The sequence below is a fragment of the Neptunitalea chrysea genome (assembly GCF_027924145.1).
In the GTDB taxonomy this organism is placed as follows: Bacteria; Bacteroidota; Bacteroidia; order Flavobacteriales; family Flavobacteriaceae; genus Neptunitalea; species Neptunitalea chrysea.
In genome coordinates this window covers 1-57,671 of sequence record NZ_BRVP01000013.1, presented here as the reverse complement: position 1 = coordinate 57,671, position 57,671 = coordinate 1, and the positions used below count along the sequence as shown (strand labels likewise).

The window sequence follows — 57,671 nt, the reverse complement described above, 5'->3', positions numbered from 1 at the left end:
AATCCGGTTACTTCTGATTTAACCGATAGAGAAGCCAATATTGTAATAGATTATGATATTACCTTAGATAGCTTTGTAACAAGTTACGATAAAGACTTGTACATAACTATGGAGTATGAGAACATCTATTCTTCATACGATTTTGAAAAACGTAAAACCGACTATTCGCTTTACTACAAAAAAAATATTGAAGATGTGGTAGAACTTACCATACCTGCAGGGTACAAAGTAACCTATTTACCAAAGGCTATTGAAATAAACAATCCTGATTTTGCTATATCGTTAGGATACGAGCAAAAAGGAGATAAGGTGGTATACACCAAAAAATTTGCTTTTCACAAAGACAAAATAGCCAAAGAGAACTTTGCCGCCTGGAACGAATTTCACAAACAACTTACCAATATGTATCAGGAAACTATTACCCTGACCAAAATTTAAAACATAACCAATGAAACTGTTTAAACTACTTGCTTTATTGTTGTTACTACCTTGTATAGGTATAGCACAATCGCCTGGGGAAATGAAAAAAGAAGTCGAAAAAGTTTTCTGGGGCGCTAAAGACCAATACAAAGACGCCACAGAGGTACCTGAAAAATGGCAAGGAGAGTCGGCTGTGATTTTATATAAAAATGTAAATTTTGATTATCATAAGTTCGCTAAAAAAGTTACCTATAAATCCTCTATACGTAAGCGCATTAAATTAATGGATGCAGCCTCGGTAGAAAACTACTCTGATTTTTCTTATAAAAAATTCTTTAAGTCTAGCAAAGGTCGCCGTTCTAAAAAGAGCTTTACGCTAGTAGGTGTTAAAATTATTAAACCAGATGGCTCGGTAGAACGTATTGATGTAGATGGCGATGCTGTTCAACAAAACGATAAATACAAAGTAGCTATTAAAAACCTAGAGGTAGGCGATATTATAGATTACTATATTTACGTAGTAGAATCGTTTGTTTCTAAATACGCAGTGAAGTTTAATCCTGAAGAGGAAACCCTTGCAGATGATTATCCGGTAGTAGATTATAAACTATACCTACAAACCGAAAACGACTTTTTTATCACCTTTAAATCATTTAACGGTGCCCCTGAGCTTAAGCAATTAAAGAATGACGAGCGTAACTTACGCCAGTATGAATTGGTAGCGCACGATATTCCTAAATTTGAATCGGAACGTTATATCTTTCCGTTAATACAAATGCCTACGTATAAGTTTCAAACGGTATTTGCGCGTAGCGGAAAGTTTGAAGAAAACACCTATGCTTTTTTACCAAAAGACGAAAGCATTATTAAAAACAACGTAAGCATAGACGAGGTTAAAGCCTTGTATGAAGAATGGTTAGATGTTGGGAAATGGCAGTTTGACCGCTATAAAAAGCAATCATTTTCATCTGATTACAAAAAAGTAATGGATCTCTATTACTTTATGCGTAACTACTACATTACTAAAAATATTTTAGCGTATATAGCGTATGAAAAGGAGTTGGAAGACCCGTATCTAATTGCACAAAAATATCCGGTAACCAGCTTAAATAACGATCGTCATTTTGTAAACATTTTTACCAGCAACCTTAATAAAATGGGCATTGGTTATGATATTTTAGTGGCAAAAAAACGTTATGACGGCCCTATAGATGAACTTCTATTTACATCGAATGTAAACTTGGTTGTAAAAGCCCATACCAATCCGCCGGTGTATGTAGAAATGTTTGATCAGGTATCCGATGCCAACCAGTTAAGTCCGTTACTGGAAGGTACCGATGCTTTCTTACTGGAGTTTAACAAAAAGAAGATTGTTGATATTAAGAAAACCGCTATTCCGGTTTCTACTCCTGAAGACAATGTAACTACCTATGTTGCGGAAATATCGTTAACTGATGACACTAAAGGCGTACAAGTAAAAACGAGTCACAGCGCTATAGGCCACCGTAAAACAGCTATGCAGGAATACTATTTATTTTATGGTGATTACGAAGCAGAAGATGCCCTAAAATATGGTTTAAAACCTTTTGTTGAATATTTTGGATCTAAAAAGAAAAGAGCCCGTTTAGAGGAAGGGTTAAAAGCTATTGAAGATACCTACCGCGAAAAACAAAATGAATGGTTTACCGATGGCGTTAAAGACTTTTACGATTTAGGAGATGAGCTTACCGATTACACCTATAATATTGAGGCTACCGGGCGCTTTGGTAAAGAGCAACCAATGACCTATACCGAAACTTTTAACATTAAAAACAACTTTGTTAAAAAAGCCGGCCCTAACCTAATTATTGAGCTAGGAAAACTAATGGGAAATCAGATACAAATTAAAGATGAGGATAAAACCCGTGATTTAGATGTATACCAAAAGTATCCTAAAACTTTGATTACTGAACTACAATTTAATATCCCTGAAGGGTATGAAGCAAAACCGGTAGACAACCTAAACAAAAAGTTTGAAAACGAAGCCGGATCTTTTACTTGTGAAGCTCGTATAAAGGGCAACCAGGTGATTATGAAAGTAACCGAAATACATGCTCATAATTTTGAAACCGCTGCCAATTGGCCTAAACTGGTAGATATTTTAAATGCTGCCTACGAAGCGTCTAACGCTAAAATATTATTGAGTAAGAAGTAAGAACTATATATGCTAAAATTAAAGCCACATGAAAAACCTTATTTTCCTAGCTATTACAATATGTTTTAGTCTATGAGTAACTGCACAAAAAACTAAAAATACAAGACTACATTATACAGGATCTTTAACTAAAACTGAATTAGCGTTTCTTCAAAAAAATTATCACTGGAAAAGCGACAGCCTCCCTGTGCTTTTAATTTGTTATGTGCAACCCGAAAGTACTTGCCATTATGACCAAAATAAAGTTACCGGAGATTCTAAAAGATGGCAAAAGCAATTTTTTACCAAAGTAAATACCACCAATTGTAAAAGAATACATGTGCATTACAACGGTGAAAAAATAAAGAGAAAAATGGATAACATCTTGTATTTTGATGACGTAGATGATTTTCTTTATAATAATTTCTTTAATCGAAAAAAGAGCTGTCATGCGGTTATGGTTGTAAATAGTTCTGGTGAATATCTGCAATACAATGGTGAATATTCAGAAAATCAACTTAATTCATTTATTACTGCATTAAGTCAAACAAAGTAATTCGTATATAGAGGCTACATATAAAAAAATACTGCCTATATTGCTATTCTAAACGCAATAACCATGTTACATCTAACAATTAAGGCAGATTTTAAAGAGTACATGAAGCTAATGTATTGGCTTATTTATCGTAAAACAGCCATGCAATTGGTTACTTTTATGGGGTTAGGCATGGTTATTATGGCTGTACTTGCCTATTCAGGAATTGTTGTATTAGAAGGCTACAACAACTCGTTACCGCAATTTGTATTAGGTATGGGTATTGCTTTTGTTTTTCCGGCTACACTATATTATACCTTTAAAAAAGGATTTTATAGACCAAACGGATTACACCAAACTATTAACTATGAGTTTACCTATGAAGGGGTAAAAGTACACTCTGACCTTAGTAGCTATGAAGAAGATTACAACCCTACTTATGTGGTGGAAGAGTTTAACTACTGGTTTGTTATTTTCTCAGGAAAAACAGCTTTATACTTTATTCCTAAAAAAGATTTAGGAAGTCATACCGACGAGTTTATCTCCCTAATGGAGAAAAGTGGTATGCGATTAAAGTTGAAGTAATAGCCTTTATAACTAAACCACTACTCAACCCAATCGTCTTCTTCAAATAAATAGAGGGCGTCTCCGGTACCGGTAATCATATTTTCGTTTTGCAAACTTTTTACCACCGTTCGTATTTGTTTTAGTTCGTTTTCTGTATTTACAGGTGGTGTAATGGTACCCCCTAGTCGGCTTTGAGCGTATTGCGCTATGTTATACATAGCATCAAAAATCTCTTCAGGTGCAATAGAGCGCGGTATACTAAACCCAAATACAAGCTCATTGGTAGTTACTTTTCCATCTCTAATATTTTCAGGATTAAAATAACCTTTTGGTGTTGTTGTCCATGCAGACATATACGTTTTAGAAGCATTTTCAAAATCGGTATTATACCAATAAAAATGATTGTTTGCACCATACTGCAACCCTACCGACATCATTACATCCCATACGTCTTTACCCTTGTAAACTCCATCCGCTTTTAATCGAATCACCGCCCATTTGCTGTTTTTATGTATAAACCATGCCATTTTATGAGACACATCTGTAGCTTGTTCAACTGTATAATTATACGTTAGAGAGGCATACGGCAGCTTAGCCAAATTAGCCTCTAATCCTGCTTTGTAATTAATGAGTTGCTGCTTACTGTATCCATCTTTAGAAGCATTAAACTGTACTTTACTGTACAGTTTATACCCAATAGCTAGTTTACGATATATCTCGCGCTGACTCTTTAATACAAAAGGTTGCCAAGTGCTGCTCCCCTCTTTCATTACATATACTTTCTCGCTCGTATCGTCTAACAAATGTAACAGCGTACTCACCTCATCCACAGAAAACGGTTTTCCGCTCTTAGGCACTACAGTAGTAATCCAATCGTATTTAAAGTTAGGATAATCAATAGGTTGTTGTAGCTCGTACACATCCATATCACGAAAACGAGCCGCTGTAAGCTCTTGCTTATCTTCTGATCCGGTATAGGGTATAACTGGCTTTTGAGGAGTAAAATTATAGCTGTTCTTTTCTATTATTTGATTACTAGTAGTACCTGTAGACTCAGGAAAAGATGATGTATTAGATGGCATTACACCACAACCGGTTACACAACAGGCAATACCTATAACAGTAAGAAGAGGAATACGTTTCACAGTTCAAAAGAAATTTGGTTATTACAAAGCATTTAATTTTAGTAAACTACTTCGGGGCAAGCCCACGACTCATTTGGTAAGCATTACATTTCAATTTCGAGACAAGTCGATGCGTATTTAATCTTGATTATCGAGTAATTTACTATAAAACATAATAACAGCATATACCATACCAAAAAATACATTACTCCTTTTCTGAATCTTTCTTTTTCTTCTTCTTCTTATCTTTTTTTTTCTTTTTCTTCTTCTTTTTTTCCACTGCAGCTACCGCCTTTTCCCCATTACGCTCTAGCAAGTCGGACACTTTCATACATAGAGGTGTTTCAATCTCGGAAACCACCTTGGCATCTAAACACAACTTCATGGTGTGAGTATCATTACGCTCCTCTCCCCAAATACCCGTCCAGCATACCTCTAGGGTCGTTTCATCTTTTAAGGTAAATCTAATACTATTTTGCTGAATAGGTTCCCCATCAAAAAGCTGAATCATGGTAAAGGTATTCTTGCGATTCCAGTCTTTATCTATGGCAATGGTTTTACCATCTAAATCTGTCAACTTTTGTACCGTAACAGGGTAGTTAGTAAGCATTACCTCTACCGTTTCATCTACCGCTTCTATAGTAGCAGGCTGGTTAACTAATGTAAGGTTTGGGAAATAAATTTTTAAGACTGTAAATGAATCTGTTACGCGGTGTAAAGCTATTTGTCCGATGGTAGCAGACTCATAGCGCAACTCAGGATAATCATCTGAATAGTAAACAGTTAATTGTTTAAGAGCCATACTGCAAGAGTATTAGTTAATTTGTTGGTTGATCAGACCTCTAAAATAACAAATAAACCACTCCTTTTTCCTTCTCTGTTTTAACATTAAGTTAACAATTCAGGTAGGTCATATAAAAATAAAATCAACACCTATTTACTCAATAATAGAGATTAAATGCTTCGTTGACTTGCCCCGAAGTAGTTTACCTCGTTTTTTATACAACAAGAGGTTGGGTTTATTGTTGAGATGGTAAAAAATAGATAACAAGATTATCGGGATGTGTTCTGAAACCTATACTGATTATGATAGATTAAAAATTGTTTATCAGGGAGAAACCGTTTAGGTAATATAATTTCTTTATCCTCATATCGAAAAAAATACTTTTCCAAAGCTTCTTTATCTTTCTTACTCTTACGCAACTTAGGAGAAACCTTTACCTTATAGTCTGGCGTAATTGTAATTAATCCATCTTCAAATGCTTTATCGTGCAAAGCGTTAATTGCTATTCCATTCCTAGGATTCATTCTATTAACCTCATCCTTACTCCAAGGCATTATATGTCCAGCTATCAAAAGCTCTGGTTGTGATATACCAGTAATACAACACGTAAAATCATAGGAGGCCAGTATAGAACTTCTAAAAAAGGACTGATTGACTCTCGTTTTTACTATTCTTTCTCGGTTCTTTCCTACTGGCAATTGGGTTATATCTATTTGGTTTAGTTCTTCTATTGTGGTTCCTGAATAATTAGCTAGTAATCTCTCACTTTCAAAAGGTAATTCTTCCCAATTATTATAAAACTCATTCCAAATTTCTTTATCCAATTTACTAGAATTAGAAACCCCTTTAATATCTCTAGCTTTCAAACTTGGATCCAAACTAGCAAAGTTTCCAAGCTTTAATGAGACAGAACTAGGCGTTCTACCAATCAAACTAGCTAATTGAATTATCTCAGAATTTCCCTTATGAATTTTCCCAAAAGGAAGCTTACAATACAAATTTATAGCAAGAATAAGTTCTTCTCTAGTCCAAAGCCTTTGCCCTTTTTTCATCTTAATAAAACATAAATCCGTTCCTTTCGTAAATATAATCTTTATTCCCTACAATAAAAAAATATCACCTCCACAACCATAACCGTTTATATGTGGTACAACACACCAATAAATTTATGTTTTAAAAGAAAATATGCTTAAACTAAAGTGAGTTTCCCTAAATCAAATCTCCACCTCATATAACAGCCTTCGCGCAAGCTTACGATTACTACGTTGCTTATATGCATTTCATACACCTCTTTAGGCTCGATTATTAGGTTGGAACTAATGTTTTTCCCCAAGCTACATACAAGTCTCTAATGAAAACCACAGTAATTGCAATTATACAATCCTCATTTTCCTAGTAAATCCGGATACAATATTGGGCTCCAAAGTCAACACTACAAAACCTATAATGCAAAGAGAGAAAAACACCTAGAAAAAATTCTAATTCCACGGGTTAAATTATATGTTTACATATGTAGGCATTTATTTAATAATTGTACTTACCCATTCCCTAAGTCGCATTCACACTTTAGGCACATTCAGCTTAATCCATTGTACAAAATCGGGATTATACTTTAAAAACGACTTCGGTATTTGTAACACCTCCATTTCTTCTACTATTGTGGGATAAATACATATATAGTATTTGGTTAAGCGATACCCTTTTATATTATTAAGAGCTATCTTTTTTTCATTCTTAAAATGGGAAAGAATAATATATTCGTGGGTTACCCACAATATTTTAGCAGACTCCCGTAGTAATACCAAAGTTACACCTAACGCTATTAAAACAATTAAGGACAGAACAATTTTATGCACTTTAGCCATTATAAACACTGCCACCAACACTATCAATATCGTATAGATGTACGGATACCAATTTGGTATTTTATATATTCTCATCTCAATAAAATTACAGTGTAAAAATACAGATTTTGAAAGAAATTAACCCGATTACACTGCAACAAAATAAGTCCTTTGCTATAGCAAAGGACTTTAAAAAACCCGTTATATATAGTCTCTTTTAAAAAGTATAACCTATACCCAGTTCTATCATATGTCTCCGTGTATCATCGGACAATTTTACTACACTCGTAGCATAATGCACATCGGTAAACATATGATCCCAAAACGTATATGTAGCACCTATTTTACCCAAATAATTAGTTTTCTCATAATCATCTGCCACAAAAATTACGTCATCAAAAATAGCCGAAGCACTTAAGGAATATAATAGCTCTGGCCCCACTTGTACTGTAAATTTATCTGTTATTTTATAGCCTACCATTGCATCAAAAGACAACATCACTTCGTTCGCTTCGTACGAGTTCTTATAAGTACCTGTAAGATTTCCATTTGAATTATAGCCATAACTCTCCCAATTTACCTCGGTATTTAGCAAGGTGGTTCCCACTTCGGGTCTAATTATCCATTTTTCAGAAACAGGAATTATTAGAAGAAAAGATCCTCCTTGTCCAAATTTCGCCTTAGAATCCATTGTTACGTAATCAGGATAATTAGTGTATTTAGAAAAGTTAGCAGAAAATCGTGCTCCAAACTGCACTTGAGAAAATACAGGGGCTATTGCCAATAAAAGCAACAACATAAAAAAATAAGTTTTTTTCATTATTTATATCGGTTAGATTGTTGGTGCAAACGTACAAAACAACAAATTTTGTGCATTACGGCAATCCGTACTCATGAGCAAACACCTTACAAAAACCAGAAATAGTTCAGTTAAAAAAGTATCTCCTTATAATAACTCTTTTAGCGTTTTCTGAAGGTTTTACAGCGGTGGTACTATACTAAATACAAAAGCCGAAGCAAGTTTTGCTTCGGCTTTTATATGACGGTTTCTTTACATTTATCTTCTTCTTCGCGATCGTTTCACGTCTATTACATTAAACACCGCAACTAAATCATCCATATATACTTTTTGTAATGGGAAACGAGGATTCAAACTTTTTAAGATAAGCTCTCCAGTTTCCATATTCTGCTTAACAATACGTTTTACCAATAAGCCTTCGGTTTTATGTGCCACTACAAAATCCCATTTATGGATATGCAATCCACTTTTCCATAAATGGCGTTGCACCTCTCTGCACAGAATAAGATCCCCTTCAAACAAACTATCGTACGGTTCTTCTTCGCTCTCCATACTTTCCCCTGTAACCTCAAACGTTAGGTACCTACCTTTATATTCCTTATCTACTTCCCATGGCACTTTTGGTAATACATCCTCAAACGAGTCACGTTCGGTATCCCAATTCGATAAGAAACCTGCCTGCACCCGTTTGCTTACCAAAGGCACCAACATAAAAGTTTCATAGTCGGTCCAGATAAGTTGGTTATGGCTTTTCTTTTCAGCCACTTTGCTTTTCTGGTCGTCTTTCTCATCTGAAAAAAAATACGCAACAGTTACCCCATAATGTTGTGCAATAACCTCCAGATTCTTATATGGAACAGCCACTTTTCCCGATTCATAATTTTGAATAGTACGCAGGCTTACACCTACCACCTCAGCAAGGCTAGATTGACTCTCCTTTTTTTTATTTCGTAACTCTTTAACTTTCAACATAAAACAAAAACATACAATGAATAACGCAAATTATTTTCATATTAAATTTGTTAATACGAAATATTATTGCGTAAATTTGCTTCGTATTCAAATCAAATATACGAAAAAAAATGGTAGGCGTTACAAACGAACATCTTAGCACTGAGGTTTTCCGTAAAATATTACAAGACCTTCACCCGTTAGATAGTAGTCTTGAAAATGTATTTCTGATAGCTGAATGGGGAAAACATAAGATATCTTTATACGCCTTGCCAGAAGACAACTACACACTTATTATAGAAGATTTTGGTTACGAAAGTAAGGGCTTTTGGTACCAGATTACCCCCACCAAAGCACAACTGGAGATATTGGAAAAAGCACTCGAAACTGAGCTGAATCAATTATACAAAATAGATCGTGAAGCCTTTATTTATGAAGAAAGTGAAGATGTACACAACCAAGACATTAACGAAACTTTTAACCATATAAATATAAATTTTTACACCAGCTATTGATATGAAAATACAAGCTAAAAATTTCACCGGACAACTACCTAACGGTAACCGTTACAAAATAGTAGTAACCACTGCTCACGGATTTGTGAATGCGTATCTGTACGAAGAAAAAAACGGCACTTTTTGGGTAGAAAGTGTAGCACAATCTTTATTTAAAAAAGGGTATAGATCCTATTTAGAAGCTTTGCGTAACGTGCTAAACGCTATGCAACGCAGTTACAATCTCTGCTTATTTAAGGATAGAACAAACCTAAATACGCAATAATATTTCGCTATTAGAATTCAGGATTCTGAATTAAAGAACTCATTATCCTGAATTTTGCTCAGCCTCGCATCTGAGTGAGCAAACACTGAATATTAAATCTAAAAATCATTAACATATAAAACTTAAACAAAATGGAATTAAGTGGCAAAATTGACTGTATTACAGTAGAAAACAACAACGGAAACGATAAAAAAGTAGTAACACTTGTAAATGGTCGTGAAATACTATTTGTAGAATTTCAAGGGAAAAACATACAGCTTTTAGACGAGTACCACACCGGAGATGATGTTACGGTACAGGTACGCTTTAACGGAAAGGTATCGGGTCTGGGGCGTAAGTATAACAACATCATTGCCAAACGTATTGCGCTTATAGCTAACTAAAGTAGCGCATTGGGTATTTTGAATTGGTAGAGCCCCATCACCTTGAATTTTGTTCAGGGTCTTATCAAAATAAGTCTACCACAAACTACACTATGATATTTCAGAAAAGCAGATTTATTGCTTTTCAATCGATACTCCTTACAACAAAACTTAAACAAAATGAATTACTACGTTATTACTTCAAGTTTTAACTGGTCATCTATATCTACAAGTTATGCAGATAGCATTTGGGAAATTAATCAGGAATTTGACTTGTCTTCAGTAGGTACTGTTACACTTCCTGCTAATGTAACCTTACGTTTTACCAATAACGGATGCATCTTAAATGCCTCCAATTTTATCGGAGACAATACTTCTATTGAATGTGCATTTCCACAACAAATATTTCAAGATACATCTTTTAGTGGCACTTACCGTTTAGGAACCGTATATCCCGAATGGTTTGGTGTTTACGGAGACGGCAGTGCAGATGATTACCTTGCCTTTGAAAAAGCCTTTGAATTAATGGCTTTATCTACTCCTGTTACAGAAGTACATACCCTAATGCTTTCGCAAGCCTATTATGTAACCAGTACTATTACTCCTCCGTGTAGCATTGAGGTAGTTGGCAAAGACGGGGCAGTGCTAATTGCAAATCATGCCGACTTTGCAAATCTGGCTCTATTAGAAATTGTATATCCTTTTTCAAAAGTTAGCAATATTAAATTATCAAACCCCTATCAATACGTAGCTTATGATGGAGACCGAAACTGCGCTATCTTAATTAAGGCAAGTAATGTAACGGTAGACCATTGTATTATCGAAAAGTTTTTACAAGGAATTACGGTTAGACCTCCTGAAGTAGGTGGTGCAGAGTATATTGACATTATTATTACCAATAACCAAATTTTAGACAACATAGGTGTCTCTAAGGAAGACCGAGGCGATGGTATTACTTTTTGGGGATCATCAGGGGTTATTGCTAATAACATTGTAAAATGTATGGAAGGACAGGATGCCCGAATAGGAATTCATTGTGAAGCTTTAGATACAAACAATATTGATCCTGACTTTTTAAGCTACTCGGTAATTATAGAAGGTAATCTTGTTGAAGGGCCTTTTAGAAGAGGTATTGTAAATGAAGGTTTACAGGGAGTAGTTATCTCTGATAATGTTGTTAATGGTGGAAACACTTGGTGGGGAATTGCTGTATTAGACCAAGCCAACCATACTATTGTAAGTAATAACCACATTCTGTACGACCGAGAAAGCACAAATGATGCAGGAGCTTCATGGAATCCTAAATTCTCAGCTATTAGAATTGGTGGGGGTACCAGAAATCCAAAACACGTAAGTGTTATTGGTAACACTATTCACAACAAAGGGTACGGACACGGTGTTGTAGTCTCTGCAGTTGGAAATAGCGTTAACGGAAATACAGAGTTTATTAAAATTCAAGATAACACTATACAATCTGATATCACATTTACAAGCGAAGAAGGAAAGTTATTTGTTGGTATCCTATTAGAAAACTGTAAAATTATTGAAGCAACTAGTAACTTTGTCGACTCCTATTACAGAGGAATTGACTCTTATAACGTAGAGGATGTTTACATTTTAGACAACAAAATTTACAACTCTGTAACAAGAGGAATTAGACATCAGCTACCAAGTAACTCAGAAAGTATTCAAATTTGTAACAACACTGTTAGATATTCAAACGGTGGAGGTATTGAAGTAGCTAATATTGATAATTTATTATTACGGGGAAATACTATTAACAGTATAAGTGGTACTGCGTTAATGATACAAAGTGTAACCGGTGTTGTGCAAGACAATGTTTTATTTGGCTCTTATGGTAGTCAAAATTACCAGGGAGGTACCAACTCTTTTACATCTATAGACAATACCAATTTAGGTATTTAACAAACTCTAGAAAGGTGAGGCACCTGCCACACCTTTCTTTTAGCAAACTACTTCGCAACAAACCCGAAGCATTTAGTAAGCATGGCATTTCTATTTAGAAACAAGCCTCGAAGCATTTAATCTCAATTATTGAGTAAACAAATTTTCATCTCCCTGAAATTTGTTCAGGGTCACATATGAGTGAGCAAAACATTGAACTTTTAACCTATGAACCAAGACCCTGCATTTTTATTTTACAGTAAAGACTTTTACGAGGGTACCCGACTTATGCTACCCGAAGAAAGAGCTTGCTATATAGACCTTATGATTTACCAACATCAGAAGGGAGCCATCCCAAACAATAGTACACGCTTGCAAATGTATTGTTCGGGTTGTAGTAAAGATACTATTGAACGGGTACTTAACGAGCACTTTAAACTAACGGCTAACGGATGGTTAAACTTACGGTTAGACCATGAGGTAAAGTTACGCTCCTTAGGGCGTCCTAAAAAAATTGCCTCGGCGGTTTTTGCCGGACTCATTTCAGGATCAAAACTTACTAAAAATCAAAAAGAAAAGCTTAAAGCAGCTTTCGATATAAACAATTTTATACTTGAAAATAGCACGCCTATTACCAATGAAACCGACATAAAACAACGGGTACGAAATTGGTTTAACCAAATGGTTAACCAACTGCAAAACAAACGGTCGACAATTTATGAAGATGTAAATGAAATTGAAAATGGAACTAAAGTTGAAATTAAAAAAGAAACAGCGAATGAAAAAATCATGGTATCGCCGTTTGAGAGCAACCAGTTCAGAACACAATGGGAACAGTGGAAAGCATACAAAGCAGAACAGTTTAATTTCAGGTATAGGTCGGCACAAAGTGAACAGGCAGCGCTAGTAGAGCTGGCTAATAAAGCACTACAAAACGAGCAAACAGCCATAGCCATTCTGCACCAAAGCATGGCTAACGGATGGAAAGGTTTCTTTAAACTCAAGCAACAGGCAAAAAATAATGAGCAAGTATTTACCGAAGCCCTGGGAAGCACAGTGGGCAAAAACTTTAGATTTAAGTAAGCAAATTGTAGCCAACCAAGCCAGCTTAGCCAATATGGAAATGGAACTTACCCTACCCCAAACACTGGGTAAACCCACCATACGATCGGTATTTAAAGGCAATAATGGCAGTTTGGGGTTTAGTGTGGTTAGGGTATTGGTTACTCGGTTTATCCATGCATTTGCTTTTAGCACCAAACTAAACGATGCCCAATTGGAAACGCTTACAGTAGATACACTTGAAAATTTTGCCTATGAGAGTTTAGAAGACATCATTCTATTTTTTAAAATGGCGCGCTCAGGAAAGTTTGGTGCCACCAAACGAGGCGTAGATGCCAATCTTATTTTTGGGGAATGGTTTCCCATATATTTAGACCAAAAAGCACAGTTACGAGAACAACAACACCAACAACAAAAAGCACCTAAAAACACCACAACTATGGCCGATGTAGCAAAAACATACCAACAGATTCAGGACAGGAATTTTATGAAATGGGTACACATCTATGTAGATCGTATTACGCTAGACATGGACAGACAAATGCTGGAAGATACCATTACCGACTGGCAACGCGACCCCGCTCGTAAAGAGTATGTACACATTTTAAAACGAAAAAGAAGGAGTGTTGACTAGGTAAAACCATTATCTTATAATATTGCTAAAAAGTAGGTATCTCTGTTATACCCAACGTATCTAAAACCCAAGTGATAGCAAAGCCCCAACGCTGTTGGGGCTTTATTTTTCCTAATCATATTCCTTAAACATTTGTAAAAATCTTAGCAGGCAAAACACCTTACTAAGCATCATTTTGGACGGGAGAAAAAGCCAAAAATCTAAATAATGTATAAAAGGTTATTTAGACTCTTTAAATATAGTACTAAAGCAAATAAAGAGAAAGAATTTACGCCTTACTACCATTATAATCTATTAACCGAATTATTACTAATTATATATCTTTATAAAATTGATTTAATTTTAGGTTTAAAAGGCCTGTGTACCTTGTAATTACTTATACATGTATATTTATTATGAACTTAAACCAAATAACCGTACCCAGTTTAGAGGTAACAGCATCTATTAAGTTTTATAAAATGCTAGGATTGCAACTCATTGTAAAATCGCTGCCTAAATATGCGCGGTTTTTATGTACTAATGGAGGTAGTACGTTTTCTATTCATCAGGTAGAAAGCTTGCCTTCCGGACATGGTATTTGGGTATATTTTGAATGTGATGATGTAGATGCTACTGTTGAAAAACTACAAAGCAAAGGGATTATGTTTGATCAACTCCCTACAGACGAGCCTTGGTTATGGAGGGAAGCTCGTTTAAAAGACCCTGATGGTAATCTGATTGTACTTTACCACGCCGGTGAAAACAGGGCTAACCCACCTTGGCGTATTAACTAAAGAAGAATAAGCATAATCTCTGGGTATACTTAATCTCAATTATTGAGTAAAATCGTATCTTTCGTGCTACAAAAGGACACAGGTTTGCAATGAAGTTTAAAAATAAGAAAAGCGAATACCGGTTGGCTAATAAACAGCTTTGGTACTACTAATATTTATAACCATGGATATGGATACCTATAAAAAATTTGAAACCAAATTAGGCTACTGTCATGTATTACCAGACAGGCTTATACTTACAGAACAAAGTACATTAGTACAACATATTGAAGAATATAAAGAAACCAATAAGTTACCTAAAGCTCATATAAGTTATTTAGCAATTGTGCTGCTCCTTGCACTTAAGAGTTATACAGCTTTTAAAGATTATAAGTTTGTGCGTAGTGGTGCATCTGTAATGGTTATTTTAGGATATATTATATTTATTATTTACAACATAAACATTACAACTACTCCAATGATACCCAAAAAGAGTATTGTAAAAATCAAATTTAAAAAAGGCACTAAATGGCTTACTAGAGCACGCTTAGTAGTGCATTACAAGTCTAAAAAAGGTACGTTAAAAAAACGCTTAATACTGTTCCCAGGAGCCTTATTTAAAGGAGATACTAAAAGTAAAGAAGCTATTGATATTCTTATTAAAGCAAACTACCTTACCGTACACCAAGTTTTATAACATAGCACCTATGACTCAAAAACCAGTTACTATATCTTTAAAGCAATGGGCATTAGCAACGCTTATGCTTATTGCCTTACTATGTACTCAAAATGCAACCGCACAACGTAAAAAGGTTGGCTCTTGGAAACTAGCTCAACATACAACAAGCAGCGATAGCCTTACCATAAAAGGCGCTATGTTTACTAAGGGTGTACTAGGGTGGAAAAAAGTAAATGAACCTGTGCAAGTACAAGTATATTCGGGTAAGCTATTAATTGCAAGTGATTTATTTATAGAAAATCCCGGCACCTTTAATTTACGGGTAAATATAAAAAACATTGAAACAAGTACTATACAGGTAACCTTTAGAGCAGAACACTTCGCGCAGATTGAAATAACATCTTTGCTACCAAAAGATTCCGATTTGGAAATATATACCGAAAAAATATCCTTTAGAGAAAGTAGAGGATATCCTGTAAGAAACTACTAGTTTTTAAAAACAAGTACTCCAACATTAATACAACAGGGGATTGTTGCTGTATCAAAATTGGAGTAAACACTATTTGCAAAAAAGTATATAGATTTTAAAATTTATACCGAATGAATTAAAATAAATTATAAGAATTTAAAGTAAAAGCTACTACGGATATGACTACATACCCGTATGTAACTTTAAACACCCCAAAGAATTTAGTCTATTGAAAGACTTAATCCTCAATTTTTCCCTTAACAAATGTAACAATACTGAAAATCAAAAACTTGTATATTTCTAACAAGCCTTTAAAATGTAGAAAAATTAATAACTTCCTTTGAGTCGAATAAAGCTTCTTGTTGTAAAAATTTGATAAAAGCTGTAGGAGTAAAACCAGTGAAAAATTTAAACTCTTTTACAAAATGTGGCTGGTCGAAATAACCACTATTAATAGCAATATTTGTAAAACTATTATTCGTTTTAAGTATATAATCTAATGATTTACGAAACTTAACCAAGCGTTCTAACTTTTTAGGTGTAATACCAATAACTTTGGTACACAATCTATTTAAATTAATGTAATTAATATCTTTCTCTTTACAGAAAGATGATACAATATCACCCGACACTTCATTAACAATGTACTCATAAAACGATTTAAGCAAGTCGGTTTTACGGGCTCTCTTGGCACAAAACTTAGAAATAAGCTCTTTACGCACTAAGGTTAAAATAGCTTCTATATCGTTAGATAAAAACGTTTCTTTATGGCTATCATAAAAGGTTTCTAAAGCTTCTGATGCTTCTGGCCCATTCTCGGTAATGTTGTACACATCTGCTAACGGATAAAGTCCGTACACGTACAACCTAACACTAAGAAATTTACAGTTGGGTGGCATTTGCAAAACAAATGGTTTTTGCATTACTCCCGAAATTAAAGGCTTATGAGAAACTACATCATTAATAGAAATACCTCTTTCATCCAATGGGAAAAAGATATTTATAAAATTAGAAGCTACAATAATAGGTGTAAATGGATTTTCGTTGGTTTCTATCAACCAGATACGCTCAGCTATCCCCGATAACTCCTCTGGGTTATATACTTTAATATTAACGTTTTGCACAGTTCCTTGTAACTAAATTATTTGGCAACAAAAATTGAAATCATTCTTAATATTAACTAACAACTTTCTATATATCCCCTAATATATTTTGGTTGTTAATACAAAATCCACTTTTAAATTTTTTTTTAAGATAACTAAAAAACTCAAACACTAACGCCATACAGTATAATTTTTTTTATAAAAAACAGTTAACCCATTGAAAATGTGTGTACACCTACTTTTTAAAGAACAAAAACTTTACAATTATATAATAAAAATCCAGTTTACTATTTTACATAACCTATTTAAAATACAGTTTTTATAACTAAAAATATTTCTGTATATCTAGTAATATTCTGCGCAAATAAGCTATTTTAATTTGCAATTACAGCTACAAAACCACCAAAGTAACTTATATACTACATTATAATTTTACGGTACATACTTAGCAATAACAACTATTTCCTTCTGTTTCTTTTTTAGTATTTTTTCAGCAACCTACCTATTACTTTTTTAAGATATTTCTGAAGGTTGTTAACGATTAGCACACTACTTTTACTACTACCAATGGCTTTGCATTCCTCAATACCATTTATACAACTCCATGGTATAAGCCCATAATCTAACGTAGGGCTTTTGTAAGCAATTAATAAATTTGTACTAAGGTAGTATCAAAAGGCAATAGGTTCTGCCACAATCCTATAACATAAAAGGCGTTTAGTAAAATTAACTAAACGCCTTTTCATATTTAAATCATCTATAAAATTAACAACTAGAAGATTGTCTCTTGGTATCGGTAATACGTTCAAGATCTTCTACTTTTAAAGGCTTATGCAAAAAACCTTTAATTGTCGGATACTCTTCTATACGCTCCTTATCTATTGGGTCGCAACTGGCAGACACAATGTACACTGGTACCTCAATGTTAGGATTCTCCTCTTCCAGTGCTGCTACAAACTCCCACCCACTCATTTCAGGCATATTTAAATCTACCAAGATAGCTCCTAGCTCTTCTTTATCTTTAACGGTGTTTTTAATCCATTCTAATGCTCTACTTCCTTGTGTAAATGTATTTACACGAATAGGAACTTTAAATATCTCTACCATTTTTTGCAAAAGTAACAAGGTTAAGGTAGAGTCTTCTACAACGCAAATATTTAACTCTGATCCTTTCATTTTTTAAAATATAATTTAAAAACGGAACCCTCATCTACCACACTTTCTACTTCACAAATGCCATGTAAGGACTCCATCTGATTTTTAACTACAAATAAACCAACTCCTCTACCCGATTGTTTCTCATGAAATGTTTTATAGAGCATAAACATTTCATTGGCATGTTCTTCTATGTTAATTCCTAAACCATTATCTTTAATTAAAATGCCATAAAAATCACCTGAATCTTCAAAATCTATAGTTATTTCAATTGGTCTATCAGGATGCCTAAACTTAATAGCATTTTCTAACACGCTTATAAAAATATTTAACAAATAGGTTTTAAGATGGTTTACACATATATTTTTGGGTACATTATTTACTATTGTTCCTCCAATAGTTTTTAGCTCTCTACTAATACTTCCTAAGGCTAAACTTAATTGTCTACCTAAACAAAGCTGTGTTAAATCTTCCTCGTTATAGGAGTAACTAACAATAGCAGTTGTTAAGTCTTCCATTGTTTTTTGCAATTCACGTGCTGTGGTTTTCAGCATCGGATAATAATAATTATTTGTATGCTCCGGGAACTCTCGTTTCATTAATTCCATAATCATGGTAAAATTACCCGAGTGCGTACGCAGGTTGTGCGACACGATATAGGCAAAGTCTATCAAGCGCTTATTTTGGTCAGACACTAAACGTAAAAGCGTTTTAATTTCGCTTTGTCTATGGTACATTTGGGTAAGGTCTGTTAACTGAAATAAAAACCGAACCGGACGCTTTTGGTCATCTCTGGTTATGGTAATAATGAGCCCCATACGTTTACGCTCCCCAAAACGGTCTATATATTCTTTTTCATCGACATACTGAGAAATTTTCCCCATTAAAAACTTAGCCAAAATGCTTTCAAGCTCCTGAAGATCTTCTTTAGGAACAAAATCGATTAACGGTTTATTAAAAAGCTCTTCCTCTGTATACCCCAGCATAGCACACAACGCCGGATTTGCTTTTACAAACCTACCTCCAATACTCACCATGGCAAGCCCCTCAGTTGCATTGGTGAAGCTACTCTCCATAGTATTTGCATGTGAGTGCATTCTCATCTTATCACGGGTTTCATTGTCTACATCTTTATATAAGAATTGTATCCCCGTGCAATCACCCCATTCATATTCAGGTACTCCCACAACATGAATCCATTTCTTTTTACCTATTTCAGTAATGGTTTCTATAATACTATCAAAGTGTGTTTCTTTCTCAGCAATACCCTTCTTAAGCCGTTCAATATATTTTCTGGCCGAATTGGTATCGTACATGCGCATAAGGTGTAATATAGATATACTAGACTCACTTGTTTCGTGAATTTTACAACACATATTATCAAAAAACATCATACCTTTTTTTACATCAAAAAAAGCCTGAGCAATTTCCGCCATCTCTAGCGTGTGCTTTAATTTGTTTAGTGTGTATCCCTCCATAACCTCTCTAGTATTTGTTTGCAACATTTATTGCCCCCCTTTAAAATCTTCCGAAATTCATTTCTCGAAAAGAATATAGCACAAATTAACTACTAATTGTAGACTAAAGAAGAAGGCTTTATGCCACAAGAGGTTTTCCTTAGACGAACGGTTTCTTTAGTAAGATGAATTGCTTTCCGAAAACGTGTTCGCAAATTTAACAATTTGACTCGTTATTTGCTAATTATACAGGACAGATTAACCTGTAAAAGGCTGCTTATAAAACCTTTACCCCTAGATAATCCGATACGGATTTTGCTTAACATTAAATATACTATTCCTACACCTTGCGTACGGCCTATTTTCTCCGTATCCCTAACTATCTAAAACCACTAATGTACCCCATTTGCAATCCCAGCTCCGCATCCCTTTTCTTGCAAACATTAACTACATTAGCAATGGTACCGCTACCAAATGTTCCCTAATTTTGCCTTGCTGCTTTTGTACATTAAACAAAGATGAGTTGGGCTTAAAATTAAAACCTCTGTTTTTTTACATCAAAAATTAGCCGGTGGTTGCTGCTGCTATTACTAGCAAATATTGAACTACTATAATTATAAAAAACAATAGTACAGGTGCCCATGGTTGTATCCCTCCTTTTGCGGCAACAGCATTAGTTAAGTGTTCTTCTCTATCTGTTAAATCTATAAGACCAAGAATTTCTCTTTTGCATTTTGCAATGTATAGCTGATTGGCATACATACCTAACACAATACCTAAAATGAGGCTTACTATAAGACTTATCATTTCTGAACGATCTGCTGGAATGAGTGCAAATTGGGTTGCCATTTTTTGAAGGAATTCAGCACACAAAAAAATTAAAAAATAGAAAGCAATTTCGCGATACATTTTTCGGTACGCCATCCACAACATGCCAAATAACAACGCATAGAAATTAAAGGAGCACCTACCTGTTTCATCATACTTTTCTAGCTGTTTTGTGTAGTAGGGTATCTCGGTTTTAAAATATGCTTGGTACAATTGTCTTTCTTTATCGCTTAACATAGTGCTTTCTAAAAATATGATGCTAATTTAGTGAATTTTAAAGTAGCAAATGCTAATTTACCAAACTCTAAACGGTAGTTTATCTCCTTAAAGACTACTCTGACTTACTCCTATACATTGCCGGACTCACCCCTGTTTTGCTTTTAAATAGCTTACTGAAATGCTGCGGATACTCAAACCCCAAACGGCAGGCAATACTACTTACAGAAGCGGTAGTACGGAGCAATTCGGTTTTCGCCTTTTCTATAAGATAGTATTGTATGTGTTCCTGAGCATTTTTAAGTAAATCGCTGAGGCAATTAGAAGACATATTCAGTTGCTCCCCACATTGCTTTACGATTGGTAACCCTTGCTGCATGGTATCTTCGTTACTAAAATGTGTTTTTAGCAAGGTCTCAAATCGGGTAACCACATCTTTATTAAAACCTGTACGGGTATAAAACTGCCGATTGTAAAATCGAATACCGTAGTTTAATATCAATTGTAAATTAACTACCATTAGTTTATGGCTATAGGCATCCATACGCTCGGTATATTCATTGGCTATCTTATGAGCCAAATGAGTAATGGTTTGTTGTTCTTCGTATTGTACATGCAGGGCTTCGGTAACACCATAATCAAAAAAGCGATATTGATGTATTGTACAAGCTGATTCATAGGCTTCTAAAGTACTCTCTTTTTATCAATAATCAAGATTACATATTCCGAGAGGTGTCTCGAAATAGTTTCCCGCACCTTAAACAGTTTCCTGCATATTTTTAATATTCTTCAGCAACACCTTTTTAGGTAACAAAGGAGATATACTTACCAGCATACGCAGTGAAAAACTAAGCCCCGAAATAACATCTAATTTACCCGCTATCATTCCGTTATAACCATCCTCTGCAACACTACGTGCGCTAGCTGCCTTATCAAATAAATCGGTTTTATCCATGCCCGAAATTCTGGCAAATTCAGTTTCGGTAGCCCCTGGCATTAATACAGTTACCGTAACGTTGGTATAGGAAAGCTCCTCGGCAATGGCATTACTAAACGAAGTTACATACGCCTTTGTAGCATAGTACACGGCTTGTAATGGTCCGGGCATAAATGCTGCTGTAGACGATACATTTAATATTTTACCTTTATTAGCCGCTACAAAATCGGGGAGAAAATAACGGGTTAACGCCGTTAAGCTAATTACATTTAATTGTATCATAGACAGGTCTTCTTCCCACGCACGCTCATGAAAATATCCTTGTCCGCCAAAGCCTGCATTATTAATTAAATAACCCAATAGTATACCCGATTCTTTTACTTCTGTATAAATCTCTAGTGGTGCAGTAGGTGCCGTAAGATCTTTCACCAGTACAACCACCTCTATACTGTACTTAGCTTCTAACTCGGTTTTAAGTGCATTTAATTTAGCCTCATTACGAGCCACAATAATTAAATCGCCTCCCTTTTCTGCATGTATATGGGCAAACTCTTTTCCTATCCCCGATGATGCCCCTGTAATTAATGCTACGTTTTTCATAAGTGTTTAGTTATAATTGATGTACTCATCAAATTTACAACCGTACCCGCACTACACACTGTATACTTATTACCGAATGTTGAATACATTTTACCGATGAAAACCCTTTTATAGGCGCATAGAAATTTGCTTGTTAAGCTCTTGTACCTCTTCTCTATGAGGATACTTTTTCTGAAGTTTTAATATAAGCTTATGAGCCTCACGGCACCTACTTTTGTAGCGCTTACAAATTTCGGTACTGGTATAAGTAATTCTAAAGTTAACTTTATAAGCCTCGGGGAAAAGCACTTGTGCCTTTTGGTATTCTTCTAATGCCTTATACAAATATATATTTTGCGCTAGTTTATCGCCTCTTTCAATATGCTTTTCAAACTCGCGACGCTTTCTTTTAAAAGCCACAAACATGGCGTTTTTATTATTCCTCAGCTTTTCTTCTTCTATACTATTATTAACCCTTTTATCGTTTTCTGCACCGTGGTACGCATCTAAACTAATTAATTGAGAAAAGAAAAACAGCCCTACTATCATGGCTATGGTGAGTAACAGTGTAATAAACTTTTTTTGCCTATAATTTTCCTCCAATTTTACAAAATCCAACAGCTTTTTTAAATCATTTTTAGACATATCGTTTACATGCGAACTATGTTTAACGGATATTGAATTCTCAACTCCTAACACTACATCATGCGGACACTTTAAAAATAACTTTTTTAGCTTATATAAAATTTGCATGCGATAACGGGCTTATATACAAGTATTACTGTTATAGATTTTGGTTGCGGTTGCCCTAAAATAAACATTTTAACCTAATTCTTACAAAACTTTCCCAAAAAATACCACTAATATCCTCTATTTAAGGCTTATCTGCCGTATCGCCTTGTTGTTCTCCTATGGTTTCAGCCCCTTCTTCTACCTTAGGCGTTAAAATTTTTGGTTCCTCTTCTACCTCCTTCTTTTGTAAGTCGTTTATCTCTTTTTGACACTCTGCTACACAAAAATTACACTTATCGTAATCGGTCATTAATTTTTCGTAGAAATCAGTTTTAGCATTGGCATTATCTTCTCCGGTAAGTTTCTCATACAAAGCCGATTCATACGTTTTTAGCAAAGCTGTATACCGTATGTAACTCTTTTTACTCTGGTAACTTTCGGGAGTTACATTGGCTAGTATATCATTAAAATACGACAGCTTACTAATTTCTCTGTACAAGGTTTCGCTACTGGTATCTTTACCTTCTACAGGGTTTAGCAAACTCTTTAATAAAACATAACTATTAGCCATCGGTTCATTATATTTATTATCGTCGTACAAGCGTTTTAATTTCCGTTCAATAGCATCGTAACGGTTACCTATAGTACCATATCTACTAATAGAAGCAGGAGTGCCTGGAATATACTCGTATTTGGCATTTTCTTCCAGTACATTTTGGCGATACAGAAAACTTTCTTCTATAGCCTCTATTAACAAAGACGATTTTAAACTTTGGTTATTAGTATGTATGTTTTTAATATAGCTTTCAAGATTTTTTTGAATGGTATAAGCTCTGTCAAAATTCTTTACATACTGCTTAAACATTTCCTGTTCAGACTCCGCAAAATCTTTGTACTCGTCGGTAATCGATTTTTGATAAGCATCAACAAACTCAGGAGTAGTTAAACTAATCTTAGGCATAAAGCGGGTTTCTACCACTAAAATCATCGGGTAGGTATAGTTTCTAATAACACTCTTAAAATTCTCAGGTCCCGGAAAATCATCGGCATCTATATTCCTAAAAAACTTCGATTTATTTCGGTTTTTGTCAAACGACCAATGTACTCTATACAACCGTGCCGCTACAACCACCTCTCTGTAATCAGGGTTTTTGTTGTACTCCACTAAGTTTATTAAAAAGCTATGCTCTTGGGTAATAGTATTATTTGTAGCAGTAGTGGTATTATCAGAACCTGACAACGTACCCAACTCCTCTAAACCGGTACTTACACGTCCCTGAAAGCAGGTTAACAGCTCCGACGCCCCAAACGGATTTCCGATCATTAATTGCGAGGCCGATTTGGCTACATCGGTAGTAATTTTAACCAACTCTTTCCAAAAACCGCTAGATTCTCTGCTTAGCATTGCCTTTACCTTAAACGTACCATTTAAGTTGGTTCGCATGTTATTGGTGTTTATGTTGTCTAGCAGTTTTCCGTCGTACTGTTCAAACTTCTTTACACTGGCAGGGTTCTTTACATCAAACAAAAACAGCGGTACACTAATACTATCGCTATCGGGCAACGCAAAGTCTACCCCCATATACAAATACTGTAGCTCATCGTTCTTTTTAAGTCCAGCTTTATTACGTAAACTACGGTTGTAGTTTACCATATTAAACAGTTCTATATATTTATTTTTATTGATAAGAAACAAGTACGAAGACACCCTGTTGTGGTTTTCCGGTACCGAAATACTATGATCTTTAGGCCACGACTCGAGTTCGGTACTGCTTAAAAAACCTTTTTGCGCATGCAACATGCTACATATAAAAAAACCAATAAGGGTGATACGTAATATTTTATTCATAGTAATAGCTGGTTTATTGGGTGTGAAAAATACAAATAAAATGGATTCCGTAAAACGTCTATCGATTAAAGTTTTATTAGCTCACAGCCCCTAAACCCTTTTACTAAGATACCTTATTTAGTTATTGGTTAACGGTTGTTAGAGACCCCTATCATGCTAAATTTTGAATTCCCCTATTTGGGGTTACGGAGCTTTTGGCTCGTAGCCCTCAAATTCTTCCCAAACATTTTCATCAAACTTAAAGTTGTACAACTGCCATTTATCTCTTGGTTTGTAAAGTTGAAATTGAAAACGTAATGGCTCACGGTCGTACTTCACTATATAGGTGATTAAAACATAACTAGATCCTAATTTTTTGGTGCTCAACACCTCTTCACCCAAATAGTCTCCTAATAAAGGTTTAACATTATTTATCCTAAGTTTAACGTTATCTACTCCATCATTTCCAGCGAAATAAGGGTTGGTTTGAAATACATAATCCACCGCTTCATCTGTACTTATCTTATATTTTTGAAAAAAGGTATTAATAATTTCATCCGTAGTAGATTGTGCTTTTGTAGTTGTAAACCCTAAAAGAGTTATACACATACATAGTAGTATTTTTTGCATTGGTTATAGTGTAATTTTTGTTTTTTAAAGATACAAAAATCACATTATAACCCGTTAAGAAAACCAAAAGTTATATTACAATATTTGATGACTTAAGCTGCATTAACTAACTCGTTAGCACATCATAAAATAACCTAAAAGAATCGCTAAAGGGTTTTGGATTCAGAAAGCAATTATATCAACTTCGGTATCATCAGATTATGGGTTTCTGTATAACAAATGTAGCTGCATCCTTATGCAATACATTTACTTATATGTATAAACTACCAACAAAAACAGGCTCATATGTAATATGATAGTAGCCTATTAAAATACGTAGACAAAGCAGTGTCCAAAAAAAATTCTTTTTATATTGATTTAACCATTACAGACATTGTAATTAACATAATATTTTAACACAACTACAACCCTATTAGTAATACAAACGCACTTGTATTTACATTATGATAATTCTTACAAAACATCATTAAAAACTTATTAGTAGCTTGCAATTGTATCAACCAAAAAATGTACATTTAAAATAGGTTAAGGTAAGAGCAGATAAATACTTAAACTTTACTATATGGAAGCTACAATTAACAAGCTACAAGCTATTGCTAACGGATTTAAACCTATTGAAGGAGTAGCGTTAGAAATGTACCAAACCAAAACCACAGATGATTGTTTTGCATATGCTTACGGATTCTTAAAATACACTAGTTATCAAATACGTAGTTTAGGCGTATTTATATTAGGTAGAATTGCAGCCAAAAACCCTAGAGCCTTACAAATATTACAATTAGAAGTTAGTAAAGACCCAAGCTGGCAGGTACAAGAAATACTAGCCAAAGCGTTTAACCAGTATTGTAAAGATATTGGTTACCAGCAGGCATTGCCAGTAATTAACGAATGGTTAAATGACGAAAACCCGAATGTTACCCGTGCGGCGACAGAAGGTTTACGTATCTGGACAAACAGACCGTATTTTGCTGCACACCCGGAAGTGGCAGTGCAGTTGCTTGGCAGCCAAAAAAACAACCCAAGTACCTACGTGCGTAAATCGGTGGGGAATGCGCTAAGAGACATTAGCAAAAACCACAAGGAACTAGTAGTAAACGAAGTTGCTACCTGGAACTTAAACGATTTATATACGCATTTTACGTATAGCTGCGTTATAAAACAAAATATGAAAAAAGCCATCGCCTAATTAGGTGGGAAAACTGTTGCTACGTAATACTCTTAGTTTTTTAAAATCAACCTCCTGTTAATCTATATCTCCTTTGTATGATATTTGTTGCAGGAGGTTGTTTTTAAAATAGACCATAAATGGCTACTTTTTGGCTAATTAGGTAATGTTACCATACGTTGAGCGTTACAAGAACAACCAACCTTAAACGACTATACCGCTACAGGAATATACAAATCCACTACACACTTTTGTTCGGGATGGGTACGATAATCGTTATGGTATATTTCAAACGGGTGCTGATCGGCTTTTTTGTACCCTTGTTCATTCATCCAAATAAACAAGCTGCTCCATGCTTTCTCAAATTCGGGTAAGGTAATCTCAAAACTTCCTTTAATACACGTACCCGCACGTAGTTGCATTCTGCCCGTAACTCCTTCTTCCTTTACCTCTTTGGCTACCGTCATAGCTGCACTTATACGTACCTTATCGGGGTGGGTAACCTTAAAACTATCGTGGTACACAGTAACCATTTTAGTAGTAGGTAACGTCATAAATCCTTTTGGGGTAGCCCACTGCAGTAAGGTCGTATAGGCTTCGGCTACTTGTGTATGTCCAATAGCTGTTACATAGGCAAGCTCCATTTCGGGCATTTGTGTGATCATAATTTGTGCATTCATATCTATCCAATTTTTAAGATTTGTAATGCTCCAAAGGTATTTTTCAAACAGAAAATCGGGTTGACCATTCTTGCTCTTTGGTATACGTATCTTGCTATATTTGGTAGGCAGTTGCACTCTAAAGATGCTAGGACTCACCCCATAAAATTTTTTAAATGCCCTGGTAAAAGCCGAATTACTACTAAACCCATATCGTAACGCCAAATCGGTAATTAAAATCTCATTGCGATGCATTAGGTCGGCAGCGGCTTTTTCTAATCGACGTCGGTTTATGTATTCGTTTAACGGCTCATTCATCAGTGTCCTGAAAACACGATGAAAATGATATGGAGAGTACATAGCAACCTCAGCCACCATTTCTAAAGATAGTGGTTCATCTAGGTGTGTTTCAATATATTGTAATACCGTATTCATACGGCGCTGATATTCTACTGTAATTCGCTGTATAGTTGTCATTAACGCTAAGATAACCATAATAAATTTAGTACACTTTACGTTTATTGCTAATCATTATTGCTTGTAAAATACAACTCCCTTTTAAGCTATTTTTACTACTATTACCTACAGCGTATGCTCAAAAGAGTAAATAAATACTAGAAACAAAATCTTCCTTTCTCCTAATTTGTATTAAACGAAGATGAACTAACAGGAGAAGAAGGTACCAACGGCATACGCTGGCAACTAATTTTTTAATTACTATTGAGAGTAAAATTAATGTATCGCCTATACATATAATTGTAGCACCAGTGTTACCACCTCATCTAACAGTTCCATATCAATATCTTTAAACGGATTGATACGGAATATTTTCATCCGTTTTCTATCGCCTTGCTCTAATGCAGGATGATCTAACTGCATACCATCTATGACCCCTATATAAAGCTGATTGGTTTTTTTTTCGTTCCAAAAATAAAAACAACGTTTTCCGTTACAATAGAAAAATGGCGCTCCGTATTTATACGCCTCCGTCATATTCGGTTTGGCTAAAAAATACGATCGTAACACTAAAAAAACACTCCGATGCGGTTCGGGTTGCTTTGCATAAAATTGTTCTAACGGATTCAATGCGCTTTATTTTTAGCTAAAGTTACACAATACTTACCACAAAGCAAACACAAGCAGCTACAAGATTGATTTCCAATAACTTTAAACCAAATAAAGATTCCGCCTAATAAAAATTAAAGCTCATATCCTTAATACTAAAACCTAACCGCAGATAGGTAAGCTCTTTATTATAATTAATCAGATCTTGACCGTATCCCTGAAAAAATTGAAGATACACAAATTCATTTCCTGTTTTTGTAATTCGGAAATTTACTCCCAACTGTAAACTCCCTTTCCATCCTTCTACACCCTTTCTGGCAGAAGCCTCAAAAATCCAGCGACTATTGGGGCGGTACGCCATATCTACTTGTCCGTACCCCAAATACTCTGTAATATCCGAATTATCAGACATTGACCCTACGGGTAACCATGCCTTTACTGTATACAAAAAATGCTCACTAACCGGCAAAAAATACGATAATGAAAAACGATTCCAACTTCTTGAAATGGAGTCGGCCTCACCATTCGACTCATGTTCAACCTGAAACCAAAAAGCCCCTTTAAGCTTATCTTCCTCATCAAAAATTACTTTTCCAAGTCCTAAACTCGGGTTGTAATTAAGAGCCCTAAACGGAAACGATTCTTTATAGATATCCCAAAATGCTTTTTGTCGGTATGCTAAAAACAAATAAATATCCCACGGCAGTGGTTTATCTACCAAACGCTCTTTAAACCCTATCTCAAAGCGGGCATCACTGGTTTCTTCCGATATACTATGATTCATTTGTGTACCCGACACAAAATAATTATCTCCGTAAATGGTAAATCTGGGTGCTTCTTCAATGTATTGTTTATAATTGTAGCGTGTAATTTTAGGAACCTCCTTTGGTTTGTTCTGAGCCATTACAAAGCATATTCCGCCTAGCAATGCTATAAATAATGAGATAGCTGTTTTCATATAGCAAAAGTAAACTGTATTGCACTAAAATTATGACAATAAAACCCTAAAGGAGTTTTAAAATTTGAAATCCTGTAGATAAAATGTATCGAGCCCCAAAGGCAGCGGCTGAGTGCACATCCCTTTACAGAGAAAACTCCTTTTCTCGATACAACTTTCAACTCAATTAAGCCTGAACAAAACAGGCTACCCAATGGGTAGCCTGTTGGCCATATTAACTAAAAACACTTAAAAACAACTTTCCTATTAACGGTGTAATTGTTTTTTTCTTAAATAAGCAAGCAGTAATTGTGGGCGATCGGTTTGTAGCATGGTTACTCCTTTTTTAAGAAGCCACCCATAAATACCATCTGGGTTGTTAACTGCCATGTCATCTTCATAACCAGCATTTAAACTAGCCCATAAACTGTTTACCCAAACTCTGCTGCCTCCTTGTTGTATTTGTTTAAACCTGTTTAAGATATCCGAGTTTTCTGTAGCAAACACAATCTCAAAAGCTACGGGTGTTTTAGCTTTTTGGTAATCGGTTATAATTTGCCACGCATCGGCTTGCTTGTCTAGGTTAACAATAGGCATAAACAAAATTTTATCTAGCTTATCTCCTATATCTTTTCGTACCTCACTATACGGTTTATTATACGCCTTAAGCACTACCTGATTTACTGTTCCTGTTTTCTCCATAACAGCATATACTTCGTCAAAATATCCGTAACACTTATCTAAGTTTACCAATATCTTTCCTTTAGCTGCTTGTAAGGCTTCCTCTAGTGTAGGTATGGTATGGTGTGTAACGCGACCTTGACCGTTTTTAAGGTGAAGCTTTTTTAAGCTATTTAACGTTAAGCTAGAAACCTTTCCTTTTCCGTTTGTGGTGCGGTCTACGGTACTATCGTGCATTAATACCAACTTACCATCTTTGGTTTTACGTACATCAATCTCTACCATATCTACTCCCATAGCAATACAGTTTTCTATAGCCATAATAGAATTTTCAGGAGCATTACGCCAATCGCCTCTATGGGCAATCACCATTACCTGATTGCTATTTTCATCTAACAGTACGTTTCGTAAATAGGCAATTGTATTGGTACTGTCTGCAGGTATCTCTTGCGCCTGTACTGTATTTATATGCGTACAAGCTGTTAAGAGGAATACCCATAAGGCAAACAATACACTACCATACTTTTTCATTGTATTTTACTTTTAAGTTGATTAATTGCTACTTCCTGTGTGACGCGTATTTTGCGACAACATAGGCCACTCACCATCGGCTGCACCAGATGCATTTGTACTTAACGCGTATACGGTACCTTTTTTATCGGTATTGTTACGTGTAAGAATGTAAATAATACCATTGGCATCAATTACTGGAGAAGAACGGATATCTTCATTTAGTTTGGTTGTTTTCCAAGCTACTTCACCCTCTTCATCTAACACATAAAAATAACCACTATCATCACCAAAATAAATTTGTCCTAAGTTATCTATAGCCGGAGCCGACAACACTCTACCTGTAGCTTCAAATGTCCATTTTACTGTACCGTCTACATTGTAAGCCACCAATTGATTATCTTCTCCACCAGCATAAATGGTTGAACCATCTGCCGAAAGTGTAGGACCTCCCTGCTCCATTTTAGCATCGGGTCTGCTACCGTTATCCCAGTACACTGTACCCGTTGCCATATCAAATGCCATTAAGTGACCTGTATTATCAGAAGTTTTACCAGTTAAACAAACCGCTCCCATAGATTCACTAATGGCTGGTGCTCCGGCGGTATAATTACCATAGGCTACACTCCATTTTTGCGTACCATCAGGATTCACCGCATAGAAATACCCGTCTGAAGAAGCTACAAAAATAGTTCCGTCTGCAGCTACTACCGGAGTAGCTCTAATATCGTCACCTACCGCAAACGACCAATTAATACTTCCTGTATCTGGGTTTATAGCTAATAAAGCATCATCATCTTCCATACCAATATATATTGTTCCGTCAGGAGCAATTGCTGGCGATGAATACTTAATACGATCCCCTAAATCTACATGCCACTTTTGAGAACCATCGGTATTAAAGGCTACAAACTCACCGTTGTAATCACCAATATACGCTGTACCATCTGCTGCAATAGCTGCCGAAGCACGTACTACCTCATCGGTTAAGGTCCCAAATAAGAAGTTTCCGTTTTGCACGGCAAACATATTATAATTACCACGAGTTAAGTCGCTCGACTTTCCATCGGTACCAAAATAAACAATCCCAGCGTCTGAAACCGCTACCGAGGAATTGGTAGAATAATAAGGTGCCTCATACGTCCAAACCACTGTTGGTTCTGTAGTTGCATTGGACGGCACTAATACCGATACGTCTTTTGAGAATACCGTAGCATTTTGTTCTCCATTGTTATCGGTTACCGTTAAGGTTATGGTATAATCACCTTCAGTATTATACGCATAGGTAGTACTGGCCTCTACAGAGGTATCTCCATTCCCAAAATCCCATGCCCATTCTACTACTTCACCATCTAAGTCATAAGACAAGTCGGTAAAGGTTATGGTCTCTCCGGTTTCGGCTACCCCTCCAATGTTATACGAAAAGGCTGCTACCGGTTTTGTATTAAGGCTTTCATCATCGTCACCGCACGACAGTACCATGAACGAAGCCAGTATATAAAAAGTTCTATAAAAAGATTTCATCTAATTCAAGTTTAAATTTTGTAAGTACGATTTTAAGGTTACCGGATAATCTGTTTGAATAATACTTCCTCCCAGATTGATAAAATTATTCACCTGCACGTAGTTGTTACTTTGCGGTGTAACGTTGCTGTTAATGTATATGTTGGCAAAAAAGAAATCACCATTTGCCAAAATATCATCTACCACTGTTTGGTTTTGCGACATATCAGAATTCAATTGAAATATACGTATGTCTAACCCTGTCAAGGTATACGCAGCATAATCGGTTTCTTCTCTTACTATTGGAAATAAAATTGTTTTGCTATCGGCGTTTTGTAAACTTTGGCATACCGAAAGCTCATCGGTAGTAAACATACACTGCGATAACATTCCATACTGTTTTACCAGTTGATAGATTTTAAGATAGTTTTCCATTTTCACATCAATATCTATATAGATGTTTCCACGGGCTACCTCCAAAATTTCTTTAAAGGTTGGAATATGCTCATTAGACAAACTACCATCTGCTTTGTACAAATAAAACTGACCTAACTCTTCTAGCAAATAATCGGTAAGGTCACCGCTTCCGGTGGTGGTATCATCCAAGGTACTATCGTGTAGTAAAACCAACTCACCGTCTTTAGTTTGGCGTATGTCTATTTCAACCATGCCAATACCAGCCTCTATAGAAGCATTTAAAGCCGACATAGAATTTTCGGGCAGTACGTTGTGATACATGCGGTGGGCACACACCATAATGTTACCATTAAGGCTTTCCATATACGTTACCAATCCCGGTCGGTTTTCCAACTCATGTCTGTACACACCTACCTCTTTAGCTACCGAAGTCTCGGTACCTTGTACCGTAGTGGTAAGGGTTACCACATAATTTCCCACGGCATCAAAAGTATGACTAGGGTTTTCAGCTATTGAGGTAGCCCCATCACCAAAGTCCCAATAATATGCTACATCTGCGGTACTGTTTATTGTATTTACAAAACTCATTTGTTCGCCTTCAAAAATGGTATCTACACTTGCCTCAAAAGAGGGTTGTACCGATTGCGATCCACTATCAGCATCACCATCTTTAGAACAGGAAGTCAGCGTTAACCAACTTCCTGTACATAACACAAACAGTAAACCTAATTTTATTCCAATGGTTTTCATTACCAGTTCGGATTTTGTTCCAAATTCGGATTTAATTGAATATCTCCAGAGGGTATTGGATACAAATAATCTCTGTCTTCATCAAACGATTTGGTGCGGTCTTCAAAAGGAATTAAGTTTCCGTAGGTACTATTAGAAAACGAAAGTACGCCCCCTATTTCTACCGTTTGGTCTGTACCTCCGGTAGCCGTACCGGTATACACCTCAACATCGGCAGTCCCATCGTTATTTAAATCGTAGGTTCCATACCCCTGAAAATACATTCCTTTAAAATATTCCTCTAACAGTTTTCCGTTTTTCCAACGCATTAAATCGTCATATCTAAATCCTTCCAACACCAATTCTATTCTACGTTCTCTGCGTATTTCTAAAATCACACCAGTGTTGCTTCCGCTTACGTTACTGTAACGTGCTGCTAATACCGCATCGGGTATTGCATTGGCGTCTGACATACTTAAACCAGGCATCCCGGCACGACTACGGATTAAATTTATAGACGCATCAACATCGCTTTGTGTTAGCGAACCTAACTCGGCCTTTGCTTCTGCATAGTTTAATAAGACTTCTGCATACCTAATAATAGGAAGATCTTGATACCCGGCACTGTCACCATCCTGACTCTCATCGGATACGTATTTAACTATTTGATACCCACTAATGGCTACCGAAAAATCGGTTAACTCTTCCGAAGTACCCTCTATACGCATATACCCCGGTGTACGAATGGTTTGGCTTAAACGAGGATCTCTATTTTGCATTTCATCATAATACTCCATAGTTGCATAGTCTGTATTATCTGTAAAAGCGGTACCATCTTCGTTTAAGTAGCTATCTACAATCGACTTGGTAAGTCCTACATCTTCCTGCGTTGGTGATAACAAATAATAGTTGATATTATTCATTACGTTTACCTCTTCACTATACTTTCTGGTCAACAACACCTCTTCATCTTTCGTTTCAGCAGAAGCAAATAAATCTCTGTAATCTACCGAAGCATCTCCTGTGGTATACAGGCTATACGGTCCTTCGGTCATTAAGGTTCCAGCAGCATCTGCTGCTAATTGCAATAAGGCATCCGCATCGGTTCCGTTGTGGTATTTTCTAAAAGTACCTTCAAACAAACACACTCTCGATTTTAGCGCAAGGGCTGTCCATTTAGTTACTCTATCCGATGTCTGATCGTCTCTCAAATTGGCTATCGCATTATCTAAATCTTCAATAATACGTTCCGTTACATACTCACGGGTATCTCTTGCAGCATATAGTAACTCATCGTCCCCACTACCAATTACGGTATCGTACCATGGCACACCCCCAAAACGTTTTAATTTATCAAAATAGAAATAGGCTCTGAAGAAATAGGCCACACCACTATACTCGGTTTTAGCAGCTTCATCATCGCACTGATCATAATATTTAAAAAAGATATTAATGGTTCTCAGGTCGTCCCAATCCCATCCGCTGCTACCTGCTTCACTAGGTACCAAACGCTCTCCTGTTTGTTCTTGTGGCACACCATTATACAACACATTATCAGACAATAAGTCTTGTTCTATAATACCCTCTCTTCCCGGAAGCACATTGTAAAAACTATTGGTATACAACTCCAGGTCTTCAGCCGTTTGAAACGAGTTCTCCGGCACAATCTCAGAAAGTGGGGTACGATCTAAAAATTCATCGTTACACGCCGTGGTTAACAACAAAATTATCAGGGTACTTATAAATACTTTTTTCATTTTCAGGAGGATTTAAAATTTTATATCAAGACCAAAGGAGTACGTTTTAGAGAACGGATAATCGTTACCGTTACCCAACTGCTCAGGATCCACCGTATGGTCAGGATTATGTTTGTATATCGGAGAGAACGTAAACAGGTTCATCCCAGTTACATAAAATCTGATATTATCAATCTTTAATTTTGAGGTAATACTCTCTGGTACGGTATATCCCACAGTAATGTTCTTAATTCTTAAGTATGCAGCATTTTGCAAGTACTTATCGGAGTTCACACCAAGCTGTGCACCTTCATAAGGCCCACCTCTCTCTGCGTATACCGCTAAACGTGGAAAATAAGCATCCGGATTATCAGGTGTCCAAGCCATTCCTTCTATGCTTTTAGAATAAAAGTTTAAGTACTGACGGCTAAAAGGTCCCCAGAAATAACCGTTATCCGTACCCGGATTCCAGTCTCTGTTCATAATCCCTTGTGCAAATACATTAAAGTCGAAACCGGCATATTCACCCCCAACATTAATACCGTAGTTATATCGTGGCGAAGTATTCCCAATCTTCTTTAAATCACCATGATTTTCAAGGGTTAAATCACCCGGAGAAATTACCCCATCGCCATTTACATCTTTAAACTTAATATCTCCTGCAACAGGATGGTTAATCAGGTAGTTATTTTCAATACGCTCATTCACCAATACCTGATCGGCATGACTTAGATATTCATCATCAGACTGGAAGAATCCTTCTACTGTATATCCCCAAACTTCACCTATTTCTTGCCCTACATAGTATTGCTGAATATCTCCGTTAGGATTGTCGAACTTCGTAATAAACGTTCTGCTATCTCCTAGATTTACCCCAATATGGTATTTGAATTTCTTTTTCCCTAACTGAAACTCATCTCTCCAGTTTACCGAAAGTTCAAAACCTTTCGTTCTTAAATCGGCTGCATTTTCTACAGGCTCATCTGCGCCAAATACCGATGGTAATTGTTTCCCTTCAGTAAGCATATCCTTCACGTCGCGCTGAAACCAGTCATAATTAACAGTAAGTCTATTGTTAAGAAAACTAACATCTACCCCTAAATCTAAAGTTTGAGAAGTTTCCCAACTGTAGTTAGACGATACCGGAGCTGGTGAAGATAAATATTGAGATAATGCATCTTCTACCACATAACTAGACTGCTCTACAGACATGGTTGAGTAGTAATCGTATGCGCCCACATTTTGGTTTCCTAAAGCACCATAAGACGCTCTTAGTTTTAACGAGCTTACATAGGGTTTTAAAGGAGTAAAGAAATTTTCCTGACTTACTCTCCACGCTGCCGAAGCCGATGGAAAAAACCCTGCTCGGTTATCTTCCGGAAAACGAGATGACAAATCGTAACGCCCGTTAAACTCTACCAAATACTTATCGGCAATGCTATACTTTAAACGGTAAAAACCGGCACGTAATGCCCATTCTTCCTCTGTTGAGGTAAGGGTAATGTTATCGCCTGTTGCCAAATTAAATGAGTTTAAACTCTCTGATAAGTTTCCGTTTCTACTCGCAATATTTCTTTTAAACCATCGCCACTCCTGATTATACCCAACCAATGCAGTAAACTGATGGTTTTTAAATAATTTTGTAGTATAATCTGCATACGCGTTTACCGCCTGATACAAATAGTTACGCTCTAGCTCTTTATAAAGTTGAGTACTCTCTTTATAATATGAAACACCTTCCCCATTAGGCTGGTTGGTATGAGGTGTAGAAATAATACGTACCTGCTCTTGTTGTTGTCTTCTTCTAAAACTATAATCTCCCTTAATTTCTAATCCTTTGATTGGGGTAAGTACAAACGAAGTAGTATTGAATACCTCAAAATCGGTTTCGTTATCTCTACTCTTTCCATATAATAAATCGGCAAAAGTACCATCGGCAATATCACGGTTACTTGTATATGCCGAGTTAATCATAATACTTCCATCAGGATTATGCGGTAAAAACAACGGAGCTGCATGGTAGGTATACTTACGCCAGTTTTCACTGTTGCTAGACCCGCTTACATTACGTGTATTGGTAGCCGGCTCAGTATAATCGCTCTTGTAAACATTGGTTGCATTGCTTATTTTTAACCAAGATAATGGTTGCGCTTCAATTCGGTTTCTAATGGTATAAGTATCTATTCCGTTTTCACTTACCTTATAAATACCTTCTCTGGTATAAAACCTACCCGAAAGGTATACGCTAATTACATCGGTACCTCCGGTTAAACTAATGTTGTGTTCTTGAGAAGCCTGTGCATCACTAAACAAGGTATTCCACCAATCGGTATTCCCGTAATGTATGTAGCGTTCTACACCATCTACCGTTTTAATCAATACATTAGGTAATGAAGGATCCGCTTTTCTTGCTTCTAAATACGCATAATCCTCATCTGTATACCCCAAATATGTATTCGAGTTTTCTAATAAACTAAGCTTGTCACTCAACTTAGCCCACTCTAATCCATCGGTAATAAAATTATCGGTTCTAATGGTAGGACTACTCCAACCAAAGTTGGCATTATAGCTTACTTGCAATTTCCCTGCCTCTGCTTTTTTAGTAGTTACTAAAACAACCCCAAAAGAAGCTCTTGCTCCATAAATAGCTGCCGAAGAAGCATCTTTTAATACAGAAACAGAAGCTATATCTCTTGGATTGATACGATTGATATCTCCCTGAACCCCATCTATTAATACCAGAGGAGAACTCCCGTTAATAGAACCCATTCCTCTAATTGCAATATTAGCCTTTTCGTTAATGCCTCCATTGTCTAAGGTTACATTTAAGTTAGGCGAAATACCTTGTAATAACTGACTGGTATTTGGCCCAATGTTACGCTGAATTTCGTCACCATCTATAGAAGTTACCGCTCCGGTAAGATTCGCTTTCTTCTCTGTTCCGTACCCAACCACAACTACTTCTTCTAAAGCACCTGCTTCTTCGGTTAACACTACATTTACAGTAACCTGATTACCTACTACTATTTCTTGTGTAGTATACCCCATGTACGAGAATATTAATACGGCGTTTTCATTGGCTACAGTAATTGAGTACTCACCATCAAATCCGGTACTTATTCCGTTGGTTGTATTTTTTTCTTGCACGGCAACACCCGGCATAGGAACACCGTCTGCATCGGTTACATTACCAGTTACTACCAAACGTTGCCCAACTTTATTTCTATAGTTAGTTTGCGAAGTGGTTCGGCCTGTAATTACTACCTGACTACCGGTAATTACAAAGTTGAACTTGGCTTTTTTACTAAGGTCCGATAATATGTATTGTACACTGCTGTTATTATATACAGCATTATAGGTCGTTTTGTTTTTAAGTACAAACTCACCATAAGAGAAGGTAGCGTTTGTAGCCTCTTTTATTTTTGAAAAAATTTGAACCAACGTAGCATCTGTAAGATTTATGCTTATTTTTGTTTGTTCAAGTTCCTCCTGTCCTTTTGCGTGCACTGGTTTTAAGAGCAAGCAACAAATCAGGAGCATGAATGTTCTAATCCATTGAATTTTAAATTTCATAATACAATTTAAGTGTTGATGTTTTTGTTTTCACTTCGACGCTTTTAGAGAGCCTGTTGGCGCAGGCTCTTTTCCTTTTAATTATTCTACTTTCTTTATAGTAATCATGTGTTGCTTTTGGGTTAGTTGAACTTCGTTTATGATATTTATGCGCGCTATAATATTTTCTATTGATTCGGTTTTAGAGAAACTAAACGACATTAAAACCTCTTTGGCTTTTTCGTCTGCAAATTGTGTTTTTACATGAAATACTGTTTCTAAAGCCACGGCAAAATCTTTCATGGTTACACTGTTTAGTTCTATTTCCTCCTTCTGCCACAACCCATATAAAAAGGCATTTACAGGTTGCTCGGTAAGTTGTTGACTGTTTAAGGCATACACACCTTGTTTGTTAGGGGTTAACTGTAAAGTATCTTTTTGGTTGTATACGCGTACCTCACCTTCGGTAACGGTTACCTTTATATGGTTCTTGTCTTCTTTTACATTAAACTGAGTACCTACTACACGAGTGCTTATATCTCCTGTTTTAATAATAAAAGGTCTTTCCTTATTTTTAGTGACTTTAAAAAAGGCTTCTCCGTCTAGTTTAGAAAAACGGTTTTCCTGAAACGACTTATCGTAGTACAGTGTAGTCCCCGAGTTTAACCATACCTCTGAACCATCGGGTAAGGTAAATTGTTGTGGATTTTCATTAGCAGCTACCGAAACCGAATCATAACTTAGTGCATTGTAAATATTGGTGCCAAAATATGCCATGCTGCCTACCCCAATAAGTAATACTACTGCAGCAGCTACTTTGTACCATGTATGTAAACGGAATACCTTCGATTTTTTAGGTGTTGCCTTAGTTTGTATTGTAGTGGTTATATTGTTCCATACCTTGTTGCGTACCTGAGTAACCTCGGCAGGCATCGTAGCAGTATTCCATTTTTGCTCCATCCATTGAGTTACTTCTTCAGACGCTTGGTTGTTTTCTAACAACTCTAAAAAAGTTTCCAGCTCTTTACGGGTAGCTGTTCTGTTGGCGTATTTATTCCAAAGTGTATTTAATTGCTCTTTCACGTTCTCTAGCTATAACTATGTTATTACATCCGTTATATCCAGAAACATGGGGTATCACCTAATTAGAATAGATTAACAAAACGTTAAGAAAAAATAAATTGCTTAACATATAGCCTGTAATACCTATTTAATAAAGGGAAGAATGTACACCGCCAGCAACATATTCTTTTTTAAAATGGAGAGCGCCATGTTCATGTGATTCTCTACCGTACTGGCAGAAATGTTAAGGAGTTCGGCAATTTGTTTGGTACTCAAGCCCTGATAGCGTTTCATCTCAAACACCGTACGCGGACGCTCGGGCATCTCTTCCAACGATTTTTGAATGGCCTGTTCCATCTCTTCAGAAATCAGATTGCTTTCAGAAACATGGGTATCTGCTACTTCTACTTCTGCCGCATCTATACGTTCTTTTATGCCTTTTCTTAACGCTTTTAAAGCTTGATTTTTAGCAATGGTAAACAGATAAGAGTTAAACGATTTATCGGGTTGAAGGGTGGCTCTTTTTTCCCAAACAATAATAAAGGTTTCCTGAATTACATCGTCGGCATGCTCGGTAAGTTGTAGCGATTGCAAAAAGGCATACACCCGTCCAAAATACTTATTGTAAAGTATTTCAAAGGCTTTGTAGTCGCCCTCTTTTACTTGCGTAACCCATAATGCGTCTTCCAAAATTGTAGCCATTAATTTGCCAACAAAATTATGATAATCTGCTGAAAACGCAATTCTGGTAAATTAAGTTTTGGTTATTTGTTGGGGAGGTTGATGATTGAAAGCTAATTAAAAATAGAAAAAATGACATGAGGCAAGGCACCTCTAACATGCGGTTACCTATAAAATTAACTCCCCGATTGTGTTTTAACTCCGTTTTGTTTCAACCAATAAAAACTGTAACCAAATTGCAGTTGGTGGTAGTTTTGGTTTATATTATCAAACGCATGTACAAATTGATATCTAAAAAACATCTTACCCGTAGAAGATAAATTTAAATTCACTCCCATATTAATCGTGTTCATAAACTCACCTCCCGATAAGGAGCCCCCTTTTATAGTACTAACATTAAAGTCTTCTTTAAAACTTTTGAAATATGAAAGTCTATCACTTATACAAAAGTTTACTGCATTCTCGGGTGTTATTTGAAACTTATACTCAATAGGAATTTCTAAATTGTTTACAAACTGATTTTCTGCATCTTCAGCAGTTCTATAAAATGTTCTTCCAAACAAAACCCCCGTATTTAAGTGCATATCAAGTTTTAGATCCTGATTTTCCATGGTCACCAAATTCAATATGGGACCAAACGTAAAGTTTCGTTTTTGGAATATTTCTGTAAGTGGGTAATATGTATTTCCATCAAGTTCAGAAAGTAATACAAACTCTTTACCTTCTTCAAATTTAGAATACCGAACATTCAAATTCACAAAAGTTACATACCCTATACCTTTAGAAAGAAATGATAAAAATGGAGGTGACATATATTGTCCAAATGTTCTTGTATCCCTAAGGTTGGTATTCAGATTAAAACGTTTGTTAATTTCTGCTTGTACAAGTCCATTTTCTGTATCATCTAAACCAAAGGCATTTAAAGCATCGGTATAGACTACAATTTCAAAAAGCTCAGATTTGTCTTCTTTATATACTTCTACTTCACTTTGACTGGTATCTGCCTCATCTAATAGAATGGTCTGTGGTTCTGGACTAATATCATGTGCATTTAAGCCTATTTTTTCTGAATAATCTATAATATCTCCAAGATATACCTCTAAATTATAGAGTTTTCTTTTTGCATCATACTGTATATCTTTAACACTTAATCTTTCATTTGCTTGTATTCTTAAAATTTCTTTTTCTGTATATGACCTTTTAGAGAATAGCTTATTCCTTCTAAGATTCTTAATATTTGCCGATGAACTAATACCTATAGAGTATACATTTTTAAATTTTACCTCAAGCTCACCTATTTTCCCTTCTACCAACACCTTTTGTATATACCCATTTTTAAAGGTAATACCTACTTTTACATCCTTTAATTTTCCTATGCAATTATTACTAATACCACTAAAGCTATCCTTAACAAATACAGGTATCTCATTACTTATAAGGCTCATAGTACCAGCTACTAATTTTCCGTCTTCGGTGTTATGATAAGTTACCGATTGATAAAACAATACTGACACATTTTTATCAACCATACTATCATCAGCAGCCTTGTATGTTAAAGGAGTAGGAGTACCACCAACATCCACTTTTGTACTGTCTATTAATGTTTTAAGAGCAGCTTTAAATTTTAATTTGAAGCTATTGTAAAGTAACGGCTTCATTTTAAAACTAACATCCTTATTATAATACGTTAGTTTAAAATCATAAAACCCATCCGCATCTTGAGATGTAGTTAATAACATAGAATTAAAGTCTGTTCCGTTAGGTGGGGCATCTATACTTCCTTTCACCAAATCGGTTGGTACAAAATAAGACTGCGCGTATACTTTAGGCAAAACGCAAAGTAGCAGTATAAATAGAATTTTTTTCATAACTAAAGAAGTGATTAATAGTTGGTAACCTGTTTAACAATATTATACAGACTAAATTATCACAAATAGCTATCAATTAAATAGGGGTTTCCCTATGAACAGAATGGTATTTAGCCTTGCAAAAAAATAGGGGTTATTTGGGGTTAGTATGCAAAGCATTTAATCTCAATTATTGAGCACATAAGAATAAATTAGAAATGGTAAAGGAGTTAACTGTTACCTCAACTTAGACCCCAATTCAAAGTTTAGGCATACCAGGAATGGTTAATATTAGACTTTGCAGTTTCAATTGCTCTTATACATATACATAGCTTCTTGCATACCCCGCAGTAAAACCTACGCTCATCTGAAAGTCTGGCACCCACGGCAATGCGTTTTTTACCTTCCAAGGCAATTCGGAGACCAACTTGACTAGGGTAAATAAACGTACTCGATCGTTCTGTAATGGTATCTACATCTGCCCACAAAAATTCTCTTTTAATACCTATATTCCCTACTCCTGTAAATACGGTTCCGCCTCTTTTATTTAAGCGAAATTCTACCTTACCCGCTACCATTAAAGCCGCCATACTTATCATAAATATAGACGCTACTAGAAAAGGTAGCAAAGGCAACAAAATAAAAGGAGTATTCAAAAAAACTCCTTCAAAAATAAACACTGTAAAAGCGGTTAAAACTCCCCCCGCCCAAAGGGCTGCAAAGGGTACAAAAAAATACATTTGTCTATTTCGTAAACTAGCTCCTAGTACCATGTCATCCCGTTCTTTATAATACCAGGCTTGGTTGGGAGTAGTTTTTAAATCAAACGCACTCTTTTTAACATGTAACTGTTCCGATACTTTAAAAACCGTTCCGCAATAAGAACACTTGGCAGTATCTACTTGAATATTAATATTATCAGGAGCTATTTCTACTTTGCAGTTAGGACAATTCATCTATCTATACTTCTTCAAAACATATAAAACTACCACTCTCGTTGGTACTCATTCATTACCTGGGTAAGCGCACGCATTAAATAGTACCTGCGCTCATCTGATACACCAATACCTGCCATAATACGTTTTTTACCCTCTAAGGCTATTTGTGTATTGTGCTTGCCAAACGATCTAAAATTGCTTTCGCGCTCGGTAATATTATCTATATCCTCCCATAAAAAAGTACGGGTAACCCCAATAGACCCCACTCCGGTAAACACCTTACCGCCACGCTTGTCTAGTGTAAACTCCACCTTGCCAAATAACACACGAGCTATTACGGTAGAAATTATGATAAATCCTACTCCAAACGGAAGAAAAAAGAACGGAGGTAATTCATTAGTTTCACCATTGCTTTCCCCAATACCGGTACCAAACACTACTAACCACACACTAAAAAACGCAATGAATAAATATATCTGCTTAGATTGTAAATTAGCTCCTAAAATTATGTTATTGCGTTCTTTACGGTACCATGCTCCGTTAGGAACATCTTGTATGTTAAAGTTATTTTTACTTTGAGTAACTAATCCTGAAGGTTTAAATACATACCCGCATTGGGTACATTTGGCAATATCTGCCTGAATATTAATGTCGTTGCTAGGAATACTGTGGTTACACTTAGGACAATTCATGCTTTATTATCGATTAGTTAGGTTTTAAAATTACTAATTTTTTGAAGCTAAAAAGCCTAATTTTCTAACTTAATTCATACCCTAATCGTAGAAATAATTAAAAGATAACGAAATTACCTACCAACCTACCTATACTTTTCATACCTTTTAAATCTACTATAAATCTGAAAAACAGTCTCTAATGAAAAAAGTTGTTGTAATTACCGGAACCTCTACCGGACTAGGACTTGAAACAGCTATACTATTTGCAAAACAAAACTTTACGGTCTATGCTACCATGCGTAATTTGGCAAAACAAGACCTGCTGTTAGCAGCTGCTAAAACCAATAACGTAATCGTGCAAGTACTTCCTTTAGAGGTGACTAGTATAACTTCTATTACCTCAGCTATCACAACTATTGTAGAAAAAGAAGGGCGTATAGATGTATTTATAAATAATGCCGGAGCTGGTTTTGCCAAAACCACCGAACAAGCCACTGAAGAAGAAGTGGACTGGGTGTTAGATGTAAATTTTAAAAGCGTGGTACGGTGTGTAAAAGCAGTATTACCTGTAATGAGAGCACAAAAAAGCGGACATATCATCAATATATCGTCGGTTGGTGGTTTGGTAGGACAACCGTTTAACGAGTTGTATTGTGCTGCTAAATTTGCGGTGGAAGGATATACAGAAGCTATGGCAACGTATTTACCTCAAAACTTCGGTATTCATTTTACGGCGGTAGAACCGGGTGGTATTGCTACCGAGTTTACTAAATCGGCTACCGAAAAAACATTGGGCACTACCGGCTTACCACAAGATAATTACCTGCCTATTATTCAGCAATATATTGGAAAAAGACAAGAACGCGCTGCCGCTGGAAATACACCATCTTTTCAGACGGCTACTGAGGTAGCTGAGGTGGTGTTACAAGTTGCTCAAACCAGTACCCCTCCTATACGTATACGTACTTCTGCATGGGCAGAAGTATTTTGTAACTTTAAAACAGAAAAAGACCCTAACGGACTATTACAAAACCAAGCAGTGATAGAAAGTATGCTGGGAAGTAAGTAGTATTAAAGAAATTAATTACATTTAATACATAAAAATACCATGCTATGGCAAATAACCAAAATATTACTGTAGCGATACAATTGTATGAGAACAACCGCTTTTTTACTACTACCTAAGATGTTGCCAGCCAAACTGAAGATGTGGGTACCTACACCATACAAAACAATACCCTTCACTTAAAATACACCAAAAGACCTTCTATGTATTTAAAAGAGAAATATGTAGTAACCAATACGCTGCTCTATTGTATTACAGATTGCAGGTATATGGTAAAGGAATAAGAAAACAGTCTTATTGCTCTCATAAAACTAAAATTAATTTATTTATACCTTACAAGCAACCTTTTTTAAAAAGCTGCATCTATTAAGTAAGGGAATAAGAAATACCGAGAAGAGGCGCTGTTTATTGCTCATCATCATAGCATGGATAGGTTTTAAAAGTGATTACCTTCAGTAAACTTCCGTTTACTGAATATGACTTTAGTACAGAAATAAGGATCTTGGTTGGTATAATTATTTTGGTGAAAGTTACTTTCAGCTTCCCCATAATGACTCGGTAATCATTAATGGATAGGCATATAACAACGATTATTTAGAGTCAACTTTTACCTATAAAAATCTAACAGAATCTAGCTGCAACAAAGCTTGCAGTAACAGATACTTACGTATGGACTAATAAGACATAAATATTCTTCCAACTATTACAACTTGAGGTTACCCTGGGCACTAGTTTGTTCAGGGTATTTTTTAGAAGATTACCCACTATATTGCCTGTAAATTGAAATAACCCCTACTTTTTTTTAAGTCCGAGTATACTAAAAAACAAACTAAACAAAATAATCTGCACGCCTAACAACATGGTAGTAACCGATACAATTACCAAGCGCATCGGGTTACCCGATTCTATATCGCCAAAGCCCAGCTCTTTCCAATAATTGTAAGCAAGCACACCCAATACCAATCCGGCAAGGCTTAACAGAAAACCTAACAACAACCCTTTTTCAAGGTTAATGTATTTAAACAAACGATTGTAAGTATTCGTTTTAGGCAGTAATTCATTTTCTATAGTATACACCTTGGTGAGTCCGTAAAACACCACAAACTGAAACCCTATAAGAATAAAGCTCGATGCAAAAATAAGCGTATGCACATCAAAGGTAATACTCCCCAGTGTTACGGGTCCGGTTACTAAGGCGGCAGTAGCCAGAAGTCCAGGAATCATAAGTATAAGTCCGGGAATCAAAAACAACCACATAGGACAATATAATAAGAGAAACCTTAAATGTCGCCACCCATCTCTCCAGGTATTTAAATGCGGTTTACCGCTACGTCCGTCAGGAGATAAGACCACCGAAACCTCAACAATTTTAACCCCTTGCAAATTGGCTTTCACAATCATTTCAGAAGCAAACTCCATTCCGGTTGTATGCAAGTTTAGCTTATTATAAAGTGCTTTCGTAAAGCCTCGTAATCCACAATGAAAATCGCCTATACTGCTTTTAAAAAACAAACGCCCTACAAAAGACAGTACAGGGTTACCCAAATAGCGGTGCAAAAACGGCATAGCCCCCTTTTCAATTCCGCCTTTAAAGCGGTTCCCCATCACCAGCTCGTATCCTTCTTCTAATTTTTCAATAAACGGATTCAAGTTATAAAAATCGTAACTATCATCGGCATCGGCCATAATAATAAACGTACCTTTTGCCGCATCTATACCTCCACGTAACGCACTTCCGTAGCCTTTTTCGGTTACATGTACTACACGAGCTCCTAGTTTTTTAGCAATGGCTACAGAGCCATCGGTACTACCATTATCGGCAATTATAACTTCGGCTGCAATTTGCTGTTCGGCACAAAAACGTTGCGCCTTTTCTATACATGTAGCCAAGGTTTCGGCCTCGTTTAAACAAGGCATTACTATAGAAAGGGTTATCTGTTCCATACCCCTTGTTTTATAAACCGATCTAACAACATAAACAGCATAGCATATAGCACCCAATCATTATAAAACATAAAGCGGCGTATGGTATGTATTCCGGTAGCTACCAAGCCCACATTTAAAAAGGTTAATAATACCCCTAAAAATATAAACTTAACCACCTCATTAGCAGTTCCTGTACTCAATTTTATTCCACTAAAAATAAGCAATATAAAAAACACTAAAGCGTAGCGTGCACTATCAAACCCATAAATAAAGTTTTTAAGGTTTATGGCTGCCCATTTTTTAAAATTAAGCAGTACCAAGGTAGGCACCATATCTTTAGTAAGCGCATCTAACTGCATGTATTTTTCGTCTTCGGTAAGATTGGCTCCTAACAATTCCTTACCTTCATCATATAGGGTATGGTTGGCAATTTGGGTATAGTTATCTACGTAGAAAGTAATATCGGTTTCATTATTCCCTAATTCCAGTGTATTCAAGGTTAATTTTTTTGCTTCCAGACGTGCAATCATTTTCTTAAAAAAGGCACGCTCCACAGAATCATCAAATGCATCGGCATTACTGCTATTGGCCACAAACATAGCTGGGGTTAAAAGGTGAATCCCTGTCCATGGGGTATTTACATAGGCACCGTGTACTACTTTGTGGTACAGCTTATCTGCCTGTGATGTAAGAATGGGCAACAGCAAAAACAACCCTAAAACGAGCATCCCTTTACGGTAGTTTTTAGAGTTGTAAATTGTAAACAATCCGAGCAAAAAGCCAGCTACTACCAAAAATAAAAACTGACTACGGGTTAAAATAAGTACAAACAACCAGGGCATAGCGTACAACAAATAGGTAATACGCTCTTTTATAAAGGCTTTTATATACAGTCCAACCACCACCAAATACAGCGGGTATGCCAAGGCTCCGGAAAGTACCATGTTTACAATGTTTACAGTATATACACAAGGTACTAATAGTATTACTAGTAATAAGGCATACCAAATACCATTCATAGGAATAGTTTTTCTTAATGACCGTACCAAATAATACACCGCCCAAAAATTGATGAGGTTTTGTAAAATAAGGGTAGCGGTTAAATATCCCTTACCAAACAAGCTTTGTAACAGTTGCAAAAACATAGGATAGGTAGGAGATCTAATGATTTCCATGTTTATATATCCTGAAGAGTCGGGGGCTAATTGCATAGGTTTGCTAAGGCTTACCGCCCCAACTACTATAAATACCAAAAACGCCCATAAATGAAAACTTTTATCTGCTACAAAACGGTTATGCATATGCTATCTCTTACAAGGTACTAAGATATAATTTTATTGTAAAAAGGTGGAGAATTAAGGTTTCATGTTCAAGGTTTAAAAATATTATTTTGAATCTTGAATTGTAAAACCGTAAAGGGTTTGTAAAACCAGTAATGTATTCCCTTCTATGTGATAAGTTGCCGAAATCCCTTTATGGCAAATTAGCAATAGCTGGCTTTACGCTCCCTCTTTATAAAAATAATTCATCTTTATTCAATAATTGAGATTAAACACTTCGTGGGCGTACCCCAAAGTAGTTTACTGCTAAAAGGCACACCCAAATACTCCTAAAAAAATAACTCAATAAATAACCAAAAACCATATTGTTGCAAATAGTACCTACGCAACAGATAATAGCCTCTAACAGGAGTATTGGAGTACCCTCTCATTGCTGTAATTATAATACACTGTACTTAGGGGAAAAACTTTTTCTATTTCATTCATTATCAGTTACAAATTAATAATCGAGATTAAAAAATGGTTACTAAAAAAAGGTGAACCAACCCAAAACCACTTTGAAACATCTTTATATACCCATAAAATCAAATTAGTATATTTACTTTTTATCTAAATTAAATCATGGATACTATTTTTTCTATTGTATATCAACTTCTTAAAAATATAGAATCCCTTACGGGACTTACCTACCATGAGGTAAACATTATAACTTACTACATCATAGTACCCATGGTGTTTATATACATGATAGGAAGAATTCTACAACATCAAAAACTCTTTAAAGGGTTTGCTGGTTATTATTCTAAAAGGTGGTAAAGAAAAAACAATTGATCTAAATAACATTAAAAAAGAAGATACTGAAAAATTATACCAATTATTAACTAAAAAAAGACATCTTGAAACAAACAAAAAAAAACACTCAATATAAAAAATGGGCCTTTAGATGTTTAATCTGTGTAGTAGTCTTAAACATAGCTACCTATTATGTAACCCTTACACAGGTAGATATGTCATTTGTACCCGATATACGCCAAATGACTACCACCCAAAAAGTGTTGCGAATAGTAGGTATACTAACAAATTTACTTTTTGTAGCAGGATTGGTACTTACCATCATGAGTATGGTTAAAAAAGAAAAGAAAGACTACCAATGGTATACTGCCGTTATTGGATTTGGACTTCTACTACTGTTTTTTTTCAGCTTGGTTTTATACGGTATTTTTGTGTTTGTAGCGTAACTTATACCTATCTTGTTAAGTATTCATTAGGCAAACAAATATCATTTATATATTAAATAAGCATTAATATACTGTAACATCCCTTATTTTTATACATTCTTAAGTTATAAATACTTACATTTATCACTTTTAGAAGTATGAAATTATTTTCATTTTTAAAAAAACCCAAACAAAAAGCTGAAACAGAAAAAACGGTACTCCCATGGCAAAATTTGCCTCCGATATTTTTACATATTAAGAGGTACATTGATGCAACAGGAATGTTGAGCAGTAAGGGAAATGTATTACCCGACCAAGATAAGCGTTATAAAGATAACGGCTTACGTTGGGTTAGTGGCGGTCAAGACAGCATTTTGGGTTTTAACGGAGGAAACAAAAACCTAGATAATACGGCAGATAAAGTAGCTACTTATGCTGCTGAGATATCACTTACGAATAACTTAAACACCCGTATAGACCTATACAAAATTCTTATAGAAGACAATGTATTGGCATACATAGAAACTGCCATGGAAAAAATGGCTAGTATGGAAATACAGGTATCTCCTCATTTAGATAGATATGCCCGATGGCTGGCTTTTCAGGCTCCTCATAGAGGGGCGGTAAAATTAGGGATTGCCTTACTGGGAATTATTGGCAACAATTACGATAAAAAAGGACTTATAACGCTAGGAAAACATGAAGAGTTTACCCTCTTTGCTGCGGTGGCTATTATGAATATGTCTGAAACGCCCGAGCTAGATTTATGGAATATGGCAAAGTATGTTAGCGGCTGGGGAAAAATAAATATTGTAGAACGCCTTGCCGAAACCAATAACCCTGATATTAAGAATTGGTTGCTGCGAGAAGGTTTTAAAAATACCATTATGTATGAGTATTTGGCATACACCTGTGCTGTGGCAGGGAACCTAAAACAGGCGTTAACAGCCCGCAAAATAGATACTGATTTGTTTAAAGGAGCAGGAACCATTTTAACCACCCTCTTAAACGACAATAGTCCGGTAGAAGACATCTACAGCTATGAAGATGGTGCTGAAGCCTTGCAATTATATCTTAACCACATGACACATCACAATGATTTGTCTATTAACGAATTTATTATACTACACAGATTTAAAGACTTTTTAGAAGACACTGCCAAAGATTGGAAAGATTTAGACGCTATGGACTGGACAGAAGATCATCGTGCTAATTTACTTATAGACATACATACAATACTTTCTAAAACCAACTGGAATGCTATTGTGAAAGAACAGTTAGAAAATCCGTCTATACCGTTTTGGCAAATAAAACAAGCTGGTAAATTATTACATATTAGCACTTGGGATACTTACCTACAATTGCTTACTAATAAACCTATATGCGATAGCTATTGGTTCTTTATACACGACTATGTCTCTGACGAAACTATTGACCTATTGATTGACTTGGCAAAGAAAAAATTTGATCTTTCTAAAATTGCAAGCAGTGTACAACAAACCGAACCTAAAGGGGCAATATTTGAAGAGCTAATGGCATTTGATTCGGTTTTATATACGTTAGCAAAGTATCCGGGTAAGGGCGTTACTTTGCTAAAAGCCGGATTAGAAAGTCCGTTAGCTAAAAACAGGTATACGGTTACCTACATTTTAAGTGAATGGGGAACCGATAACATACCGTCTACTTTTAATAGCTTATTAAAGAAAGTACTAAAAAACGAACTTGAAGAGAACCTTATTAAACGCTATGAAAAACTATTAAATAAATAGTGCAGGTCACTTTCTTTTACCCCTAAAAAAAGTAGTCTGTTTGTTGCCATATAAAATGTACTCATAGAAAAGCAGCCAATCCTTGAATGAATCTTATTTTTTTGAAGCTGTCATTTTGTTAAAAAATTAGTCAACCTAAAGTATTAAAAAATTTTAGGCAATGCTGTTTTATTAAAGACAATAAGAAGGCGTGTTTTTTATCAAAAAAAAAACAGAAATCATTCGTTCAAAAGAAGTCTTGAGATTAATTTTGTAGCTTTTATAAATATATTACTTATGCATAAATATCTACTTGCAGGCAAAAAGATGAAATTCAGAAATTTATTACTTGAATTTAACAGAAGAAATGCCCAAGGACTTTTACAAGAAACGTCTACTAGCACGATTTTAAAGACTATTAAGCGTTTATATACAGAAATTAAATATAATTTTAGTAAAAAAGAATGGAATGCCTGGGCACATAAAGGTTTGTTGGCAGCCGGACTTATTGCTTCTACAAGCTTACAAGCTCAAAACACAAACACTCCTGATTTTGGTGTAGGAACTCATTTTCATCATAATGGATCGGAAGTGTATTTTTCAGGTGGTTTTGCAGCACCAGCCATGGCAGATATCGATGGAGATGGTGATTTGGACATGATAGTTGGAATGAGAACTGAGTACAGCTCTTTAGACTCTAGTACGTACGACTATATCATGGAACCTAAGTTTAAAGTGTATAGTGATTTTGACTCTGCTACAGACTCTTTTCAGAACTCGTTTGAGCTTAATACGAATGGATTTTCTATAGCCAATTACGATAATCCGTATTCATACGCTACTACTGCATTTGTTGATTTTGATGAAGATGGGGATGTCGATTTGATTACAGGGAATTATAATGAGACATTATCATTATTAAAGAATGATGGTAACGGAAACTTTTCTTTTGACAGCTATGTGCAAGCTAATGGATCTGATATTAGTGCAGGAAACTTTATGCATGCCAATTTTGCTGATATTGATGGTGATGGTGATATGGATATGTTAGTAGGAGAGCGACATTCCTATGGTGGAGGATATGAATCACAGATTCATGTTTATGAAAATACAGCCGGAGCAGGAAACCCTATTGCATTTTCAAATGCCGGACAAATATTAAGATCGGGAGATACTAATGTTTTGGGTACTGGTATTATTGGTTTTCATATGCCTGTGCCATATTTAGTTGATTATGATGGTGATACTGATTTAGATTTATTTGTAGGGTTGAATACAGGAGATTTGTATTATTTTGAAAATGAAGGAGGAACAAATGCGCATAGTTTTGACTCTGGAAACAACGTTACAATTGATTATGCGTACAATTATACCTATAATACAAGGTCTTGTCCACTAGTTGTTGATATAGATGAAGACGGAGATTTAGATTTAATATCTGGATTTATTGATAACTCAGGAACTTCTGGAGAATTGTATTTGTTTGAATCAGACAGTAGCACTATGGCTATTAATCAGTTTGAAACTAATGAGATAAGCGTTTATCCTACCAAGGTAATTCATGAGTTGAATATATCCGGAAAAGGAGAACAATATAACATTCATGTTTATACCACTACCGGACAGCAACTTATTTCTGCTGAAAATGTAACTTCTGTGAATGTTTCGAAATTGAAATCGGGGATCTATCTAGCTGTTGTAGCAGATGAGAACGGAGTAACGAAAACTCAAAAGTTTGTAAAGCTATAATTATTTGAAGTGCTTTCTTATTTTATAAATGTGTTCCAAATGTCATAAATTATGAATGATAAACCTGATATTACTCCTTTTCAATTAACGTACTCTGCACAAGTACCAGAGATACTTCATAGATTGAGGTGTAGTATATTGCTATCAACGTTTCAAGCAGGAAAACTGATTGCTATTTCATCTAAAGATGAAGACTCAATGGTACAACTTGCCAGAAATTTTAATAGACCCATGGGAATTACATTCAGCGATGAGTATAATAAAATGGCATTGGCATCTTTTAATGAAGTAATTCAGTTTAGAAATTCTAATGTATTGGCAAAAACATACCCCGTACAACAAAATAGGTACGATAGTTTGTATTTGCCAATGCAAAGTAATTATACCGGGCAATTAGATTTACACGATTTGTCATACGGTGAATCGGGAGAGTTATATGCTGTTAATACCATGTTTAGTTGTATTTGTACTTTTGATGCCAATTATAACTTTAAACCCTATTGGAAGCCTCATTTTATATCGGAGTTAAAGCCTGAGGATCGTTGTCATTTAAACGGGATGGCATTGAAAGACGGGAAGCCGAAATATGCTACTGCTTTTGCTGTTTCAGACACTCCTACCGGTTGGAAAAAGGATTTGACCCGTACGGGAATCTTGATAGATATAGAGACACAGGAAATTATTTTAGAGGGGTTGGGAATGCCACATACCCCCAGAATTATCAACGGTGAACTTTATGTATTGCTTTCAGCAACAGGGCAGCTGATTAAAGTAGATGTAGAAAATAAAAAGTATACGGTAGTAACTGAACTTCACGGCTTTGTTAGAGGGATGTCTTTCTACAAGGATTATTTATTTATCGGAATGAATAAACTAAGAAAGAATTCATCTAGTTTTGCACATTTAGATGTAGCTAAACTCTCTGATTTTGCAGGCATTAAAATTGTTCATTTACCTTCAGGTAGTTTACAAGGGTATTTAAAGTACCTTTCATCAGTTGATGAAATTTACGATGTGGAGTTATTGCCAGGGGTAATGAGACCTAATATTCTTAATAATATAACCGATAACTTTAAAAAGAGCATTCTAACAGAAGAGCATGCTTTTTGGATTGAAAATAAGAAGTGATTTTTTACAAATCAAGTTCCCTCTATTAAATCGAGGGAACTTAATTTGTTTGAGCGTTTTGAAATTCAACCACTTAATCTCATATCTCTCATTGCGTTTATTCTAGTTCATACGTTTTTATTGAATTAAGAATTCATAAATCTTCGGTTTGCATTCTATATAAAAAACCTTACTTTTTGGTTCGTTTGGTGTTAAGACAAAATGAATATAATTATATTTAAAGCATATTTACCTAAATAAATAGCTGATATAAGCAAGTACTGCAAACCCTATGAAACAACACCACTACAAAGTAACTGTTAACTGGACAGGAAATGAAGGACAAGGCACAACTACCTACCGTGCATACAACCGTAACCATACCATTATTGCAGAAGGTAAATACAATGAATTGTTAGGCTCATCGGATCCTGCTTTTTTAGGCGATGCTACACGGTATAATCCTGAAGATTTGTTTTTGGCATCGCTAAGTGCTTGCCATATGCTATGGTACTTACACCTATGTACTACTAACCATATTATAGTAACCGATTATAAAGACCACGCCACAGGAATTATGGACGAAGAACAAGATGGTCGTGGAAAATTTTCGGAGGTTACGCTTTTCCCAGAGGTAACCATAACCAACCCCAAGCAAATCGATTTGGCGAATAGCTTGCATAAAAAAGCCAATGAAATGTGTTTTATTGCAAATTCTTGTAACTTTGTTATTCATCATAAACCCATAATCATTACAACATAACATTTGTTAATGATACAAACACCCCTTATCCTACAGCACTAAATAATCAAACTGATGGATACTAAAAAAATTGAACTTATAGCCAATATTTCTCTTATCGTAATAGGACTGGTATTGGGAATTGTTTTTTATGTTACCGACACCAAAAATTAGGCTCTGTGTTAATCCGAAAAGTTAGCGTCTTTTTACACGCTACGTTTCATACACAAGCACGTTGTGTGTAAGCTTGGAAAAAAGCCACGACCGAAAAAATTTCACGATAATGTCCAAAAATGAAAACCTTAATTGTCTTTAGAATAAATCAATACTTTTAAAAAATGAAACAGTTTTTATTATTACTACACGAAGACATTGAAAAAATGGAAAATTTATCGCCAAAGGAAATGGAAGAATTGGCGAATGCTCATATGACTTGGGCTGAAAAATTAGCTGAATCAGGACATTTAATTTCAGGAGATGGGCTACAACAGAAAGGTGTTTTGATTTCGGGCAAAAATTCAGTTGTCAAAGACGGGCCTTATTTGGAATCGAAAGAAATAATTGGAGGTTATTATCTTTTACAAGCCCAAAACTTGGAAACAATCGTAGAACTTGCCAAAGAATGTCCTTGTCATAATTGGGGTGGAACAACCGAAATTAGACAAATTATGGATATGGAAGATTATGAGCAATCCAACTGCTGAAACTAATTACCGAGCGATATACGGTAAGCTTTTTTCGGCTCTGACTCGCCAATTTGGAATACGATATTTTTCAGAAATCGAAGATGCTATCCAAAACAGTTTTTTAAAATCGGTAAAGAATTGGAAACCTGATAATACACCGAAAAAGAAAGAGGATTGGCTCTACATAACGGCAAAGAACGATTTGTTGAACCAGTTAAAACGTAACAACAAAACAACTGATTTAGAAGTTTATCAAACAAAAAGTTATTCCGAGCCAAAAACAAATGATTTGCGTTTAGAAACATTATTTCTTATCGCTTCATCAAAAAGTATTTCTAAACAAGCTAAAATAGTTTTCGTTTTAAAAAACATATTCGGACTTGGAGTTCAAGAGATTGCAAAGAGCACCTTACTTGGTAACGAGGCCATTTACAAAATGGTCAAAAGATCAAAATCTTCACTTCAAGACGAATATAAAGACCGACAAATTTCTGGAATCATAAAAAGAATCCAAAATGAAGAAATTTCTTTAGTCGAAGAAGTTTTATATGCAGTTTTTAATTCAGGATTCGATTCGTTCAACGAAACACAAAAATCAATCGTAAATAAAGATTTATGTTTGGAATCTTTTGCCCTTGCCAAAATCTTATTCAACGATTACAATCAACAATCTACGAGCAATTTATTATCCCTTTTTTGCTTTCACATTGCGAGAATAGAAGCTAAAATAAGTGATGGGAATTTGATTTCCTTTTTCAATCAAGACCGCAAAAAATGGAATGATGAAATGATTAATCTCGGTTTTCATTATCTAAAAAAGCCTGACAAAATCAGTAAAATTTATATTGAAACTTTGATTGTCAGCAAGTATATGACCACGCTTTCTTTCACAATTGATTTTTGGAAAGACATTATCAAACTTTACGAAATCCTATTACAAATTTCGCCTTCGCCAATCATCGAAATCAATTATTGTTTCTGTCTGTACAAAGCTGAAAGAAAGGAAGAAGCCATAATTTTATTGGAAAATTTAGAACGTGAATTGACATCCGAACACATTTATCTATCGCTAATAAAAGCAACTTTTTTAAGTGAAACAAATCCTAAAGAATCAGAAAAAATAACTGCAAGTATAATTACAAAAATGAACCAAGAGATACGCAAAAAGTATGTATTGGAATCCAAATTTATAAACTTATAATTCAATGAAAACACTAATAAAATTAACACTTTTAATTGCAACGATATTTATAATTGTATCGTGTAATTCAGCAACAAACGAAAAGAAAAATAATTCAAAAAAAGCAGTAGAAAACTTCGATTGGCTACTCGGAAAATGGGAAAGATTGTACGAAGAAACAGGCAAAAAAACATTTGAAAACTGGGAAAAAATAAGTCAAAACGAATATTCGGGTATCGGCTTTACTATGCAAGGTTCCGACACGATTAAGCAAGAAAAAATACGAATCGGAAAACAAAACGGAAAATGGGTTTTAATCGTGAAAGTTCCCGAAGAAACCGAATCAATTACATTTCCGATTACTGAACTGAAAAGCGATGAGTTTACTTGTACAAACGACTCATTGGACTTTCCAAAACAAATCAAATATTGGAAAAATGGAGAGAAAATAAACGCTTTGGTTTCGGGAGATTCATTAAAAATAGACTTTGAATTTGAACGATTGAAATAAAGCCTATACATAACAAAGACGTGTATAAATCATTGGTCTACAATTAGTTAAATTAAAAATTAGAACAACTAAAAAACAAAACGTAAATTTGAAAATGAAGTGCTATAAATGCCCAACGCTTCATACACAAACAGGTTATAGCAAATTAAAGAGAGAATATGTTCAACATAGGTAGAGACTACATTCAACGGTTGAGAAAGAACAAGAATCAGCTTTATAAGGACTTAAAACCCAAGGATCGAATATGCAAAATTGTCACGGATCATATTTTACCTAATCTTGGTATTAACGGGTTTAAATTTATTAAATCCAGAATGCAACTTGAAAGAACACTTGGAGACTTTAAGCAGGTCATTTGGTTTAGAACTTCGATCAAAAATTATAGGGATGAAGTTGTGAATTTTGAAATTCATCTGAAAGTCGAAAATGAGGATTATCAAAAACACTGCATCAATAAATACAATTACCCTAAGCCCTCTTTTATTAGTGAACATGTAGAATACTTGAAACAATGGAATCAAGAATATTGCGAGGGTTGGTATCGGTTACAACTTGATGATAACATTAAAATTGCTGAAAGGATAACAGAAAATATTACAAGTTGTGTAAATACTTATTTAGACGTGAATTCAAGCTTCGATAAATCACTTGAATACAGATTAAACGAATTTAACAATCTTGACTATTTTGGTCTTTTGATTATACCAGACTTACTTATTCTTTCAGAATTGACAAACAATAAAAAGGTTCAGAAAACAATTTTAGAAGCTTATGAAAATTGGAAACAAACTGATGAAGGAATAAAAGATGTTAATGAAGGGGCAGACATATTTGACACAATTGATAACATTAAAAAATTGCTATAACAAAGTACTGTGGTAAAAAACAAGTAAAAACTCATTAATTTGTTACTAAAACACTTCGATAAGTTTGATCGTAAACCAATCCTGATTTTGCAATAGCAAATGCTTGTTTTAACAACTTATTACAAATTCTTT

General features: G+C 35.4%; 55 protein-coding genes (1 of these 55 running past the window's edge). 25 read left to right on the top strand and 30 right to left on the bottom strand.

The annotated features are described in order from the left end of the window. From NBRC110019_RS10435 to NBRC110019_RS10420, 4 genes are all read left to right on the top strand, one after another. Positions 1-438: the end of a transglutaminase-like domain-containing protein gene (locus NBRC110019_RS10435; protein WP_281754633.1), read on the top strand. 1,485 nt of this gene lie to the left of the window's left edge; 438 of the gene's 1,923 nt are visible here — the last part of the coding sequence; its start codon lies off the left edge, out of view; its stop codon occupies positions 436-438. A gap of 10 nt (positions 439-448) precedes the next feature. Further along, on the top strand, positions 449-2,614 hold the full coding sequence (locus NBRC110019_RS10430; RefSeq protein ID WP_281754631.1) for a DUF3858 domain-containing protein: 2,166 nt from the start codon (positions 449-451) through the stop codon (positions 2,612-2,614). Positions 2,615-2,801: 187 nt separating this feature from the next. Next, a complete protein-coding gene (locus NBRC110019_RS10425; protein WP_281754629.1) occupies positions 2,802-3,149 on the top strand; it encodes a hypothetical protein in 348 nt (115 codons plus the stop codon). A gap of 63 nt (positions 3,150-3,212) precedes the next feature. Further along, the gene (locus tag NBRC110019_RS10420; RefSeq protein ID WP_281754628.1) at positions 3,213-3,713 is read left to right on the top strand and encodes a hypothetical protein; all 501 of its coding nucleotides are present in this window, start codon (positions 3,213-3,215) and stop codon (positions 3,711-3,713) included. 20 nt (positions 3,714-3,733) lie between these two features. On the opposite strand, the gene NBRC110019_RS10415 is transcribed toward NBRC110019_RS10420, so the two are convergent. From NBRC110019_RS10415 to NBRC110019_RS10390, 6 genes are all read right to left on the bottom strand, one after another. After that, entirely contained in the window at positions 3,734-4,840 is a 1,107-nt protein-coding gene (locus NBRC110019_RS10415; protein ID WP_281754626.1) for a cell division protein ZipA C-terminal FtsZ-binding domain-containing protein, read from the bottom strand. A gap of 184 nt (positions 4,841-5,024) precedes the next feature. Beyond that, positions 5,025-5,621 (bottom strand): hypothetical protein, encoded by a 597-nt coding sequence (locus tag NBRC110019_RS10410; RefSeq protein ID WP_281754624.1) that lies wholly within the window; start codon positions 5,619-5,621, stop codon positions 5,025-5,027. A gap of 251 nt (positions 5,622-5,872) precedes the next feature. Then, positions 5,873-6,655: an HNH endonuclease gene (locus NBRC110019_RS10405; protein ID WP_281754623.1), complete on the bottom strand. Its 783-nt coding sequence runs from the start codon at positions 6,653-6,655 to the stop codon at positions 5,873-5,875. 507 nt (positions 6,656-7,162) lie between these two features. Then, positions 7,163-7,543, bottom strand: a complete 381-nt coding sequence (locus NBRC110019_RS10400; protein WP_281754621.1) for a hypothetical protein — start codon at positions 7,541-7,543, stop codon at positions 7,163-7,165. A 121-nt stretch (positions 7,544-7,664) separates the two neighbouring features. Further along, positions 7,665-8,267 (bottom strand): outer membrane beta-barrel protein, encoded by a 603-nt coding sequence (locus tag NBRC110019_RS10395; RefSeq protein ID WP_281754620.1) that lies wholly within the window; start codon positions 8,265-8,267, stop codon positions 7,665-7,667. A gap of 237 nt (positions 8,268-8,504) precedes the next feature. Next, positions 8,505-9,218, bottom strand: coding sequence for an XRE family transcriptional regulator (locus NBRC110019_RS10390; protein ID WP_281754619.1), 714 nt, complete (start codon positions 9,216-9,218; stop codon positions 8,505-8,507). A gap of 110 nt (positions 9,219-9,328) precedes the next feature. On the opposite strand from NBRC110019_RS10390, the gene NBRC110019_RS10385 reads away from it, so the two are divergent. From NBRC110019_RS10385 to NBRC110019_RS10345, 9 genes are all read left to right on the top strand, one after another. Then, positions 9,329-9,712: a hypothetical protein gene (locus NBRC110019_RS10385; RefSeq protein WP_281754618.1), complete on the top strand. Its 384-nt coding sequence runs from the start codon at positions 9,329-9,331 to the stop codon at positions 9,710-9,712. A 1-nt stretch (position 9,713) separates the two neighbouring features. After that, entirely contained in the window at positions 9,714-9,977 is a 264-nt protein-coding gene (locus NBRC110019_RS10380; RefSeq protein ID WP_281754616.1) for a hypothetical protein, read from the top strand. A 131-nt stretch (positions 9,978-10,108) separates the two neighbouring features. Next, positions 10,109-10,360: a hypothetical protein gene (locus NBRC110019_RS10375; RefSeq protein WP_281754615.1), complete on the top strand. Its 252-nt coding sequence runs from the start codon at positions 10,109-10,111 to the stop codon at positions 10,358-10,360. 159 nt (positions 10,361-10,519) lie between these two features. After that, positions 10,520-12,265: a right-handed parallel beta-helix repeat-containing protein gene (locus NBRC110019_RS10370; protein WP_281754613.1), complete on the top strand. Its 1,746-nt coding sequence runs from the start codon at positions 10,520-10,522 to the stop codon at positions 12,263-12,265. 207 nt (positions 12,266-12,472) lie between these two features. After that, positions 12,473-13,327 carry a phage replication initiator YdaU family protein gene (locus tag NBRC110019_RS10365; RefSeq protein WP_281754611.1) on the top strand — a complete coding sequence of 285 codons (855 nt, stop codon included), beginning with the start codon at positions 12,473-12,475 and terminating at the stop codon, positions 13,325-13,327. After that, positions 13,266-13,940 (top strand): hypothetical protein, encoded by a 675-nt coding sequence (locus NBRC110019_RS10360; protein ID WP_281754609.1) that lies wholly within the window; start codon positions 13,266-13,268, stop codon positions 13,938-13,940. The genes NBRC110019_RS10365 and NBRC110019_RS10360 overlap by 62 nt, the downstream gene beginning before the upstream one ends. Before the next feature lie 395 nt (positions 13,941-14,335). After that, positions 14,336-14,713, top strand: a complete 378-nt coding sequence (locus NBRC110019_RS10355; RefSeq protein WP_281754607.1) for a VOC family protein — start codon at positions 14,336-14,338, stop codon at positions 14,711-14,713. A gap of 139 nt (positions 14,714-14,852) precedes the next feature. Then, positions 14,853-15,389, top strand: a complete 537-nt coding sequence (locus NBRC110019_RS10350; RefSeq protein WP_281754604.1) for a hypothetical protein — start codon at positions 14,853-14,855, stop codon at positions 15,387-15,389. A 10-nt stretch (positions 15,390-15,399) separates the two neighbouring features. Next, positions 15,400-15,861, top strand: coding sequence for a hypothetical protein (locus tag NBRC110019_RS10345; RefSeq protein WP_281754603.1), 462 nt, complete (start codon positions 15,400-15,402; stop codon positions 15,859-15,861). 290 nt (positions 15,862-16,151) lie between these two features. Here NBRC110019_RS10345 and NBRC110019_RS10340 read toward each other — a convergent pair whose 3' ends face one another. The 9 genes from NBRC110019_RS10340 to NBRC110019_RS10300 all read right to left on the bottom strand — a co-directional run bounded on the left by NBRC110019_RS10340 (position 16,152) and on the right by NBRC110019_RS10300 (position 25,284). Beyond that, complete coding sequence (locus NBRC110019_RS10340; RefSeq protein ID WP_281754600.1) at positions 16,152-16,964, bottom strand: helix-turn-helix domain-containing protein; 813 nt, start codon at positions 16,962-16,964, stop codon at positions 16,152-16,154. Between the two features lie 744 nt (positions 16,965-17,708). Then, positions 17,709-18,119 (bottom strand): response regulator, encoded by a 411-nt coding sequence (locus NBRC110019_RS10335; protein WP_281754598.1) that lies wholly within the window; start codon positions 18,117-18,119, stop codon positions 17,709-17,711. Further along, positions 18,116-19,576 carry a sensor histidine kinase gene (locus NBRC110019_RS10330; protein ID WP_281754597.1) on the bottom strand — a complete coding sequence of 487 codons (1,461 nt, stop codon included), beginning with the start codon at positions 19,574-19,576 and terminating at the stop codon, positions 18,116-18,118. Before NBRC110019_RS10330 ends, NBRC110019_RS10335 begins: the two co-directional genes overlap by 4 nt. A gap of 543 nt (positions 19,577-20,119) precedes the next feature. After that, complete coding sequence (locus tag NBRC110019_RS10325) at positions 20,120-20,620, bottom strand: DUF2628 domain-containing protein (RefSeq protein WP_281754596.1); 501 nt, start codon at positions 20,618-20,620, stop codon at positions 20,120-20,122. A gap of 94 nt (positions 20,621-20,714) precedes the next feature. Further along, positions 20,715-21,179 carry a helix-turn-helix domain-containing protein gene (locus NBRC110019_RS10320; RefSeq protein ID WP_281754595.1) on the bottom strand — a complete coding sequence of 155 codons (465 nt, stop codon included), beginning with the start codon at positions 21,177-21,179 and terminating at the stop codon, positions 20,715-20,717. Positions 21,180-21,356: 177 nt separating this feature from the next. Continuing rightward, the gene (locus NBRC110019_RS10315) at positions 21,357-22,136 is read right to left on the bottom strand and encodes an SDR family NAD(P)-dependent oxidoreductase (protein WP_281754594.1); all 780 of its coding nucleotides are present in this window, start codon (positions 22,134-22,136) and stop codon (positions 21,357-21,359) included. Between the two features lie 108 nt (positions 22,137-22,244). Beyond that, complete coding sequence (locus NBRC110019_RS10310; RefSeq protein ID WP_281754593.1) at positions 22,245-22,868, bottom strand: hypothetical protein; 624 nt, start codon at positions 22,866-22,868, stop codon at positions 22,245-22,247. Positions 22,869-22,989: 121 nt separating this feature from the next. Next, positions 22,990-24,696, bottom strand: a complete 1,707-nt coding sequence (locus NBRC110019_RS10305) for a hypothetical protein (protein ID WP_281754592.1) — start codon at positions 24,694-24,696, stop codon at positions 22,990-22,992. Positions 24,697-24,879: 183 nt separating this feature from the next. Further along, positions 24,880-25,284, bottom strand: a complete 405-nt coding sequence (locus NBRC110019_RS10300) for a hypothetical protein (RefSeq protein WP_281754591.1) — start codon at positions 25,282-25,284, stop codon at positions 24,880-24,882. A gap of 583 nt (positions 25,285-25,867) precedes the next feature. Here NBRC110019_RS10300 and NBRC110019_RS10295 point away from each other — a divergent pair. Next, entirely contained in the window at positions 25,868-26,491 is a 624-nt protein-coding gene (locus NBRC110019_RS10295) for a HEAT repeat domain-containing protein (protein ID WP_281754590.1), read from the top strand. 191 nt (positions 26,492-26,682) lie between these two features. On the opposite strand, the gene NBRC110019_RS10290 is transcribed toward NBRC110019_RS10295, so the two are convergent. From NBRC110019_RS10290 to NBRC110019_RS10230, 13 genes are all read right to left on the bottom strand, one after another. Beyond that, complete coding sequence (locus tag NBRC110019_RS10290; RefSeq protein ID WP_281754589.1) at positions 26,683-27,606, bottom strand: AraC family transcriptional regulator; 924 nt, start codon at positions 27,604-27,606, stop codon at positions 26,683-26,685. Between the two features lie 267 nt (positions 27,607-27,873). Continuing rightward, positions 27,874-28,215 carry a DUF1801 domain-containing protein gene (locus NBRC110019_RS10285; RefSeq protein WP_281754588.1) on the bottom strand — a complete coding sequence of 114 codons (342 nt, stop codon included), beginning with the start codon at positions 28,213-28,215 and terminating at the stop codon, positions 27,874-27,876. Positions 28,216-28,318: 103 nt separating this feature from the next. Then, a complete protein-coding gene (locus NBRC110019_RS10280) occupies positions 28,319-29,152 on the bottom strand; it encodes a phospholipase A (protein WP_281754587.1) in 834 nt (277 codons plus the stop codon). A gap of 246 nt (positions 29,153-29,398) precedes the next feature. Continuing rightward, positions 29,399-30,343 (bottom strand): glycerophosphodiester phosphodiesterase family protein, encoded by a 945-nt coding sequence (locus tag NBRC110019_RS10275; protein ID WP_281754586.1) that lies wholly within the window; start codon positions 30,341-30,343, stop codon positions 29,399-29,401. A 21-nt stretch (positions 30,344-30,364) separates the two neighbouring features. After that, the gene (locus NBRC110019_RS10270) at positions 30,365-31,846 is read right to left on the bottom strand and encodes an outer membrane protein assembly factor BamB family protein (protein ID WP_281754585.1); all 1,482 of its coding nucleotides are present in this window, start codon (positions 31,844-31,846) and stop codon (positions 30,365-30,367) included. After that, positions 31,847-32,992, bottom strand: coding sequence for a glycerophosphodiester phosphodiesterase family protein (locus NBRC110019_RS10265; protein WP_281754583.1), 1,146 nt, complete (start codon positions 32,990-32,992; stop codon positions 31,847-31,849). After that, positions 32,992-34,728 carry a RagB/SusD family nutrient uptake outer membrane protein gene (locus tag NBRC110019_RS10260; RefSeq protein ID WP_281754580.1) on the bottom strand — a complete coding sequence of 579 codons (1,737 nt, stop codon included), beginning with the start codon at positions 34,726-34,728 and terminating at the stop codon, positions 32,992-32,994. Before NBRC110019_RS10260 ends, NBRC110019_RS10265 begins: the two co-directional genes overlap by 1 nt. 12 nt (positions 34,729-34,740) lie before the next feature. Further along, positions 34,741-38,280, bottom strand: coding sequence for a SusC/RagA family TonB-linked outer membrane protein (locus NBRC110019_RS10255; RefSeq protein WP_281754579.1), 3,540 nt, complete (start codon positions 38,278-38,280; stop codon positions 34,741-34,743). Positions 38,281-38,361: 81 nt separating this feature from the next. Beyond that, positions 38,362-39,342: a FecR family protein gene (locus NBRC110019_RS10250; RefSeq protein WP_281754577.1), complete on the bottom strand. Its 981-nt coding sequence runs from the start codon at positions 39,340-39,342 to the stop codon at positions 38,362-38,364. A 123-nt stretch (positions 39,343-39,465) separates the two neighbouring features. Continuing rightward, the gene (locus NBRC110019_RS10245; protein ID WP_281754576.1) at positions 39,466-40,023 is read right to left on the bottom strand and encodes an RNA polymerase sigma factor; all 558 of its coding nucleotides are present in this window, start codon (positions 40,021-40,023) and stop codon (positions 39,466-39,468) included. Between the two features lie 155 nt (positions 40,024-40,178). Next, positions 40,179-41,870 carry a hypothetical protein gene (locus NBRC110019_RS10240; protein ID WP_281754575.1) on the bottom strand — a complete coding sequence of 564 codons (1,692 nt, stop codon included), beginning with the start codon at positions 41,868-41,870 and terminating at the stop codon, positions 40,179-40,181. A 245-nt stretch (positions 41,871-42,115) separates the two neighbouring features. After that, the gene (locus NBRC110019_RS10235; RefSeq protein WP_281754574.1) at positions 42,116-42,805 is read right to left on the bottom strand and encodes a hypothetical protein; all 690 of its coding nucleotides are present in this window, start codon (positions 42,803-42,805) and stop codon (positions 42,116-42,118) included. A gap of 29 nt (positions 42,806-42,834) precedes the next feature. Then, positions 42,835-43,479, bottom strand: coding sequence for a hypothetical protein (locus NBRC110019_RS10230; RefSeq protein WP_281754573.1), 645 nt, complete (start codon positions 43,477-43,479; stop codon positions 42,835-42,837). 181 nt (positions 43,480-43,660) lie between these two features. On the opposite strand from NBRC110019_RS10230, the gene NBRC110019_RS10225 reads away from it, so the two are divergent. Continuing rightward, positions 43,661-44,530 carry an SDR family oxidoreductase gene (locus NBRC110019_RS10225; RefSeq protein WP_281754571.1) on the top strand — a complete coding sequence of 290 codons (870 nt, stop codon included), beginning with the start codon at positions 43,661-43,663 and terminating at the stop codon, positions 44,528-44,530. A 789-nt stretch (positions 44,531-45,319) separates the two neighbouring features. Here the strand turns inward: NBRC110019_RS10225 and NBRC110019_RS10220 are convergent. After that, positions 45,320-46,471 carry a glycosyltransferase family 2 protein gene (locus tag NBRC110019_RS10220; RefSeq protein WP_281754570.1) on the bottom strand — a complete coding sequence of 384 codons (1,152 nt, stop codon included), beginning with the start codon at positions 46,469-46,471 and terminating at the stop codon, positions 45,320-45,322. After that, the gene (locus tag NBRC110019_RS10215; RefSeq protein ID WP_281754569.1) at positions 46,459-47,754 is read right to left on the bottom strand and encodes a hypothetical protein; all 1,296 of its coding nucleotides are present in this window, start codon (positions 47,752-47,754) and stop codon (positions 46,459-46,461) included. Before NBRC110019_RS10215 ends, NBRC110019_RS10220 begins: the two co-directional genes overlap by 13 nt. Positions 47,755-48,354: 600 nt before the next feature. On the opposite strand from NBRC110019_RS10215, the gene NBRC110019_RS10210 reads away from it, so the two are divergent. The 10 genes from NBRC110019_RS10210 (at position 48,355) to NBRC110019_RS10165 (ending at position 57,539) form a co-directional block, all read left to right on the top strand. After that, positions 48,355-48,549 (top strand): hypothetical protein, encoded by a 195-nt coding sequence (locus NBRC110019_RS10210; RefSeq protein ID WP_281754568.1) that lies wholly within the window; start codon positions 48,355-48,357, stop codon positions 48,547-48,549. An 80-nt stretch (positions 48,550-48,629) separates the two neighbouring features. Then, complete coding sequence (locus NBRC110019_RS10205) at positions 48,630-48,971, top strand: hypothetical protein (RefSeq protein WP_281754567.1); 342 nt, start codon at positions 48,630-48,632, stop codon at positions 48,969-48,971. Between the two features lie 137 nt (positions 48,972-49,108). Next, complete coding sequence (locus NBRC110019_RS10200; protein ID WP_281754566.1) at positions 49,109-50,719, top strand: hypothetical protein; 1,611 nt, start codon at positions 49,109-49,111, stop codon at positions 50,717-50,719. Between the two features lie 276 nt (positions 50,720-50,995). After that, positions 50,996-52,447, top strand: coding sequence for a T9SS type A sorting domain-containing protein (locus tag NBRC110019_RS10195; protein WP_281754565.1), 1,452 nt, complete (start codon positions 50,996-50,998; stop codon positions 52,445-52,447). Positions 52,448-52,498: 51 nt separating this feature from the next. Next, on the top strand, positions 52,499-53,575 hold the full coding sequence (locus NBRC110019_RS10190) for a TIGR03032 family protein (protein WP_281754563.1): 1,077 nt from the start codon (positions 52,499-52,501) through the stop codon (positions 53,573-53,575). Between the two features lie 271 nt (positions 53,576-53,846). Then, complete coding sequence (locus NBRC110019_RS10185) at positions 53,847-54,317, top strand: OsmC family protein (RefSeq protein WP_281754560.1); 471 nt, start codon at positions 53,847-53,849, stop codon at positions 54,315-54,317. A 317-nt stretch (positions 54,318-54,634) separates the two neighbouring features. Further along, a complete protein-coding gene (locus NBRC110019_RS10180) occupies positions 54,635-55,000 on the top strand; it encodes a YciI family protein (RefSeq protein ID WP_281754558.1) in 366 nt (121 codons plus the stop codon). After that, positions 54,981-56,183: a DUF6596 domain-containing protein gene (locus NBRC110019_RS10175; protein ID WP_281754556.1), complete on the top strand. Its 1,203-nt coding sequence runs from the start codon at positions 54,981-54,983 to the stop codon at positions 56,181-56,183. Before NBRC110019_RS10180 ends, NBRC110019_RS10175 begins: the two co-directional genes overlap by 20 nt. Positions 56,184-56,187: 4 nt before the next feature. Further along, positions 56,188-56,673: a DUF6265 family protein gene (locus tag NBRC110019_RS10170; protein WP_281754555.1), complete on the top strand. Its 486-nt coding sequence runs from the start codon at positions 56,188-56,190 to the stop codon at positions 56,671-56,673. 314 nt (positions 56,674-56,987) lie between these two features. After that, positions 56,988-57,539 carry a hypothetical protein gene (locus NBRC110019_RS10165; RefSeq protein ID WP_281754554.1) on the top strand — a complete coding sequence of 184 codons (552 nt, stop codon included), beginning with the start codon at positions 56,988-56,990 and terminating at the stop codon, positions 57,537-57,539. The last annotated feature ends 132 nt before the right edge of the window (positions 57,540-57,671 follow it).

What these genes read in the sequence shown, in the direction of transcription:
- NBRC110019_RS10430 (WP_281754631.1), top strand. Translation starts at nt 449, where the DNA reads ATGAAACTGTTTAAACTACTTGCTTTATTGTTGTTACTACCTTGTATA.
- NBRC110019_RS10420 (WP_281754628.1), top strand. Translation starts at nt 3,213, where the DNA reads ATGTTACATCTAACAATTAAGGCAGATTTTAAAGAGTACATGAAGCTA.
- NBRC110019_RS10410 (WP_281754624.1), bottom strand. Translation starts at nt 5,621, where the DNA reads ATGGCTCTTAAACAATTAACTGTTTACTATTCAGATGATTATCCTGAG.
- NBRC110019_RS10405 (WP_281754623.1), bottom strand. Translation starts at nt 6,655, where the DNA reads ATGAAAAAAGGGCAAAGGCTTTGGACTAGAGAAGAACTTATTCTTGCT.
- NBRC110019_RS10400 (WP_281754621.1), bottom strand. Translation starts at nt 7,543, where the DNA reads ATGAGAATATATAAAATACCAAATTGGTATCCGTACATCTATACGATA.
- NBRC110019_RS10395 (WP_281754620.1), bottom strand. Translation starts at nt 8,267, where the DNA reads ATGAAAAAAACTTATTTTTTTATGTTGTTGCTTTTATTGGCAATAGCC.
- NBRC110019_RS10390 (WP_281754619.1), bottom strand. Translation starts at nt 9,218, where the DNA reads ATGTTGAAAGTTAAAGAGTTACGAAATAAAAAAAAGGAGAGTCAATCT.
- NBRC110019_RS10385 (WP_281754618.1), top strand. Translation starts at nt 9,329, where the DNA reads ATGGTAGGCGTTACAAACGAACATCTTAGCACTGAGGTTTTCCGTAAA.
- NBRC110019_RS10380 (WP_281754616.1), top strand. Translation starts at nt 9,714, where the DNA reads ATGAAAATACAAGCTAAAAATTTCACCGGACAACTACCTAACGGTAAC.
- NBRC110019_RS10375 (WP_281754615.1), top strand. Translation starts at nt 10,109, where the DNA reads ATGGAATTAAGTGGCAAAATTGACTGTATTACAGTAGAAAACAACAAC.
- NBRC110019_RS10370 (WP_281754613.1), top strand. Translation starts at nt 10,520, where the DNA reads ATGAATTACTACGTTATTACTTCAAGTTTTAACTGGTCATCTATATCT.
- NBRC110019_RS10365 (WP_281754611.1), top strand. Translation starts at nt 12,473, where the DNA reads ATGAACCAAGACCCTGCATTTTTATTTTACAGTAAAGACTTTTACGAG.
- NBRC110019_RS10360 (WP_281754609.1), top strand. Translation starts at nt 13,266, where the DNA reads ATGAGCAAGTATTTACCGAAGCCCTGGGAAGCACAGTGGGCAAAAACT.
- NBRC110019_RS10355 (WP_281754607.1), top strand. Translation starts at nt 14,336, where the DNA reads ATGAACTTAAACCAAATAACCGTACCCAGTTTAGAGGTAACAGCATCT.
- NBRC110019_RS10345 (WP_281754603.1), top strand. Translation starts at nt 15,400, where the DNA reads ATGACTCAAAAACCAGTTACTATATCTTTAAAGCAATGGGCATTAGCA.
- NBRC110019_RS10335 (WP_281754598.1), bottom strand. Translation starts at nt 18,119, where the DNA reads ATGAAAGGATCAGAGTTAAATATTTGCGTTGTAGAAGACTCTACCTTA.
- NBRC110019_RS10330 (WP_281754597.1), bottom strand. Translation starts at nt 19,576, where the DNA reads ATGGAGGGATACACACTAAACAAATTAAAGCACACGCTAGAGATGGCG.
- NBRC110019_RS10325 (WP_281754596.1), bottom strand. Translation starts at nt 20,620, where the DNA reads ATGTTAAGCGATAAAGAAAGACAATTGTACCAAGCATATTTTAAAACC.
- NBRC110019_RS10315 (WP_281754594.1), bottom strand. Translation starts at nt 22,136, where the DNA reads ATGAAAAACGTAGCATTAATTACAGGGGCATCATCGGGGATAGGAAAA.
- NBRC110019_RS10310 (WP_281754593.1), bottom strand. Translation starts at nt 22,868, where the DNA reads ATGCAAATTTTATATAAGCTAAAAAAGTTATTTTTAAAGTGTCCGCAT.
- NBRC110019_RS10305 (WP_281754592.1), bottom strand. Translation starts at nt 24,696, where the DNA reads ATGAATAAAATATTACGTATCACCCTTATTGGTTTTTTTATATGTAGC.
- NBRC110019_RS10300 (WP_281754591.1), bottom strand. Translation starts at nt 25,284, where the DNA reads ATGTGTATAACTCTTTTAGGGTTTACAACTACAAAAGCACAATCTACT.
- NBRC110019_RS10295 (WP_281754590.1), top strand. Translation starts at nt 25,868, where the DNA reads ATGGAAGCTACAATTAACAAGCTACAAGCTATTGCTAACGGATTTAAA.
- NBRC110019_RS10290 (WP_281754589.1), bottom strand. Translation starts at nt 27,606, where the DNA reads ATGACAACTATACAGCGAATTACAGTAGAATATCAGCGCCGTATGAAT.
- NBRC110019_RS10280 (WP_281754587.1), bottom strand. Translation starts at nt 29,152, where the DNA reads ATGAAAACAGCTATCTCATTATTTATAGCATTGCTAGGCGGAATATGC.
- NBRC110019_RS10275 (WP_281754586.1), bottom strand. Translation starts at nt 30,343, where the DNA reads ATGAAAAAGTATGGTAGTGTATTGTTTGCCTTATGGGTATTCCTCTTA.
- NBRC110019_RS10270 (WP_281754585.1), bottom strand. Translation starts at nt 31,846, where the DNA reads ATGAAATCTTTTTATAGAACTTTTTATATACTGGCTTCGTTCATGGTA.
- NBRC110019_RS10265 (WP_281754583.1), bottom strand. Translation starts at nt 32,992, where the DNA reads ATGAAAACCATTGGAATAAAATTAGGTTTACTGTTTGTGTTATGTACA.
- NBRC110019_RS10260 (WP_281754580.1), bottom strand. Translation starts at nt 34,728, where the DNA reads ATGAAAAAAGTATTTATAAGTACCCTGATAATTTTGTTGTTAACCACG.
- NBRC110019_RS10255 (WP_281754579.1), bottom strand. Translation starts at nt 38,280, where the DNA reads ATGAAATTTAAAATTCAATGGATTAGAACATTCATGCTCCTGATTTGT.
- NBRC110019_RS10245 (WP_281754576.1), bottom strand. Translation starts at nt 40,023, where the DNA reads ATGGCTACAATTTTGGAAGACGCATTATGGGTTACGCAAGTAAAAGAG.
- NBRC110019_RS10240 (WP_281754575.1), bottom strand. Translation starts at nt 41,870, where the DNA reads ATGAAAAAAATTCTATTTATACTGCTACTTTGCGTTTTGCCTAAAGTA.
- NBRC110019_RS10235 (WP_281754574.1), bottom strand. Translation starts at nt 42,805, where the DNA reads ATGAATTGTCCTAACTGCAAAGTAGAAATAGCTCCTGATAATATTAAT.
- NBRC110019_RS10230 (WP_281754573.1), bottom strand. Translation starts at nt 43,479, where the DNA reads ATGAATTGTCCTAAGTGTAACCACAGTATTCCTAGCAACGACATTAAT.
- NBRC110019_RS10225 (WP_281754571.1), top strand. Translation starts at nt 43,661, where the DNA reads ATGAAAAAAGTTGTTGTAATTACCGGAACCTCTACCGGACTAGGACTT.
- NBRC110019_RS10220 (WP_281754570.1), bottom strand. Translation starts at nt 46,471, where the DNA reads ATGGAACAGATAACCCTTTCTATAGTAATGCCTTGTTTAAACGAGGCC.
- NBRC110019_RS10215 (WP_281754569.1), bottom strand. Translation starts at nt 47,754, where the DNA reads ATGCATAACCGTTTTGTAGCAGATAAAAGTTTTCATTTATGGGCGTTT.
- NBRC110019_RS10210 (WP_281754568.1), top strand. Translation starts at nt 48,355, where the DNA reads ATGGATACTATTTTTTCTATTGTATATCAACTTCTTAAAAATATAGAA.
- NBRC110019_RS10200 (WP_281754566.1), top strand. Translation starts at nt 49,109, where the DNA reads ATGAAATTATTTTCATTTTTAAAAAAACCCAAACAAAAAGCTGAAACA.
- NBRC110019_RS10195 (WP_281754565.1), top strand. Translation starts at nt 50,996, where the DNA reads ATGCATAAATATCTACTTGCAGGCAAAAAGATGAAATTCAGAAATTTA.
- NBRC110019_RS10190 (WP_281754563.1), top strand. Translation starts at nt 52,499, where the DNA reads ATGAATGATAAACCTGATATTACTCCTTTTCAATTAACGTACTCTGCA.
- NBRC110019_RS10185 (WP_281754560.1), top strand. Translation starts at nt 53,847, where the DNA reads ATGAAACAACACCACTACAAAGTAACTGTTAACTGGACAGGAAATGAA.
- NBRC110019_RS10180 (WP_281754558.1), top strand. Translation starts at nt 54,635, where the DNA reads ATGAAACAGTTTTTATTATTACTACACGAAGACATTGAAAAAATGGAA.
- NBRC110019_RS10175 (WP_281754556.1), top strand. Translation starts at nt 54,981, where the DNA reads ATGAGCAATCCAACTGCTGAAACTAATTACCGAGCGATATACGGTAAG.
- NBRC110019_RS10170 (WP_281754555.1), top strand. Translation starts at nt 56,188, where the DNA reads ATGAAAACACTAATAAAATTAACACTTTTAATTGCAACGATATTTATA.
- NBRC110019_RS10165 (WP_281754554.1), top strand. Translation starts at nt 56,988, where the DNA reads ATGCAACTTGAAAGAACACTTGGAGACTTTAAGCAGGTCATTTGGTTT.